At 72.2% G+C, this 56,530-nt stretch carries 54 protein-coding genes and 1 riboswitch (2 of these 55 running past the window's edge); of the genes, 32 read left to right on the plus strand and 22 right to left on the minus strand.

Features of this window, described 5'->3' with window-relative positions; all coding sequences use genetic code 11:
• From sucB to ACZ303_RS00265, 4 genes are all read right to left on the minus strand, one after another.
• Positions 1-87, minus strand: the beginning of a protein-coding gene (gene sucB, locus ACZ303_RS00250; RefSeq protein WP_467333426.1) for a 2-oxoglutarate dehydrogenase, E2 component, dihydrolipoamide succinyltransferase. 1,710 nt of this gene lie to the left of the window's left edge; the window shows 87 of its 1,797 coding nt (coding positions 1-87); the start codon lies at positions 85-87; the stop codon falls past the left edge of the window.
• 49 nt (positions 88-136) lie between these two features.
• Entirely contained in the window at positions 137-1,525 is a 1,389-nt protein-coding gene (lpdA, locus tag ACZ303_RS00255; RefSeq protein ID WP_467333428.1) for a dihydrolipoyl dehydrogenase, read from the minus strand.
• 300 nt (positions 1,526-1,825) lie between these two features.
• Positions 1,826-3,355, minus strand: coding sequence for a leucyl aminopeptidase (locus tag ACZ303_RS00260; protein WP_467333430.1), 1,530 nt, complete (start codon positions 3,353-3,355; stop codon positions 1,826-1,828).
• Between the two features lie 150 nt (positions 3,356-3,505).
• Positions 3,506-4,303, minus strand: a complete 798-nt coding sequence (locus ACZ303_RS00265; RefSeq protein WP_467333432.1) for an adenosylcobinamide-GDP ribazoletransferase — start codon at positions 4,301-4,303, stop codon at positions 3,506-3,508.
• Positions 4,304-4,374: 71 nt separating this feature from the next.
• On the opposite strand from ACZ303_RS00265, the gene ACZ303_RS00270 reads away from it, so the two are divergent.
• A complete protein-coding gene (locus ACZ303_RS00270) occupies positions 4,375-5,112 on the plus strand; it encodes a hypothetical protein (RefSeq protein WP_467333433.1) in 738 nt (245 codons plus the stop codon).
• Here ACZ303_RS00270 and ACZ303_RS00275 read toward each other — a convergent pair.
• The 4 genes from ACZ303_RS00275 to ACZ303_RS00290 form a co-directional block, all read right to left on the minus strand.
• On the minus strand, positions 5,079-5,798 hold the full coding sequence (locus tag ACZ303_RS00275; RefSeq protein WP_467333435.1) for a hypothetical protein: 720 nt from the start codon (positions 5,796-5,798) through the stop codon (positions 5,079-5,081). The genes ACZ303_RS00270 and ACZ303_RS00275 overlap by 34 nt on opposite strands.
• Positions 5,795-7,570 (minus strand): phosphatidylglycerol lysyltransferase domain-containing protein, encoded by a 1,776-nt coding sequence (locus tag ACZ303_RS00280; RefSeq protein WP_467333437.1) that lies wholly within the window; start codon positions 7,568-7,570, stop codon positions 5,795-5,797. The genes ACZ303_RS00275 and ACZ303_RS00280 overlap by 4 nt, the downstream gene beginning before the upstream one ends.
• Positions 7,571-7,635: 65 nt before the next feature.
• Positions 7,636-8,682 carry a nicotinate-nucleotide--dimethylbenzimidazole phosphoribosyltransferase gene (locus ACZ303_RS00285; protein ID WP_467333439.1) on the minus strand — a complete coding sequence of 349 codons (1,047 nt, stop codon included), beginning with the start codon at positions 8,680-8,682 and terminating at the stop codon, positions 7,636-7,638.
• Positions 8,683-8,768: 86 nt separating this feature from the next.
• Positions 8,769-9,974 (minus strand): bifunctional adenosylcobinamide kinase/adenosylcobinamide-phosphate guanylyltransferase, encoded by a 1,206-nt coding sequence (locus ACZ303_RS00290; protein ID WP_467333441.1) that lies wholly within the window; start codon positions 9,972-9,974, stop codon positions 8,769-8,771.
• A gap of 322 nt (positions 9,975-10,296) precedes the next feature.
• Between ACZ303_RS00290 and ACZ303_RS00295 the strand changes: the two genes are divergently transcribed.
• Positions 10,297-10,506 (plus strand): hypothetical protein, encoded by a 210-nt coding sequence (locus ACZ303_RS00295; protein ID WP_467333443.1) that lies wholly within the window; start codon positions 10,297-10,299, stop codon positions 10,504-10,506.
• Between the two features lie 51 nt (positions 10,507-10,557).
• On the opposite strand, the gene ACZ303_RS00300 is transcribed toward ACZ303_RS00295, so the two are convergent.
• From ACZ303_RS00300 to ACZ303_RS00310, 3 genes are all read right to left on the minus strand, one after another.
• Entirely contained in the window at positions 10,558-11,661 is a 1,104-nt protein-coding gene (locus tag ACZ303_RS00300) for a S1C family serine protease (protein WP_467333445.1), read from the minus strand.
• A 118-nt stretch (positions 11,662-11,779) separates the two neighbouring features.
• Positions 11,780-12,544 (minus strand): class I SAM-dependent methyltransferase, encoded by a 765-nt coding sequence (locus ACZ303_RS00305; protein WP_467333447.1) that lies wholly within the window; start codon positions 12,542-12,544, stop codon positions 11,780-11,782.
• A gap of 35 nt (positions 12,545-12,579) precedes the next feature.
• Complete coding sequence (locus ACZ303_RS00310; RefSeq protein WP_467333449.1) at positions 12,580-13,179, minus strand: DUF3043 domain-containing protein; 600 nt, start codon at positions 13,177-13,179, stop codon at positions 12,580-12,582.
• Positions 13,180-13,467: 288 nt separating this feature from the next.
• Here ACZ303_RS00310 and ACZ303_RS00315 point away from each other — a divergent pair, with 288 nt between their 5' ends.
• From ACZ303_RS00315 to ACZ303_RS00330, 4 genes are all read left to right on the plus strand, one after another.
• Positions 13,468-14,265, plus strand: a complete 798-nt coding sequence (locus ACZ303_RS00315; RefSeq protein ID WP_467333451.1) for a PspA/IM30 family protein — start codon at positions 13,468-13,470, stop codon at positions 14,263-14,265.
• Between the two features lie 52 nt (positions 14,266-14,317).
• Entirely contained in the window at positions 14,318-14,596 is a 279-nt protein-coding gene (gene pspAA / locus ACZ303_RS00320; RefSeq protein ID WP_467333453.1) for a PspA-associated protein PspAA, read from the plus strand.
• 126 nt (positions 14,597-14,722) lie between these two features.
• Positions 14,723-16,021, plus strand: coding sequence for a sensor histidine kinase (locus tag ACZ303_RS00325; RefSeq protein WP_467333455.1), 1,299 nt, complete (start codon positions 14,723-14,725; stop codon positions 16,019-16,021).
• Positions 16,018-16,731 carry a response regulator gene (locus ACZ303_RS00330; protein ID WP_467333457.1) on the plus strand — a complete coding sequence of 238 codons (714 nt, stop codon included), beginning with the start codon at positions 16,018-16,020 and terminating at the stop codon, positions 16,729-16,731. The genes ACZ303_RS00325 and ACZ303_RS00330 overlap by 4 nt, the downstream gene beginning before the upstream one ends.
• 97 nt (positions 16,732-16,828) lie before the next feature.
• On the opposite strand, the gene nadA is transcribed toward ACZ303_RS00330, so the two are convergent.
• Positions 16,829-18,016, minus strand: a complete 1,188-nt coding sequence (nadA, locus tag ACZ303_RS00335) for a quinolinate synthase NadA (RefSeq protein ID WP_467333459.1) — start codon at positions 18,014-18,016, stop codon at positions 16,829-16,831.
• A gap of 245 nt (positions 18,017-18,261) precedes the next feature.
• Between nadA and erpA the strand changes: the two genes are divergently transcribed.
• Positions 18,262-18,618, plus strand: coding sequence for an iron-sulfur cluster insertion protein ErpA (gene erpA / locus ACZ303_RS00340; protein WP_467333461.1), 357 nt, complete (start codon positions 18,262-18,264; stop codon positions 18,616-18,618).
• 95 nt (positions 18,619-18,713) lie between these two features.
• Here the strand turns inward: erpA and ACZ303_RS00345 are convergent, their stop codons facing one another.
• Together ACZ303_RS00345 and ACZ303_RS00350 are read right to left on the minus strand one after the other, a co-directional pair.
• Positions 18,714-20,276 (minus strand): hypothetical protein, encoded by a 1,563-nt coding sequence (locus ACZ303_RS00345; protein WP_467333463.1) that lies wholly within the window; start codon positions 20,274-20,276, stop codon positions 18,714-18,716.
• Positions 20,277-20,374: 98 nt separating this feature from the next.
• Entirely contained in the window at positions 20,375-20,590 is a 216-nt protein-coding gene (locus ACZ303_RS00350; RefSeq protein ID WP_467333465.1) for a hypothetical protein, read from the minus strand.
• A 169-nt stretch (positions 20,591-20,759) separates the two neighbouring features.
• Here ACZ303_RS00350 and ACZ303_RS00355 point away from each other — a divergent pair, with 169 nt between their 5' ends.
• Entirely contained in the window at positions 20,760-21,734 is a 975-nt protein-coding gene (locus tag ACZ303_RS00355) for a carbohydrate kinase family protein (RefSeq protein ID WP_467333467.1), read from the plus strand.
• 122 nt (positions 21,735-21,856) lie between these two features.
• On the opposite strand, the gene ACZ303_RS00360 is transcribed toward ACZ303_RS00355, so the two are convergent.
• Positions 21,857-23,245: an aminotransferase class V-fold PLP-dependent enzyme gene (locus ACZ303_RS00360; protein ID WP_467333469.1), complete on the minus strand. Its 1,389-nt coding sequence runs from the start codon at positions 23,243-23,245 to the stop codon at positions 21,857-21,859.
• Between the two features lie 350 nt (positions 23,246-23,595).
• On the opposite strand from ACZ303_RS00360, the gene ctaC reads away from it, so the two are divergent.
• The 4 genes from ctaC to ACZ303_RS00380 all read left to right on the plus strand — a co-directional run bounded on the left by ctaC (position 23,596) and on the right by ACZ303_RS00380 (position 28,063).
• The gene (ctaC, locus tag ACZ303_RS00365) at positions 23,596-24,567 is read left to right on the plus strand and encodes an aa3-type cytochrome oxidase subunit II (protein WP_467333471.1); all 972 of its coding nucleotides are present in this window, start codon (positions 23,596-23,598) and stop codon (positions 24,565-24,567) included.
• Positions 24,564-26,297, plus strand: coding sequence for an aa3-type cytochrome oxidase subunit I (ctaD, locus tag ACZ303_RS00370; RefSeq protein WP_215080579.1), 1,734 nt, complete (start codon positions 24,564-24,566; stop codon positions 26,295-26,297). The genes ctaC and ctaD overlap by 4 nt, the downstream gene beginning before the upstream one ends.
• Positions 26,294-26,692 carry a cytochrome c oxidase subunit 4 gene (locus tag ACZ303_RS00375; protein ID WP_467333475.1) on the plus strand — a complete coding sequence of 133 codons (399 nt, stop codon included), beginning with the start codon at positions 26,294-26,296 and terminating at the stop codon, positions 26,690-26,692. The genes ctaD and ACZ303_RS00375 overlap by 4 nt, the downstream gene beginning before the upstream one ends.
• A gap of 123 nt (positions 26,693-26,815) precedes the next feature.
• A complete protein-coding gene (locus ACZ303_RS00380; protein WP_467333477.1) occupies positions 26,816-28,063 on the plus strand; it encodes a L,D-transpeptidase in 1,248 nt (415 codons plus the stop codon).
• A gap of 22 nt (positions 28,064-28,085) precedes the next feature.
• Here the strand turns inward: ACZ303_RS00380 and ACZ303_RS00385 are convergent, their stop codons facing one another.
• The gene (locus tag ACZ303_RS00385) at positions 28,086-28,487 is read right to left on the minus strand and encodes a response regulator transcription factor (protein ID WP_467333479.1); all 402 of its coding nucleotides are present in this window, start codon (positions 28,485-28,487) and stop codon (positions 28,086-28,088) included.
• A 304-nt stretch (positions 28,488-28,791) separates the two neighbouring features.
• Here ACZ303_RS00385 and ctaE point away from each other — a divergent pair, with 304 nt between their 5' ends.
• From ctaE to ACZ303_RS00415, 6 genes are all read left to right on the plus strand, one after another.
• The gene (gene ctaE, locus ACZ303_RS00390) at positions 28,792-29,412 is read left to right on the plus strand and encodes an aa3-type cytochrome oxidase subunit III (RefSeq protein WP_215080583.1); all 621 of its coding nucleotides are present in this window, start codon (positions 28,792-28,794) and stop codon (positions 29,410-29,412) included.
• A gap of 73 nt (positions 29,413-29,485) precedes the next feature.
• Entirely contained in the window at positions 29,486-30,295 is an 810-nt protein-coding gene (qcrC, locus tag ACZ303_RS00395; RefSeq protein WP_467333482.1) for a cytochrome bc1 complex diheme cytochrome c subunit, read from the plus strand.
• Positions 30,292-31,350, plus strand: a complete 1,059-nt coding sequence (gene qcrA / locus ACZ303_RS00400) for a cytochrome bc1 complex Rieske iron-sulfur subunit (protein ID WP_467333484.1) — start codon at positions 30,292-30,294, stop codon at positions 31,348-31,350. Before qcrC ends, qcrA begins: the two co-directional genes overlap by 4 nt.
• Positions 31,347-32,972, plus strand: coding sequence for a cytochrome bc1 complex cytochrome b subunit (qcrB, locus tag ACZ303_RS00405; RefSeq protein ID WP_467333486.1), 1,626 nt, complete (start codon positions 31,347-31,349; stop codon positions 32,970-32,972). Before qcrA ends, qcrB begins: the two co-directional genes overlap by 4 nt.
• Before the next feature lie 192 nt (positions 32,973-33,164).
• Complete coding sequence (gene trpD, locus ACZ303_RS00410; protein WP_467333488.1) at positions 33,165-34,229, plus strand: anthranilate phosphoribosyltransferase; 1,065 nt, start codon at positions 33,165-33,167, stop codon at positions 34,227-34,229.
• Positions 34,230-34,304: 75 nt separating this feature from the next.
• Positions 34,305-34,421, plus strand: a riboswitch (SAM riboswitch).
• A gap of 189 nt (positions 34,422-34,610) precedes the next feature.
• A complete protein-coding gene (locus ACZ303_RS00415; protein ID WP_467333490.1) occupies positions 34,611-35,972 on the plus strand; it encodes an aminotransferase class V-fold PLP-dependent enzyme in 1,362 nt (453 codons plus the stop codon).
• Positions 35,973-36,540: 568 nt separating this feature from the next.
• Here ACZ303_RS00415 and ACZ303_RS00420 read toward each other — a convergent pair.
• Positions 36,541-36,822 (minus strand): Lrp/AsnC family transcriptional regulator, encoded by a 282-nt coding sequence (locus ACZ303_RS00420; protein WP_467333492.1) that lies wholly within the window; start codon positions 36,820-36,822, stop codon positions 36,541-36,543.
• 9 nt (positions 36,823-36,831) lie between these two features.
• Entirely contained in the window at positions 36,832-37,578 is a 747-nt protein-coding gene (locus ACZ303_RS00425; RefSeq protein WP_467333494.1) for a rhomboid family intramembrane serine protease, read from the minus strand.
• 186 nt (positions 37,579-37,764) lie between these two features.
• On the opposite strand from ACZ303_RS00425, the gene ACZ303_RS00430 reads away from it, so the two are divergent.
• The 5 genes from ACZ303_RS00430 to ACZ303_RS00450 all read left to right on the plus strand — a co-directional run bounded on the left by ACZ303_RS00430 (position 37,765) and on the right by ACZ303_RS00450 (position 43,414).
• Complete coding sequence (locus ACZ303_RS00430; RefSeq protein ID WP_467334574.1) at positions 37,765-38,004, plus strand: hypothetical protein; 240 nt, start codon at positions 37,765-37,767, stop codon at positions 38,002-38,004.
• 94 nt (positions 38,005-38,098) lie between these two features.
• Entirely contained in the window at positions 38,099-39,403 is a 1,305-nt protein-coding gene (locus ACZ303_RS00435) for an NYN domain-containing protein (protein ID WP_467334575.1), read from the plus strand.
• A 246-nt stretch (positions 39,404-39,649) separates the two neighbouring features.
• Entirely contained in the window at positions 39,650-40,705 is a 1,056-nt protein-coding gene (locus ACZ303_RS00440) for a C40 family peptidase (protein WP_467333496.1), read from the plus strand.
• A 262-nt stretch (positions 40,706-40,967) separates the two neighbouring features.
• Entirely contained in the window at positions 40,968-42,026 is a 1,059-nt protein-coding gene (locus ACZ303_RS00445; RefSeq protein ID WP_467333498.1) for a C40 family peptidase, read from the plus strand.
• 50 nt (positions 42,027-42,076) lie between these two features.
• Positions 42,077-43,414, plus strand: coding sequence for a hypothetical protein (locus ACZ303_RS00450; RefSeq protein ID WP_467333500.1), 1,338 nt, complete (start codon positions 42,077-42,079; stop codon positions 43,412-43,414).
• A gap of 42 nt (positions 43,415-43,456) precedes the next feature.
• Here ACZ303_RS00450 and ACZ303_RS00455 read toward each other — a convergent pair whose 3' ends face one another.
• Entirely contained in the window at positions 43,457-44,692 is a 1,236-nt protein-coding gene (locus ACZ303_RS00455; protein WP_467334577.1) for a glycosyltransferase 87 family protein, read from the minus strand.
• 172 nt (positions 44,693-44,864) lie between these two features.
• Between ACZ303_RS00455 and ACZ303_RS00460 the strand changes: the two genes are divergently transcribed.
• Positions 44,865-46,007: a glycosyltransferase family 4 protein gene (locus ACZ303_RS00460; protein ID WP_467333502.1), complete on the plus strand. Its 1,143-nt coding sequence runs from the start codon at positions 44,865-44,867 to the stop codon at positions 46,005-46,007.
• Positions 46,008-46,087: 80 nt separating this feature from the next.
• Here ACZ303_RS00460 and ACZ303_RS00465 read toward each other — a convergent pair whose 3' ends face one another.
• The gene (locus ACZ303_RS00465; protein WP_467333505.1) at positions 46,088-47,884 is read right to left on the minus strand and encodes an AMP-dependent synthetase/ligase; all 1,797 of its coding nucleotides are present in this window, start codon (positions 47,882-47,884) and stop codon (positions 46,088-46,090) included.
• 269 nt (positions 47,885-48,153) lie between these two features.
• On the opposite strand from ACZ303_RS00465, the gene ACZ303_RS00470 reads away from it, so the two are divergent.
• From ACZ303_RS00470 to ACZ303_RS00495, 6 genes are all read left to right on the plus strand, one after another.
• Positions 48,154-48,927: a metallophosphoesterase family protein gene (locus ACZ303_RS00470; protein WP_467333507.1), complete on the plus strand. Its 774-nt coding sequence runs from the start codon at positions 48,154-48,156 to the stop codon at positions 48,925-48,927.
• A 70-nt stretch (positions 48,928-48,997) separates the two neighbouring features.
• Positions 48,998-49,447 carry an SRPBCC family protein gene (locus ACZ303_RS00475; RefSeq protein WP_467333509.1) on the plus strand — a complete coding sequence of 150 codons (450 nt, stop codon included), beginning with the start codon at positions 48,998-49,000 and terminating at the stop codon, positions 49,445-49,447.
• Between the two features lie 101 nt (positions 49,448-49,548).
• Positions 49,549-50,865: an ArsA family ATPase gene (locus ACZ303_RS00480; RefSeq protein WP_467334578.1), complete on the plus strand. Its 1,317-nt coding sequence runs from the start codon at positions 49,549-49,551 to the stop codon at positions 50,863-50,865.
• 80 nt (positions 50,866-50,945) lie between these two features.
• Positions 50,946-51,410 (plus strand): DUF5304 domain-containing protein, encoded by a 465-nt coding sequence (locus tag ACZ303_RS00485; protein WP_467333511.1) that lies wholly within the window; start codon positions 50,946-50,948, stop codon positions 51,408-51,410.
• 57 nt (positions 51,411-51,467) lie between these two features.
• On the plus strand, positions 51,468-52,409 hold the full coding sequence (locus tag ACZ303_RS00490; RefSeq protein WP_467333513.1) for an ROK family glucokinase: 942 nt from the start codon (positions 51,468-51,470) through the stop codon (positions 52,407-52,409).
• Between the two features lie 123 nt (positions 52,410-52,532).
• Positions 52,533-53,282, plus strand: coding sequence for an endonuclease/exonuclease/phosphatase family protein (locus ACZ303_RS00495; protein ID WP_467333515.1), 750 nt, complete (start codon positions 52,533-52,535; stop codon positions 53,280-53,282).
• 153 nt (positions 53,283-53,435) lie between these two features.
• Here the strand turns inward: ACZ303_RS00495 and ACZ303_RS00500 are convergent, their stop codons facing one another.
• Both ACZ303_RS00500 and ACZ303_RS00505 read right to left on the minus strand, forming a co-directional pair.
• Positions 53,436-53,996 carry a hypothetical protein gene (locus ACZ303_RS00500; protein WP_467333517.1) on the minus strand — a complete coding sequence of 187 codons (561 nt, stop codon included), beginning with the start codon at positions 53,994-53,996 and terminating at the stop codon, positions 53,436-53,438.
• Entirely contained in the window at positions 53,989-54,759 is a 771-nt protein-coding gene (locus ACZ303_RS00505; protein ID WP_467333519.1) for an alpha/beta hydrolase, read from the minus strand. The genes ACZ303_RS00500 and ACZ303_RS00505 overlap by 8 nt, the downstream gene beginning before the upstream one ends.
• Before the next feature lie 112 nt (positions 54,760-54,871).
• Between ACZ303_RS00505 and ACZ303_RS00510 the strand changes: the two genes are divergently transcribed.
• Positions 54,872-55,633 (plus strand): lysophospholipid acyltransferase family protein, encoded by a 762-nt coding sequence (locus ACZ303_RS00510; RefSeq protein WP_467333522.1) that lies wholly within the window; start codon positions 54,872-54,874, stop codon positions 55,631-55,633.
• 26 nt (positions 55,634-55,659) lie between these two features.
• Positions 55,660-56,530, plus strand: the 5' portion of a protein-coding gene (macS, locus tag ACZ303_RS00515; RefSeq protein ID WP_467333524.1) for a MacS family sensor histidine kinase. 368 nt of this gene lie beyond the right edge of the window; the window shows 871 of its 1,239 coding nt (coding positions 1-871); it begins with the start codon at positions 55,660-55,662; the stop codon falls past the right edge of the window.

The following is a 56,530-nucleotide window of genomic DNA, read 5'->3' on the forward strand; positions in this document are numbered from 1 at the left end:
ACGCTCACCCTCGGCCTTGAGCCAACGGGTGACGGTGCCCTCGGACACGCTCTCGCCGAGCGCCGGCAGTGTTACGGAAACCGCCATGGTTGCGGTTGCTCCTTACGAGTAGTGCGGATGGTGGTGCGCTCGGGACCTAGTCGTGCGAGTGCAGCGGCTTCCCGGCCAGGGCCAGGTGGGCCTCGCCGAGAGCCTCGTTCTGCGTCGGGTGCGCGTGGATGAGCTGCGCGACCTCGGCCGGCAGGGCTTCCCAGTTGTAGATCAGCTGGGCCTCGCCGACCTGCTCACCCATACGGTCGCCGACCATGTGGACGCCGACCACGGCACCGTCCCGCACCTGGACGAGCTTGATCTCGCCCGCGGTCTTGAGGATCTTGCTCTTGCCGTTGCCCGCGAGGTTGTACTTCAGAGCGACGACCTTGTCGGCGCCGTACAGCTCCTTGGCCTTCGCCTCGGTGATACCGACGGAGGCGACCTCGGGGTGGCAGTACGTGACGCGCGGCACGCCGTCGTAGTCGACCGGTACGGGCTTGAGTCCGGCCAGACGCTCCGCCACCAGGATGCCCTCGGCGAAGCCGACGTGCGCGAGCTGGAGGGTCGGGACGAGGTCACCGACGGCGGAGATGGTCTCCACGTTGGTGCGCATGTACTCGTCCACCAGGACGTAGCCGCGGTCCATCGCGACCCCGGCCTCCTCGTAGCCCAGGCCCTGCGAGACCGGGCCGCGGCCGACGGCGACGAGCAGCAGCTCGGCCTCGAACGTCTTGCCGTTCTCCAGCGAGACCTTCACTCCGTCGGCGGTGTACTCCACGCCGGAGAAGCGGGAACCGAGGGAGAAGTTGATGCCGCGCTTGCGGAAGGCGCGCTCCAGCAGCTTGGAGCTGTTCTCGTCCTCGACCGGGACGAGGTGCGGAAGCGCCTCGACGATGGTGACGTCGGTGCCGAAGGACTTCCACGCGGAGGCGAACTCGACGCCGATGACGCCGCCGCCCAGCACGATCGCGGACTTCGGCACGCGGTCCAGGACCAGCGCGTGGTCCGAGGAGATGACGCGGTTGCCGTCGATGGTCAGGCCCGGCAGCGACTTCGGCACGGAGCCGGTCGCGAGCAGGACGTGGCGGCCGGTGTAGCGCTGGCCGTTGACGTCCACGGACGTCGGGGAGGAGAGGCGGCCCTCGCCGGTCACGTAGGTGACCTTGCGGGAGGCGACCAGACCCTGCAGGCCCTTGTAGAGGCCCGAGATCACGTCGTCCTTGTACTTGTGGACACCCGCGATGTCGATGCCCTCGAAAGTGGCCTTGACACCGAACTGCTCGCTCTCGCGAGCCTGGTCGGCGACCTCACCGGCGTGCAGCAGCGCCTTGGTGGGGATGCAGCCGCGGTGCAGGCAGGTCCCGCCCAGCTTGTCCTTCTCGATCAGAGCGACGTCCAGACCCAGCTGCGCTCCGCGCAGGGCAGCGGCGTAACCGCCGCTACCGCCTCCGAGGATCACTAGGTCGAAAACGGTGCTGGCGTCGTTCGCCACGTCACGTCCTCCATGCATGGGTACGCCGGTGCCGGTCGTCGGTGACCGGGCGGCGGCTGTTGTTCGGCCGCTTTTGCTTCGGCCCTGGGTCAAGGGGGGCCCTGTCCTGCCGAGACAACATCTTCGCACTTGTTGACGGACGACGGGACGCCGGGCCGGGCTGTGAGGCGACTGATGCGTCACCTTCACGGGTTACTCACGCGTACGACGCGGTGGATTTCGTTGAGGGCGAACGGCCGCCGGCCGGCCCCGGGCGAAACACCCGGGGCCGACCGAAAGCGTACAAACCTCGGAGAGGCCTCAGCCGAGGTCGCCGTCGGCGGTGTGCTCCGCCAGTCGGACCAGGGTGCGCACGGCGGAGCCGGTGCCGCCCTTCGGGGTGTAGCCGAAGGGGGCGCTCTCGTGGAAGGCCGGGCCCGCGATGTCCAGGTGCCCCCAGGCGATGCCCTCGCCCACGAACTCCTTCAGGAACACGCCGGCCAGCAGGCCGCCGCCCATCCGCTCGCCGATGTTGGCGAGGTCGGCGACGGGGGAGTCCATGCTCTTGCGCAGCTCGGCCGGCATCGGCATGGGCCACGCGGGCTCGCCGACCTCCTCGGCGATCTCGTACAGCGAGGTGCGGAAGGCGTCGTCGTTGGCCATGACACCGAAGGTGCGGTTGCCGAGCGCGAGGACCATGGCACCCGTAAGGGTGGCGACGTCCACGATCGCGTCCGGGTTCTCCTCCGAGGCGCGGACCAGGGCGTCGGCCAGGACCAGCCGGCCTTCGGCGTCGGTGTTGAGGACCTCGACGGTCTTGCCGCCGTACATCCGCAGCACGTCGCCCGGGCGGGTGGCGTTGCCCGAGGGCATGTTCTCGGCGAGGGCCAGCCAGCCGGTGACGTTGACCCGCAGACCCAGGCGGGCGACGGCCACGACCGCGGCGAACACGGCGGCGGCACCGCTCATGTCGCACTTCATGGTCTCGTTGTGGCCGGCCGGCTTCAGGGAGATGCCGCCCGAGTCGTAGGTGATGCCCTTGCCGACCAGGGCCAGGGTCTTCTCCGCCTTGGGGTGGGTGTAGGCGATCCGCACCAGGCGCGGCGGGACCGCGGAGCCCTGGCCGACGCCCATCAGGCCGCCGAAGCCGCCCTTGAGCAGCGCCTTCTCGTCCAGCACCTCGACCTTGAGGCCGTGCTCCTTGCCGGCGGCCTGGGCCGCGGCGGCGAAGGACTTCGGGTGCAGGTCGTTCGGCGGCATGTTGATCAGGTCGCGGGCGCGGTTGACCTCGTCGGTCACCACGGTGGCGCGCTCGGCGGCGGCCTTGAACGCCTTGTCGCGGGGCTTGGTGCCCAGCAGGGCGACCTCGGCCAGCGGCGCGTTCTTCGCGTCCTTGTCGGCGTTCTTCCCGCCGTTGACGCGGGCGGCGTCGTAGAAGTACGCGCCGAGCAGCGCGCCCTCGGCGATGGCCGCGGCGGCCTCCGCGTCCTCGGTGGGCAGGGCGAACCCGGCCTTCTTGGTGCCCGCCAGCGCGCGGGCCGCGGTACCGGCCGCCCGGCGCAGCGCCTCGTGGCCGAAGCCCTCGTCCTTCGCGGGCGCCTCGCCGAGCCCGACCGCCAGCACGACCGGGGCCTTGAGCCCGGACGGGGCGGGGAGCTTGGTCGCCTCGCCCTCGCCGCCCGTGGCGCCGAGGGTCTCCAGGACGGTGGCGAGCTTGCCGTCGAACGCCTTGTCCACGGCTTCGGCGCCGGGCGCGACGACGGGACCCTTCGGGCCCTTGGTCACACCGACGACGATGGCGTCCGCGCGCAGCGTCGCCGCACTGGAAGTGCTGAGAGTCAGAGCAGACACGGTGGTGGGGTCCCTACTTCCGTTGAGTTCCTCGGCCGATGGGTGGGCCGGCCGCACCCTGGGCATCGTATGCCGCGGTGCTCCGGGCCACCGGGCTCGGGTCCGACCCCAAAGTAGCGCTGTCAGCGGGCGGATCCCCGGGTACGGGGCCTAGCCGAGGGCGAGGACGACCAGCGCGGTGGTCGCCGAGGTCTCCGCCAGGGCGCCGAAGACGTCACCGGTCACGCCGCCGAAGCGCCGTACGCAGTGGCGCAGCAGCAGCTCGCCGGCGACCAGTGCGAGCAGCGCCGCGCCGCCCGCGCGCAGCGCGCCGTACGGTCCCGAGAGGGCGCCGGCGCCGGCCGCCGCGGCCACGGTCAGGGCCGTGACCAGCAGCGCCGCGCGGACCGGTACCACCCCGGCCACCGCCGCGCCCAGGCCGTCGGGGCGGGCCGGGGGTACCCCGGCGCGGGAGGCGAGGGTCAGCGAGCAGCGGGCGGCGAGCGCCGCCACGGCCGTGGCGACGGCGCCCCGCTCCCAGCCGGCGGCGAACAGCCCGGAGACCGCGGCGATCTGGCCGAACAGGGTCAGCAGGAGGGTGACGACACCGAACGGTCCGATGTCGGACCGCTTCATGATCCGCAGCGCGTCCGCGGCGGGCCGGCCGCTGCCGAGTCCGTCGGCGACATCGGCGAGGCCGTCCAAGTGGAGTCCGCGTGTGAGGACCGCGGGCACCGCCACGCAGGCCACCGCGGCGAGCATCGGGCTCGCGCCCAGCACCAGCAGCAGCAGCCCCACGGCGGCCGCGAAACCGCCGACGACCAGCCCCGCGAGAGGTGCGGCGAGCATCCCGCCGCGGGCCGCGCCGCGATCCCAGCGGGTGACGCGCACGGGCAGCACGGTCAGCGTGCCGAAGGCGAAGCGGAACGCGTCGCCGGGCGTGGGTGCGGCGGGTGTCGTGTCGGTCATCGCGGGCACACTATCCCGCCGGACGGGGGCAGTAGGTTGCCGGTCCGGGGGCGATCGGGAACAGGTGAGTCATGGGTCATTGGTTGCACCGCAACATCGTCGAGCCGGGGAAGCTGCCCCTGCTGCTCGCGCTGGCCTCGTTCGTGCTGACCTTTCTGGTGACCCGGGTGATCACGCGGCTGATCCGCGCGGGCAAGGGCCCCTTCCGCAACATCAGCCCCGGCGGCCTGCACGTCCACCATGTGGTGCCCGGCATCGTGCTGATGGTCGTGGGCGGCTTCGCCGCGGTCGCCTCCGGCCGGCACGGGTTCGGGGCGGCGCTGGCGGCGGTGCTGTTCGGGATGGGTGCCGGGCTGGTGCTGGACGAGTTCGCGCTCGTCCTGCACCTGGACGACGTCTACTGGACCGAGCAGGGCCGCAAGAGCGTCGAGATCGTGGTCCTGACGGCCTCCCTGGTGGCGCTGGTGCTCGCCGGGTCCGTGCCGTTCGGGGTGAACGAGCTGAGCTCGGAGGAGCTGCACGACCGCGGCGTGGTGGTCACCAACGTCCTGAGCAACTTCCTCATCGCCCTCTTCGCCCTGGCCAAGGGCAAGCCCCGGATGGCCGTGATCGGCTGTGTGGTGCCGTTCGTGGCGCTCGTGGGCGCGGTGCGGCTGGCCCGGCCCGGCTCGCCGTGGGCGCGTCGCTTCTACCGCCGCCGCCCGCGCGCGACCCGCAAGGCGCGGGTGCGCGCCTACCGGCACGACGCGCGCTGGGAGGCCGTCCGCAACAAGCTTCACGACCTGCTGGCCGGCGCCCCCGACCGCTGACCGGACGAGTCATAGGCGTCCCGCCGGGGCTTGCGCCGCCTGCGCACCTCGTCGACCACGCACAGCACGACCATCGCGGTGACCGCCGCGACGTGCTCCTTGCCCGCCAGATTGGGCTTGAGCAGCACCTCCACGGCCATGGCCAGGACCACGGCCGCGCAGGTGAACCAGGCGCGGTAGCGCCAGCTGACGTACACCGCCAGCCCCACGACGGCAGCCGACGGGCCGGTGTCGATGACCTGGGCGGCCTCCGGCGGCAGGCCGAGGACGGAGTCCGGCCCGATGTGGACGGCCAGCCGCGCGTACATCGTCCCGGCGAGCGTCGCGACGTAACAGATGCCCAGCGTGCGCCACTTGCCCAGGCAGATCTCGGCGATCCCGAAGACCAGCAGGACCTGCGCCAGCGCCCCCCACACCGGCAGGTCCAGCGCCGGTACGAACAGCGACAGCGGCGTCCGCAGCAGCGCCTGCCACCAGGGCAGCTGCGCCTGCACCGAGCCGAGCCGCTGCACGGGCTCGAAGCCCCACGGCTGGTTCTGCACGATCTGGAAGACCCCGGTCAGGGCCACCGCCGACAGCGTCATCGGAACGGCGCGGAGTCGCTCGTGGGTCAGTGCCCGCCGTACGGTCCCGGCGAGCGGCCCCCATTCGGTGCGCGCGGCGCGACGCAGCGCCGCGCGGTTCATCGCGGGCTCTCCAGGTGCTTTCGGTTGAGCCATTTGGGCAGGCCGGGAGCTTCGAGGAAGCCTTCCGCCCGGGCACTGGCGATACCGATCCGCAGCAGATCGCCGCTCTTCTCGAAGAGCATGAACCGAGGTTCCCAGATGGGGCGGTATTTCGCATTTGCACGGTAGAGCGATTCGATCTGCCACCAGCGGGAGAAGAAGCTGAGCAGCGAACGCCACATCCGCAGCACCGGCCCCGCGCCGAGCTTGGAGCCCCGCTCGAAGACGGACCGGAACATCGCGAAGTTCAGCGACACCTGGCCGATGCCGAACCCCTTGGCCTGCTGGAGCAGCTCGATGACCATGAACTCCATCAGGCCGTTCTCGGACTCCCGGTCGCGCCGCATCAGGTCCAGCGACAGGCCCTTGGGCCCCCACGGCACGAAGCTCAGCAGCGCCCGCAGCTCGCCCTTGCCGTCATGGCACTCCAGCATCACGCAGCGGCCGTCGCCCGGGTCGCCGAGGCGGCCCAGCGCCATGGAGAAGCCGCGCTCGGTCGCGCCGTCGCGCCAGTCGTCGGCGCGGCGCAGCAGCTCGGCCATCTCCTCCTCGGGGATGTCCTCGTGGCGGCGGATCCGCACGGTGTAACCGGCGCGCTTCACCCGGTTGTACGCCTGGCGCACGGTGCGCATCGCGCGGCCGTCCAGGGTGAACTCGGCGGTGTCCACGATGGCCTCGTCGCCGATCTCCAGGGCGTCCAGGCCGTGCCGCGCGTAGATCGTGCCGCCCTCCTCGCTCGCGCCCATCACCGCGGGGATCCAGCCGTGCTCACGGGCCTCGGTCAGCCAGGGCTCGATGGCACCGGGCCACGCCTCGGGGTCGCCGATGGGGTCGCCGGAGGCGAGCGAGACACCGCCGACGACGCGGTAGGTGACCGCGGCCTTGCCCGACGGCGACCAGAGGACGCTCTTCTCCCGGCGCAGCGCGAAATAGCCCAGGGAGTCGCGGTCGCCGTGCCGGTCGAGCAGGGCGCGCAGCCGCTCCTCGTCCTCGGCGCTCAGCGGGTCCGTGGCCCGCCGGGCGCGGAAGGCGGCGTACACGACGAGCAGCAGCAGGAACATGCTCATCACGTTGATGAAGACGTCGACCCAGCCGGGCGTGGCGATGCCCGGGTAGTCGCTGTCGTCCGCGGCGAGTGAGACCAGCCGCATGAATCCGTAGTGCCACCGGTCGAGGAAGGTCGAGCGGTGGTCGTCGTGCGCCTCGTTGGTGACCGTCACCAGCAGGGCGGCCGTCAGCGACGTGACGAGCAGGCCGCCGGCCGCCACGATGGCGGCGAGCCTGGGGTTGGCGCGGTCGCCCTTGGCGTAGAACTCGCGGCGGCCCACCAGCAGCGCGGCCACGAACAGCCCCGTGGCCACCAGCGAGAACCAGTTCAGGCCGTGCCGGTTGAACTCCGGGAAGTACATCGCGAAGGCGAGCAGCAGCAGGAGCAGCCCGGACAGCACCAGGTTGAGGATCCACGAGGCCCGCTTGCGCCGGCGCAGCGTGACCGCCATGACCAGCGACCACAGCGCCGAGGCGAAGCCCGCCGTCAGCAGATAGGGCGTGAAGAACTCCTCGACGTTGTGCCGGCGGATGTCCGCGCCGAAGGACACCCACACCGCGCCGAGCAGATTGACGAACGTGACGACGCGCAGGTACCACACGGCGAAAGTGGCGGCGCGCCGAGACAGGAGCGGCCGGATGCCGCTCCGCGCGCCTTCATCCGGAGTCAAGCGGACTTCTCCCATGAAAAGTGATCATATGGGGCACCATCTGCGGTGGAGTCCGACATGCGCGTCTTCGACGTGGGTCGTCAGGCGCGCTCAGGCAATTCCGCCGCCAGGGCCGCCGCCGCCTGAACCAATGGCAGAGCGAGCAGCGCCCCTGTCCCCTCGCCCACTGTGACGCCGTGATCCAGCAAAGGGTTGAGCGCCATCCGGTCCAGCGCCTTCGCCTGCGCCGGATCGCCGCTCGCCTGGCCCGCCAGCCACCAGTCGGGCGCCCGGAACGCCACCCGCTGCGCGACCAGGGCACACGCCGCCGAGACGACTCCGTCGAGGACGACGGGGGTCCGGCGCACCGCGCTCTGCAGCAGGAAGCCCGTGGCCGCCGTGAGGTCCGCGCCGCCGGTCGTCGCCAGCAGCCGCAGCTGGTCGCCCAGGACCGGCCGGGCCCGCCGCAGCCCGTCCCGGATCGCCGCGCACTTGCGCATCCACGCCAGGTCGTCGATGCCCGCGCCGCCGCGCCCGGTGACCACGGACGCGTCCGTACCGCACAGCGCGCCCACCAGCGTGCCGGCGGCCGTGGTGCCCCCGACGCTGAGGTCGCCGAGGACCACGAGGTCCGTACCGGCGTCCGCCTCCTCGTCGGCGATCGCCATCCCCGCGCGGAACGCCGCCTCGGCCTCCTCGGCGGTCAGCGCGTCCTCGATGTCGATCCGCCCCGAACCGCGCCGCACCCGATGGCGGGTGACCTCCTCCGGCAGCTCGGCCGGGTCGCAGTCCACGGACATGTCCACGACGCGCAGCCGCGCCCCGAACCGCCGGGCCAGCACCGCCGCGGGGCTCCCGCCGTCCAGCGCCGCCCGTACGAGCTCCCGGGCGCCGCCCTCCGGGCCCGCCGACACACCGAGCCGGGCGACGCCGTGGTCGCCCGCGAACAGCAGCGCGGTGACCGACTCGACGGGCTTGACCGGCACGGTGCCCTGCGCGGCCGCGAGCCACTCGCCCAGCTCGTCCAGGCGCCCCAGGGCGCCGGGGCGGGGGGAGAGGCGCTCGCGCCGCGATTCGGCGTCCCGGCGGGTTCCCGGGTCGGGGCGCTCGATCAGTGTGGCGAAGTCATCCAGATTCAGACCGCTCATCCGTCGAACACTACCGGTCCTGGACACCCGGTCCAGGGTGCCCTCGGGCGCCGGACGGGCCCCGGCCCCCGGGTGTCCGACGAGGGTCACCGCAACGGCAGCGCCTGTCCCGCCACCACCAGGACCACCTGTTCGCACTCCCTCGCCAGCTGGGCGTTCAGGCGGCCCAGCTCGTCGCGGAAGCGGCGGCCCGAGGCCGTGGCGGGGACGACGCCCGAGCCGACCTCGTTGCTCACCGCGACGACCGTGCGGGCCGTGCCGCGCACCGCCGCCACCAGCGCCCGCACCCGGTCCGCGAGCGCGGCCTGGCCACCGTGCTCCCAGGTCTCGTCGGACCACGCGCCGACGGCGTCCATGGCGTCCGTCAGCCACAGCGCCAGGCAGTCGATCAGCAGCGGCGGGCCGTCCTCCGTCAGCAGCGGGACCAGGTCGCGGGTCTCGACCGTGCGCCAGGAGCCCGGCCGGCGGTCGCGGTGCAGGGCCACCCGCGCCGCCCAGTCCGGGTCGCCCTCGCGCGTACCGCCGGTGGCGACGTAGAGGATCTCGGGGAAGGACTCCAGCCGCCGCTCCGCCTCCACCGACTTGCCCGACCGGGCGCCGCCCAGCACGAGCGTGCGGCGCGGCAGGTCGGGCACCGCGTGGTAGTCGCCGACGACCAGCGTCGTCCCGTCGGCAACGGTCCGCGCGCCCGCCGTCGCCAGCCGGCGGTGCAGCTCACGGCCCGGCGGTACGTCGTGGTCGATGTGCACGCCGAGGACGTCCGTGGTGGCGGTGACCGCGCCGGCTGCGCGCAGCCGGGCGAGCGCGTCCGGGCGGCCGAGGACGTCGAGCAGCACCATGTCGTACGGGCCGGGGGTCTCGAAGGGGCCGTTCAGGCCGGCCGGTGCCGTGCCCGGCGGGAGATAGAGCAGCCGGTCCCCGTCCGGCCCGGTCACCTCGTAGCCGGTGCCCGGCGCGTCCAGGGCCACCGCCCGCACCCGGTGCCCGCTGATCACCGACAGCTCACGGCCGTCCGGCACCCGCACCGGCGCGGGCAGCCCCGCGGGGAACTCGACGAGGGGCCCGTCGTGCGGGTGCGAGAGCAGCACCTGCCGCACACCGGCGATCGACCGCCCCGCGCGGGCGGCCGCGAAGGCCGGGCCCGGGGTGAGGTCGAGGAGCAGGGCCGCGTCGACCAGGAGCGCGGTCGCGGCCCGCGCCTCGTCGCCGACGGCGGTGGCGCAGGAGGCGCAGGGGCAGCCGGGACGGGGGAGCCCGTCGGGGCCGCCGGTGCCGAGGAGAGTGAGTTCCACGCACTGATCGTCTCGCGTCCGCCCGCCATGGGCGCGCCGGGCTCACCTTTTCTCGTTCCCGACGGGCCGTTGGGGTGTGTCCGACGGTCTTCGGCCGCGGGCCGTCGTTGCCGCCTGCGGCGGCGAGCGCCCTGCGGGCGCGTCCTCAAGCGCCGGACGGGCTGGTATGGGCTGGGCTCAGCAACCAGCCCGTCCGGCGCTTGAGGACACCGCCGCGCGGCGGTGGTGCGCTCCCACGATCCGCCGGACAGGCCCTAGGCTGCGCGACAGCATGTGACTGTGCGGCGTATCCAGGACTGTCATCAGGACTCAGGAGGCGGACATGGTGTGGACGTGGCGGTTCGAGAAGGCCGACGGGACGGAGACGGCCCCGGCGGTGGAACCCGAGGAGTTCACCACGCAGGGCGACGCGGAGTCCTGGATCGGTGAGGTCTGGAAGGAACTGCTGGACGGCGGCGCGGAGCAGGTGACGCTCTTCGAGGACGACACCCGGATCTATGTGATGAGCCTGCGCGCGGCGGCCGAGAGCTGATCCGGGGCTCGGAGGAGCGGCCGCGGGGCGGGCGCCGCCCCGCGGCCCGCCTCACATGGCGCCCAGCGTGACCGAAGCGGTCCGCTCGGCGCCGTCCCGTTCGTACGTCACCTCGGTCCGGTCGCCCGGCCCGAGGCCCGCGAGCGCCTCGGACAGCGACTGCATGGTCGTGATGTCGGTCCGGCCGACGCGGGTGATGATGTCGCCCGTCTTCAGGCCGGCCTTGGCGGCGGGCCCGTCCCGGCCGACGTCGACCACCGCGACCCCGGCGGGCGCGAACTCCGGGCCCACGATCGTCCGCCCGGTGATGCCGAGCGCGGCCCGCCCGGAGTCGGTGACCTTGCCGCTCTGGATGATCTGTCCGGCGATGGTGCGGACGGTCGCGGCGGGGATCGCGAAGCCGATGCCGGGCGCGGCGCCCTGGCCGAGCTCGGGGTCGACGGCGGCCAGCGTCGGGATGCCGATGACCTGACCGGCGAGATCGACCAGGGCGCCACCGCTGTTGCCGGGGTTGATGGCCGCCGAGGTCTGCACCATGTCGGCGATGGTCGCGCCCGTGCCGCCGCCGGAGCGCCCCTCGCTGACCGTACGGCCGACGGCCGAGACGATGCCCTGGGTGACGCTGCTGGAGAGGCCGAGCGGATTTCCCATGGCGAGCACGATCCGGCCGACCTCGACCTTGGTGGAGTCGCCGAACGTGGCGGGCTTGAGGCTCTTGGGCACGTCGTCGAGCTTGATGACGGCCAGGTCCTGCTCCGGATAGCTGGAGACGAGCCGGGCGCCCACGCTGCCGCCGCCCGTGGCCAGGGTGACCTCGAAGGCCGTGGCGTCGCCGACGACGTGCGCGTTGGTGACGACATGGCCCTTGTCGTCGTAGACGACGCCGGAGCCGAGCCCCTCGCCGTTGGTGATCTGCACGACGGACGGCAGGACGTCCTTGACCACCTTCTGGTAGGCGGCCTGGAGATCACCGGCCGAGCCGGCGACCGGGGCAGCCGGAGGTGCCGAGGGCGCCGAGGGGGTCGGTGAGGCCGACGGCATCGCCTTGCCGGAGGTGCCGGAACACCCGCCGAGCACCGCCGCCGCGCAGACGGCGGCGGCGGTCATGGAGAGCAGGGACCGACGCGGGAGTGTCCGGGCGCGGGAGACATCCATGGTCGGAGTATCACTTCTGTCCGGCCGGTCGGCCCGGCCGGATGCGCCGTACGGCGGGCGGGTGCGCCGGGGGCGCGGGCGGTCGGCCCGGCGCGCCGGACCCCGCCCGCGCCGTCGCTCAGCCCCGTACGCCGCACAGGTGCAGCAACGCCGCCACCGCGCGGTACGGATCGGTGCGGCCCGCCCGGTCCTCGGCCGCCAGCAGGCGCTCCAGCACCTCGCCGGTGGGCGGCTCCTGGCCGTCGGCCGCCTGGTCGGTGAAGACCCGCACGCCGTACCAGGCGTGCAGCGGGGCGCCGATCCCGGCGAGCGTCGCCGTCAGCGTCTCCAGCCGGTCCGCGCGCACCTCCAGGCCGACGCGGTTGGTGTACGCGGGGGAGTCGAAGGCGGCCAGCGCGGTGTCCCAGTCACCGGCCAGCCCCGGCCGCAGCGCCAGCGCGTCGGCGTTGCGCACCACCAGGGAGAGCAGACCGCCGGGCGCGAGCACCCGGGCCAGCCCGGCGAGCATCGGGTCGGGCGCGCTCACGTACATCAGGACGCCGTGGCAGAGCACGACGTCGAAGGTGCCGGGGAGGAAGTGCGCGCCGGTGTCGCGGCCGTCGCCCTCGATGAGCCGTACCCGCTCCCGGATGCCCTCCGGCTCGGCGGTCAGCGCCTCGCGCACCGCCGCGATCATCCGCGGGTCGGACTCCAGGCCCGTCACCTCATGGCCGGCCCGGGCCAGCCGCAGCGCCTGGGTGCCCTGGCCGAGGCCGACGTCGAGCACCCGCAGGCGGCGGCCCACCGGGAAGCGGGCCGCTATCTGTTCGTCGAGCTGGCGGGCCACCAGTTCCTGACGAACGGTGTTCCGTAAGCCGCCGAGCCCACGGAGCCAGCCCTCCACGCCACCGCCGAAGCCGGACGCGAAGGCGGCACCGCTCAGGGCTTCTCCCCGCGCTTGACCTTCGGCTTGGGCAGCCGCAGACGGCGCACCTGGAGCGTGCGCATCAGGGCGTACGGCACGGCGCCGCGGAGGTTCTCGTCCGGGAAGCGCTGCTTGAGCGCCCGCTTGAGCGTGATGGCGGTGATCACGGAGTTGATCACGATCAGGACGATCACGAGCAGCCAGGCCAGCAGCACGTACGACTGGAACTTGCCCTGGTTGATCATGCTCAGGATCAGAATGACCACGGCGAGCGGCAGGAAGAACTCCGCCACCGAGTACCGCGCGTCCACGAAGTCGCGGGCGTAACTGCGGATCGGACCCTTGTCGCGGACGGGCAGGAACCGCTCGTCGCCCTTGGCGAGGGCCTCGCGCTGCCTGGCCATGTCCGCGCGCCGGACCTCGCGGGCCCGCTTCGCGGCGTCCTTGCGATTGGCCGGCGTACTGGCCAGGCTGCGGCGCTGCGCGGTGGCCTCGCTGCGCTTGGGTGTGGGGCGGCCCTTGGGTGCCTGCGGGTCGCGCTGCTTCGGCTGGTCCGCGCTCACCGGGGTGGCTGCGGCCTGCTCATCCTTGGAAGTGGAACGGCTTCGGAACACAAAACCCAAGGGTACGGGGTACCGGCCGACGGTCACCGGCCGCAAGGGAACGATCCGGCAACGGCGGCTCGTTCACCGTGCGGGAGGCGGGCCGGCGCGCGGTCGCCCCCCTGACGGGCCCTGGATGGTCTTCTACTCCTTCCGCCGGAGGACGGTGACCTTGTGATCGTCCTGGAGGAGGAGCGCATCGGCGCCCGAACAGTGCGGTAATGGAAGCAGGGCCCGTACTGTGGGGTCTGCAAGATGTGCTGGAGTTCGTAGTCCGTCAGAAGGGGGCGCCCGAGGCCCATGAGCGGTGTCATGAAGCGTATGGGAATGATTTTCCGCGCGAAGGCCAACAAGGCCCTGGACCGGGCCGAGGACCCGCGCGAGACCCTCGACTACTCGTACCAGAAGCAGCTCGAACTGCTCCAGAAGGTGCGCCGCGGCGTCGCCGACGTCGCGACGTCCCGCAAGCGCCTGGAGCTCCAGCTCAACCAGCTCCAGGGCCAGTCCGCCAAGCTGGAGGACCAGGGCCGCAAGGCCCTCGCCCTCGGCCGCGAGGACCTGGCGCGCGAGGCCCTCTCCCGCCGTGCCGCCCTCCAGCAGCAGGTCAGCGACCTGGAGACGCAGCACACCACGCTCCAGGGCGAGGAGGAGAAGCTCACCCTCGCGTCGCAGCGCCTCCAGGCCAAGGTCGACGCCTTCCGCACCAAGAAGGAGACCATCAAGGCCACGTACACCGCCGCCCAGGCCCAGACCCGTATCGGTGAGGCCTTCTCGGGCATCTCCGAGGAGATGGGCGACGTCGGCATGGCCATCCAGCGGGCCGAGGACAAGACCCAGCAGATGCAGGCGCGCGCCGGCGCCATCGACGAGCTGCTCGCCTCGGGCGCCCTCGACGACCCCACCGGCACCGCCAAGGACGACATCACCGCCGAGCTGGAGCGCCTCTCGGGCGGTTCGGACGTCGAGCTGGAGCTCCAGCGGATGAAGGCCGAGCTGGCCGGCGGCACCTCGGGCACCCAGCAGGCCATCGAGGGCGGCACGGGCGGCCAGGCCGGCCAGGCGAAGCCGCAGGAACAGCCGCGTTTCGACAAGCAGTGAGCCGAGAGCCGAGCACAGTGCGCCACCAGGCACCGGACCGAGGGAGACCGTCGTGATCGTGCGGATCATGGGGGAGGGCCAGTGGAAGCTGGCCGACAGCCACTTCGTCGAGCTCAACAAGCTCGACGACGAGCTGCTGGAGGAGATGGAGAGCGGTGACCAGGAAGGCTTCCGCCGCACCCTCGGAGCCCTGCTCGACGCCGTGCGCCGGATCGGCGCCCCCCTGCCGGACGACGCCCTGGAGCCCTCCGAGCTGATCCTGCCCGCGCCCGACGCCTCCCTCGACGAGGTCAAGGCCATGCTGAGCGACGACGGGCTCATCCCCGGCTGATCCCGCCCGGCCCCGGCCGACTTCGCTCAGGCACGGCACTCCAGCACCGCAGCGCCCCTGGCCCCCATCGCGTGGGCCGGGGGCGCGGCCGGTACGCCCGCTCCCCGCCCGTATCCGAGGACCCCGATGACCTCCCTCGCTGTCACCGGCCTCGCCCGCCCGCACCGCTGGCTGCGCGCGCACCCCATCGCGGCCGACTCCCTGCTGGCCCTCGCCGTCCTCGCGGCCGTCGTCATCGGCTCGATGGTCAGCCGGTACGCCGCCCGCCATCCGCCGGGCATCGTCTTCCTCCTGCTGTCCGTGCTCGCCTGCGGCGCGCTCGTCCTGCGCCGCCGGGCACCACGGGTGGTCCTCGGCCTGACCGCCGCCCTGTCCCTCGTCGAGGTCGTCACCCCCAACGGCGACCCGCCCCGCACCCAGATCGTGCTGACCGTCGTCGTCGCCCTCTACACGGTCACCTCCCGCACCGAACGCGCGAAGGCATGGCGGATCGCCGCGGTCACCGTCGCCGTCCTCACCGTGGCCGTCATGATCTACGGGGTGCCGCCGTGGTACGCCCAGGAGAACGTCGGTCTCCTCGCCTGGACCGGCATGGCCGGCGCCGCCGGGGACGCCGTCCGCAGCCGCCGCGCCTTCATCGCCGCCATCGAGGAGCGGGCCGTGCGCGCCGAACGCACCCGCGAGGCGGAGGCGAGCCGCCGGGTCGCCGAGGAACGGCTGCGCATCGCCCGCGAGCTGCACGACGTCGTCGCCCATCACATCGCCCTGGTCAACGTCCAGGCCGGTGTCGCCTCGCACATCATGGACAGCCGCCCCGACCAGGCCAAAGAGGCCCTCGCCCATGTCCGCGAGGCCAGCCGTTCGGCCCTGGCGGAGCTACGCGCCACCGTCGGCCTGCTGCGCCAGTACGGCGATCCGGCGGCCCCCACCGAACCGGCCCCCGGCCTCGGCGTCCTCGACCACCTCATCGACGGCTTCGCCCGCGCCGGGCTGCGCGTCGACGTCACGGCGGCCTCCGCCCTCCCCGGCGGACCCGGCGACGGCACCGACCCGGCCGCCGCGGCCGCCGTCGTCGGACCGCTGCCCGGAGCCGTCGACCTGACCGCCTACCGCGTGCTCCAGGAAGCGCTGACCAACGTCCACAAGCACGCGGGCCCCGGCGCCCACGCCGAGGTCGCCCTCGTACGCGGCACCGACAGCCTCCTGCTCACCGTCCTGGACAACGGCGGCGGGCACCGGAGCCCCCGGTGCGGCGAGAAGCCGCGGGAGCCGGCCGGCGGGCACGGCCTGATCGGCATGCGCGAACGCGCCTCCGCCCTCGGCGGCACCTGCGAGGCGGGCCCCCGCGCCGACGGCACCCCCGGTTTCCATGTCCGCGCCACCCTCCCGCTGCGGCAGCGCACCACGCCTACGCTGACCCCATGACCGATCCCAGCGGCACACCCGAGCCCCCCATTCGCGTCCTTCTCGCCGATGACCAGGCGCTGTTGCGCAGCGCGTTCCGGGTCCTGGTGAACTCCGAGCCGGACATGACGGTGGTCGGGGAGGCGGCGGACGGCGCGCAGGCGGTGGAGCTCGCCCGGCTGCACCTGCCGGACGTGGTGCTGATGGACATCCGGATGCCCGGCACGGACGGCCTCGCCGCGACCCGCGAGATCTGCTCCGACCCCTCGCTGACGGATGTGCGGGTGGTGATGCTGACGACCTTCGAGGTCGACGAGTACGTGGTGCAGTCGCTGCGCGCGGGCGCGTCCGGCTTCCTCGGGAAGGGGGCGGAGCCGGAGGAGCTGCTCTCCGCGATCCGGATCACGCGGGCGGGGGAGTCGCTGCTGTCACCGGCCGCGACGAAGGGGCTGATCGCCACGTTCCTCGCGCAGGGAGACCCGGGGCCGCACCCGGACCGGCCGGGCGGGTCCGCCGCGCGGCTGGACGCGCTGACGGGACGCGAGCGGGAGGTACTGGTCCAGGTGGCCGGCGGGCTCTCGAACGACGAGATCGGGGAGCGGCTGACGGTGAGTCCGCTGACGGTGAAGACGCACGTCAACCGGGCGATGGCGAAACTGGGCGCGCGCGACCGCGCCCAGCTGGTGGTGATCGCGTACGAGTCGGGACTGGTGCGGCCGCGGCGGGACTAGCGCACCCCCGCCCGAATCAGCCCGTCCGGCGTTTGAGGACGCGCCGGCGGGGCGCCCCCCGCCGCAGGCGGCGAAGGGCGAACCCCAGGGGGAGCCGCTACGGCAGGGCCAGCATCCGCTCCAGCGCCAGCTTGGAGAAGCTCGCGACCTCCGGGTCGACCTCGATGCGGTTGACGACCTTGCCGTCCGCGAGGGACTCCAGCGCCCACACCAGGTGCGGCAGGTCGATCCGGTTCATCGTCGAGCAGAAGCAGACCGTCTTGTCGAGGAAGACGATCTCCTTGTCCTCCGCGGCGAACCGATTCGCCAGACGCCGTACGAGGTTGAGCTCCGTGCCGATGGCCCACTTGGAGCCGGCCGGGGCGGCCTCCAGCGCCTTGATGATGTACTCCGTCGAGCCGACGTAGTCCGCCGCCGCCACGACCTCGTGCTTGCACTCGGGGTGCACCAGCACGTTGACGCCCGGTATGCGCTCGCGCACGTCCCGCACCGACTCCAGCGAGAAGCGGCCGTGCACCGAGCAGTGCCCGCGCCACAGGATCATCTTCGCGGCCCGCAGCTCCTCGACGGTCAGCCCGCCGTTGGGCTTGTGCGGGTTGTAGAGGACGCAGTCGTCCAGGGACATGCCCAGGTCGCGGACGGCGGTGTTGCGGCCCAGGTGCTGGTCGGGGAGGAAGAGCACCTTCTCGCCCTGCTCGAAGGCCCAGTTCAGGGCCCGCTCGGCGTTGGAGGAGGTGCAGATCGTGCCGCCGTGCTTGCCCGTGAACGCCTTGATGTCGGCCGAGGAGTTCATGTACGAGACGGGGACGGTCGCCTCGGCGATGCCCGCCTCGGTCAGCACGTCCCAGCACTCCGCGACCTGCTCGGCGGTGGCCATGTCGGCCATGGAGCAGCCGGCGGCCAGGTCGGGCAGGACGACCTGCTGGTCGGGGCCGGTCAGGATGTCCGCGGACTCGGCCATGAAGTGCACACCGCAGAAGACGATGTACTCGGCGTCGGGCCGGGCGGCCGCGTCACGCGCGAGCTTGAAGGAGTCGCCGGTGACGTCCGCGAACTCGATGACCTCGTCGCGCTGGTAGTGGTGGCCGAGCACGAAGACCTTGTCGCCGAGCTTCGCCTTGGCCGCCCGGGCGCGCTCCACCAGGTCCGGGTCGGAGGGTGCCGGCAGGTCGCCGGGGCACTCCACGCCGCGCTCGCTCTTGGGGTCGGCCTCGCGGCCGAGCAGCAGGAGGGCGAGCGGCGAAGGGGAGGGAGCCTGGAAGTCCAAGGGCTGGGCGGTGGTCACGTCACGCACCCTTTCTGTTTCTGCGGACGGCCGGTAGGGCCTTGTCGTCAAGTTGACGCTATCTATCATAACCGCTTCACGTCAGTTTGACGATGGCCATTGCGTCGATGTGACACATTCCCGATCGGGCGAACGGTGTGCGAGCATGAAAGGCGGAAGTACTACGCCAGGCCCGGAATGAATCCGGGAGACCGGCGGTTGCAGCCGAGGGCAAGCAGTCCGCACCAAACCCGGGAGTGAAGCAGATGTCCGTTCAGGACGAGAAGACCACTGTGAGCGACGGCATCCTCCTGTCCGACGCCGCCGCCGCCAAGGTCAAGAGCCTGCTGGAGCAGGAAGGCCGTGAGGACCTCGCCCTGCGCGTCGCCGTCCAGCCCGGTGGCTGCTCCGGCCTGCGCTACCAGCTCTTCTTCGACGAGCGCGCGCTCGACGGTGACGTCGTCAAGGACTTCGACGGCGTCAAGGTCGTCACCGACCGCATGAGCGCCCCGTACCTGGGCGGCGCCTCCATCGACTTCGTCGACACCATCGAGAAGCAGGGCTTCACGATCGACAACCCCAACGCCACGGGCTCCTGCGCCTGCGGCGACTCCTTCAGCTAGCCCAAGGCCCGGCCGTATCGGCTGCGCGCACGGCGAAGGCGGCGATCCTCTCCACGAGGGTCGCCGCCTTCGCCGTTGTCACCGGCCGTAGCCGGTCACTTCCCCTGCTTCTCCGACACGGTCTTGCCGGTCGCCGCGTCCACGACCTCCCGGTCGCCCAGCGGCTCGTCCAGCTCCACCGTCAGCTCGTACCGCTTGGCCATCATCACGCAGGACCGGCCGGGCTGCTTCTCGGTGCCGGTGACCTTCACCTTCACCACGTCGTCCGACTGCTCGGCGGTCGCCGCGTAGTCGTTGCAGACCCCGCCCCAGAAGTGCAGCACCAGCTTCTTGCCGTCCTGGGTGTACGACTCCACGTGCGCCGGCGTCGTCTTGGCGCTCGGCGAGGGCTTGCCCGACGGCTCCTTCGTCCCCGGGGCACCGGCGTCCGGCTTCGCGATGAACTTCGGGTCCACCGCGGGCTGGACGACCGCGACCGTGCCGTCCTTGTCCGTCGCGCCGGGCATCCGCACCTGGAAGAGCCACGACGGCACCAGCGCCTGCCGACCCCGGACGTAGTGCGAGGCCAGCACGTAGGAGGCGCCGCTCACCGTCGCCGGCCCGGTCGCCGGCGCCTTGCCCGGGCAGGGCACCGTGCCGTCCCGGCCGCCCTCCCGGCCGTCCTCGCCGTGCGGGACCGCCGACGCGCAGCCACCGACGGAGACCTGCGGCGCGGTGTCGGAACGGCCCTTGTTCAACTGCGTCAGCGCCTCGTCCGCGTTGATCAGCGGATAGTCGGCACCCTTGACCGGTGACTGCAACTGCCCGGCGCCCCCGACCAGTTGCCCGTCCGAGCCGACCTCCAGCCGGGTCTGCCAGCCGTAGGTGGACGTGCCGTTCAGGACGGGGTCGGCCACGACGGTCCGTACGGCGCCGAAGAGCTCGCGCGCCTGCGTCTTCGCCCCGCCCTGTCCGAGCGCCTTGAGCACGGGCGCGGCGGCGTCCCTGGCCTTCTCCTCCGACACGGGGTCGCCCTGGCCCGAGCCCTCCCGCAACTGCGGGCAGCTCACAGCGGCCGCGGGGTCCGGGCCCAGGCCCTTGTCCAGTCCCTTCGCGGGGTCTCCGCCCGGCCGTGGTGCGCACCCCGGGCCGCCCGGCGTCCCGTACCGCGCGAACGACCAGTTGCCCGGCCCCTTCCGGTTCACCTGGAGCGTCGGCTCGTCCCGGCCCGGCGCGCCGCCGACCCGCCAGACGTCCTGCTCCAGCCGGGGCGCCCCCTGCACCGACAGCGCCTTGGCCAGCGAAGCGACCTCGTCCCGCGTCACCTCGTCCCTGGGCAGGAACACCGGCGCCGTCCGCGGCCCCTTCGGCAGCCGGCCCTCGGCCCGGTAGCGCACGCCGTTCGGATTCGGCTCACCGACCGCGATGCCCTGCGGAGAGCCGCCCTGGCGATGGCCGTCCAGCGCGAGAGGCGGGGGAGAGCCGTCACCGCCCGGCGCGCCCGAGGTGTCCGATCCCTTGCCGTCCGCCGCCACGGAGGCCCAGTACGCGCCCCCGCCACCGGCCAGCAGGACCGCCGCCGCCACCGATACGACCGCCAGCCGCGGACGCCGCCGCGGCCCCTGGCGATCGGGGGTGCGATCGGGGGTGCTGTCCGGCGTGCCGCCCTCGGTGCTCACCACATCGCTCCTTTACTCCGCTCAATGTGTACTGCCGTGTCCCCCGAGAGGGGGACACCGCTTGGACGGAGTGCGGGAGCGAGCGGTTCCACCAGTCCTCAGTCGCCGTACTCCGACATGCCGTCGAGCAGCCGCGCCGAGGTCGGGGGCACCGACACCCCGTGGATGCGCGACGGCGGTACGGGCGCGGGAACGGCCGGTACGGCCGCGGCGCCGGCCCAATGCGGGGCCATTCGGGCACACAGGCCCCGCAGCTCCTCCAGGGTTTCGGGCTCGGTCTCGGGGAACGTGACGTCCTTCACATGGTTCGGCATACCGGCACCGTACGCATCACACGGCACAGCGAGAAAGGGCTACTATTTGGTAATTTTGTCCGGTCGATGGCTGGATCCGAACCCAGGTACGAGAACCGGACCCGGTAGCGTGGTGTGGCTTTTCCTGTTTCCGTCCCCTGTCACCTCGCCCCGCAGGAGCAGACCCGTCGTGCGTATCGCTGTCACCGGCTCCATCGCCACCGACCACCTGATGACCTTCCCCGGCCGTTTCGCCGATCAGCTCGTGGCGGACCAGCTGCACACCGTCTCGCTGTCCTTCCTCGTCGACGAGCTCGAAGTGCGCCGCGGCGGTGTCGCACCCAACATCTGCTTCGGCATGGGCGTCCTGGGCCTGCGCCCGATCCTCGTCGGCGCCGCCGGTGCCGACTTCGCCGACTACCGCGCCTGGCTCGACCGGCACGGCATCGACACCACCTCGGTCCGCATCTCCGAGGTCCTGCACACCGCGCGCTTCGTCTGCACGACGGACACCGACCACAACCAGATCGCGTCCTTCTACACCGGCGCGATGAGCGAGGCCCGCCAGATCGAGCTCCAGCCGGTCGCCGACCGCGTCGGCGGCCTCGACCTGGTCCTGATCGGCGCGGACGACCCCGAGGCGATGATCCGCCACACCGAGGAGTGCCGCTCGCGCGGCATCGCCTTCGCGGCCGACCCCTCGCAGCAGCTGGCCCGCATGGACGGCGACGACATCCGGGTCCTCGTCGACGGCGCCACGTACCTCTTCACCAATGAGTACGAGAAGGCCCTCATCGAGTCCAAGACCGGCTGGACCGGGGACGAGATCCTGGCCAAGGTCGGCACCCGCGTCACCACGCTGGGCGCGCGGGGCGTGCGCATCGAGCGCGCCGGCGAGCCGACGATCGAGGTCGGCTGCGCCCAGGAGGAGGCCAAGGTCGACCCGACCGGCGTCGGCGACGCCTTCCGCGCGGGCTTCCTCGCGGGTCTGACCTGGGAACTCTCCCTGGAGCGCGCGGCCCAGCTGGGCTGCATGCTCGCCACGCTCGTCATCGAGACCCTGGGCACCCAGGAGTACGAGCTGCGGCGCGGCCACTTCATGGAGCGCTTCACGAAGGCGTACGGCGACGAGGCGGCGGCGGAGATCCAGGCGCACCTGCGCTGACGTCGCTCGGCGGCTGAACCGCCGTTTCGTCCTCGATCGCCGGACGGGCTCGGTTTCCGCCGGTCCGGGCGGCAATCAGCCCGTCCGGCGATCGAGGACACCGCCGCGAAGCGGTGGTCACGTCAGGCGCGGCGCCGCACCGTATAAGCCGTGCCCCGATCGGACGGGTGTTCCCCCACATACTCCTGCGCGCGCATCTCACACCACGCCGGGATGTCCAGCCGCGCAGCCTCGTCGTCCGACAGGACCGTCACCGTGCCGCCCACCGGCACATCCGTGATCGCCTTCGCCAGGTCGATCACCGGGATGGGGCACCTCTTGCCGAGGGAGTCGACGACCAGGTCCGGGGCCGGGGCCGGGGCCTCCGCGCCGTTGGAGTGCGAAGGGGCACCCAGTGCGTCCCGCACCGTGCGGACCGCCTCCGGGAGGACCTCCAGGAAGCGGTCCACGTCCGCCTCCGTCGTGCCCGTCGGCAGCGACACGCGCACATTGCCCTCCGACAGCACCCCCATCGCCTTCAGCACATGGCTCGGGATCAGCGTGCTGGACGTGCACGAGGAGCCCGAGGAGACGGAGAACCCGGCCCGGTCCAGGGCGTGCAGCAGCGTCTCACCGTCGACATACAGACACGAGAACGTGACCAGATGCGGCAGCCTCCGCACCGGGTCGCCGACCACCTCCACATCCGGTACGAGCTCCGGCACCCGCGCCCGGATCCGCTCCACCAGCCCCCGCAGCCGCGCCGCCTCGGCCGCCGCCTCCTGCCGCACGGCCCGCAGCGACGCGGCCGCCGCGACGATCGCGGGCAGGTCCGGGAAACCCGGCGCGCGCCCCGACTCCCGTTCGTCCGCCGGTCCCTGGGCCGCGAACCGCACCCCCTTGCGCACGGCGAGCAGCCCCACCCCGGCCGGGCCGCCCCACTTGTGCGCACTCGCCGTCAGCAGCGACCAGCCGCCGTCGACCGGGCCCCAGCCGAGCGACTGCGCGGCGTCGACGAGCAGCGGCACGCCCGCCGCCCGGCACTCCTCGGCCACCTCGGCCACCGGCTGCTCGGTGCCCACCTCGTGGTTGGCGGACTGGAGCGCGGCCAGCGCCGTGTCGGGGCGCAGGGCCGCCGCGTAGGCGCCGGGCGCCACCCGGCCCGTACGGTCCACGGCCACCTCCGTGATACTGCCGCCGGCCGCTTCGAGGGCCGCCGCCGACTGCAGGACGGCGGAGTGTTCGACGGCCGACACCACCAGATGGCGGCCGACGCGCCGGCGGCCGGCGAGGGCGCCGGCGATGCCGTCGTGCAGTGCGCGGGTACCCGAAGGGGTGAACACGAGCTCGTCCGGGCGGCAGCCCACCGACTCCGCCGCGGCCTCGCGCGCGGCGTCCAGCAGCAGCCGGGCGCGCCGGCCCTCGCGGTAGAGCCGGGCGGGGTCCGCCCAGCCCTCGTCGAGGGAGGCCAGCAGCGCCTGGCGGGCGACGGGGTGCAGCGGGGCGGCGGAAGCGGCGTCGAAGTAGGGCACACACGAACGCTAACGCGCCCGCGCGCGGGGCGGCGGGGGCGGCGTCGCGGGCGCTCGGGGACCCCGCCGATCCGGCCTCGCGGCGGGGGGTCGTAGCCCGGTCGCCGGGCGGCCATGTGCGCAGGTCGCACGCTGCTCTGACGGTCCGCCGGATGCCCTCCGGAGCCCTTGATTCCACCCCTTCGGGGAGTGGCCCGGCGCGTTGGGCACCCTCCCCGCGCGACCCCAAATAGCGTCCAGTAGGGTTTGGTCCGCATAAACATCCAAACCCCTGCCCGCAGCGGGCCGGCGACCGACCAGCGAGACGGCCGCAGCCGGCCGCACGGGCGAGACTCTCGGGAAGGCGCTACGTGAGTCCCAACGGCTCCGACCGCTCGTCGCGGCGCCCGGTGCGGCGGAAGCTGCTGCAGGCGCTGGCCGCGGGCGCTGTCCTGGCGACCGCCTCCGGTTGCACATATAAGGACTTCCCCCGCCTCGGAATGCCCACTCCCGTCACGGAAGAGGCGCCGCGGATCCTCTCCCTGTGGCAGGGCTCTTGGGCCGCCGCCCTCGTGGTCGGCGTCCTGGTATGGGGCCTGATCATCTGGAGTGTCATCTTCCACCGGCGCAGCCGGACCAAGGTGAAGATTCCCCAGCAGACCCGGTACAACATGCCCATCGAGGCCCTGTACACCGCGGTCCCGATCATCATCGTGTCGGTGCTCTTCTACTTCACCGCGCGTGATGAGAACAAGCTCCTGACCAACCCTGACAAGCCGCAGCACGTCGTGAACGTGGTCGGCTTCCAGTGGAGCTGGGCGTTCAACTACATGGAGGACGTCGACGGCAACTCGGCCACTCCCGCGAAGCCGCTCCGTGAGAACAAGGAGCTCGACGCGATCCCGGACCGGTTCCTGCAGAAGGCACCGCAGGGTGCCGAGGGCGTCTACGACGTGGGCATCCCGGGCGACCGGAACCCGCAGACCGGCAACCCCGGCCCCACGCTGTGGCTGCCCAAGGGCGAGACGGTCCAGTTCGTGCTCACCTCGCGGGACGTCATCCACTCCTTCTGGGTGGTTCCGTTCCTGATGAAGCAGGACGTCATCCCGGGGCACACCAACAGCTTCACGGTGACCCCGAACAAGGAGGGCACCTTCCTTGGCAAGTGTGCCGAGCTCTGCGGCCAGGACCACTCCCGGATGCTCTTCAACGTCAAGGTCGTCTCTCCTGAGCGGTACAAGGCGCACCTGAAGGAGCTGGCCGCCAAGGGCCAGACCGGTTACCAGCCGGCGGGTATCGCGCAGACGGATCACGCGAAGAACGCGGAGACCAAGAACAAGTGAGCATCCTCAACGAACCCCAGGGTGCCGCCGCCGCGACGGCCACGGCAGCACCACCCGTACGCCAGAAGCAGCCCGGTAATCAGGTGATCAAGTGGCTCACCACCACTGACCACAAGACCATCGGCACGATGTATCTGGTCACGTCGTTCGCGTTCTTCTGCATCGGCGGCCTGATGGCGCTGCTCATGCGCGCCGAACTCGCTCGTCCCGGCACGCAGATCATGTCGAACGAGCAGTTCAACCAGGCGTTCACGATGCACGGCACGATCATGCTGCTGATGTTCGCGACGCCGCTGTTCGCCGGATTCGCCAACTGGATCATGCCGCTGCAGATCGGCGCGCCCGATGTGGCGTTCCCGCGGCTGAACATGTTCGCGTACTGGCTGTACCTCTTCGGCTCGATCATCGCGGTGGCCGGCTTCCTCACCCCGCAGGGTGCGGCCGACTTCGGCTGGTTCGCCTACTCCCCGCTGTCGGACGCGGTCCGCTCGCCGGGCGTCGGCGCCGACATGTGGATCATGGGTCTGGCCTTCTCCGGCTTCGGCACGATCCTCGGTTCGGTCAACTTCATCACCACGATCATCTGCATGCGCGCTCCCGGCATGACGATGTTCCGCATGCCGATCTTCACCTGGAACGTGCTGCTGACCGGTGTCCTGGTCCTGCTCGCCTTCCCGGTGCTGGCCGCCGCGCTGTTCGCCCTGGAGGCGGACCGTAAATTCGGTGCGCAGGTCTTCAACGCGGCCAATGGTGGCTCGCTGCTGTGGCAGCACCTCTTCTGGTTCTTCGGACACCCAGAGGTGTACATCATCGCGCTGCCGTTCTTCGGCATCATCTCCGAGGTCATCCCGGTCTTCTCCCGCAAGCCGATGTTCGGTTACTGGGGTCTGATCGCGGCCACGATCTCCATCGCCGGTCTGTCGGTGACGGTCTGGGCGCACCACATGTACGTCACAGGTGGCGTGCTGTTGCCCTTCTTCTCCTTCATGACCTTCCTGATCGCGGTCCCGACCGGTGTGAAGTTCTTCAACTGGATCGGCACCATGTGGAAGGGCTCGCTGTCCTTCGAGACCCCGATGCTGTGGGCCGTCGGCTTCCTGATCACCTTCACCTTCGGTGGTCTGACCGGCGTCATCCTGGCCTCGCCCCCGATGGACTTCCACGTCTCCGACTCGTACTTCGTCGTCGCGCACTTCCACTACGTCATCTTCGGCACCGTGGTGTTCGCGATGTTCTCCGGCTTCCACTTCTGGTGGCCGAAGTTCACGGGCAAGATGCTGGACGAGCGCCTGGGCAAGATCACCTTCTGGACGCTGTTCGTGGGCTTCCACGGCACGTTCCTGGTGCAGCACTGGCTGGGTGCCGAGGGCATGCCGCGCCGCTACGCCGACTACCTGGCGGCGGACGGCTTCACCACGCTGAACACCATCTCGACGATCAGCTCGTTCCTGCTCGGTCTGTCGATACTGCCGTTCATGTACAACGTGTGGAAGACCGCCAAGTACGGCAAGAAGGTCGAGGTCGACGACCCGTGGGGCTACGGCCGCTCGCTGGAGTGGGCGACCTCCTGCCCGCCGCCGCGGCACAACTTCCTCACCCTGCCGCGGATCCGTTCCGAATCCCCGGCGTTCGACCTGCACCACCCGGAGATCGCGGCGCTGGAGCTCGAGGAGAACCTCGGCGCCTCGGATGAGAAGGCCCTCGCGGGTGGCAAGGAGGCCGGCAAGTGAAGATCCAGGGCAAGATGTTCATCTGGCTCGCCGTCTTCGTCCTCGCCATGGCGATCGTCTACGGCGTGTGGTCGAAGGAGCCGGCCGGTACGACCGCGCTCTTCCTGGCCTTCGGCCTGTGCATCATGGTCGGCTACTACCTGGCGTTCACCGCGCGCCGGGTGGACGCCGGCGCTCAGGACAACAAGGACGCGGACGTCGCCGACGACGCCGGTGAGCTGGGCTTCTTCGCCCCGCACAGCTGGCAGCCGCTCTCCCTGGCCATCGGTGGCGCGCTCGCCTTCATGAGCATCTGCTTCGGCTGGTGGCTGATGTACTTCTCGGCCCCGGTCATCGCGATCGGCCTCTTCGGCTGGGTGTTCGAGTTCTACCGCGGCGAGAACCAGAACCAGTAGGTTCCACCGCACCGAGCGAAACGGGCCCCGCACACCATCCGGTGTGCGGGGCCCGTCGCGTGGCGCCACCCGTTCGGCGCCACCCCGGAAGCCGTGGCCCGCGAACGTCCCTACGGTGTGACCATGAGTCACTCACCTCGAGGCCGCACGGCGCTGACCTGCGCCCTGCTGCTGACCCCCCTGGGGCTGGGGGTCAACGCGTGCGGCGGCTCGTCCAACCCGCTGGCCGACAAGCCCTACGACGCCACCGGTCAAGTCGAACTCAGCGGTGCCGACGGGGGACGGAAGGCCGATCCGACCAAGCCCCTGGAGGTGAAGGCCAGCGGCGGCGACCGGATCACGGACGTCACCGCGACGGACGCCGCCGGCCGCTTCGTGAAGGGCGAGCTGGCAGCCGACGGGCGCGCCTGGCACAGCACCGGCGCGCTCGCCGCCGGGGCGCACTACACCGTGCGCGTCAGCGTGGAGGACGAGGACGGGGCCCAGGGGCGCCGGACGGTCGGTTTCGACACCAGCGCGGCCGACCGGCTGCTGCGGGTCGCCTTCGGCCCGCAGAACGGCACCTACGGCGTGGGACAGCCCATCACCGCCGAACTCAGCGCCCCGGTCCAGGACCCCGCCGCCCGGGCCGTCGTCGAGCGCGCCCTCAAGGTCGACGCGAAGCCCTCCGTGGAGGGCGCCTGGCACTGGGTGGACAACCGGACCCTGCACTACCGCCCCAAGGAGTACTGGCCCGCCCACGCCACCGTCGGCGTCCGCTCCGGCCTGGACGGCATCAAGGTCGCCGGGGGCCTCTACGGCGGCGCCTCCAAGCCGCTCAAGCTCACCTTCGGCGACCGCGTCGAGGCCGTCACGGACGCGGCCGCCCACAGCATGACGGTGTCACGCAACGGCCGCGAGATCCGCTCCATCCCGGTCACCACGGGCAAGCCTGGCTACGCCACCCGCAACGGGGTCAAGGTGATCCTCGGCAAGGAATCCTTCGTACGCATGCGCGGCACCAGCATCGGCATCGCCGAGGGCAGCGCGGACTCCTACGACCTGCCCGTCTACTGGGCGACCCGCGTCACCTGGAGCGGCGAGTACGTGCACGCCGCCCCCTGGTCCGAGGGCTCGCAAGGGGCCGAGAACGTCAGCCATGGCTGCACCGGCATGTCCACCGACAACGCCAAGTGGTTCTTCGACAACGTGCGCGTGGGCGACATCATCAAGGTCGTGGGCAGCGCCGGGACGACCATGTCGCCCTTCGACAACGGCTTCGGCGACTGGAACATGTCCTGGAGCAAGTGGCGCGAGGGCAGCGCCCTCAACGCCGGGAAGCGCGAGGGCAGCGACCCCGCCGACGCGGCCCGGCTGCGCCCGCGGTTGTAGCCGACCGGGGCCGGGGCGCCGCTCAGGCGTCCACGGCCCGCCTGCCGCGCAACAGCCCGGCCAGGGCGTCCGCGAACACCGCCGGGTCCAGCGGGTGCGTCACGGCCGCGTCCGCGCGGCTCCAGGTGGCCAGCCAGGCGTCCTGCGGGCGGCCCATGAGCAGCAGCACCGGGGGGCAGTCGAAGACCTCGTCCTTGAGCTGCCGGCAGACGCCCATGCCGCCCGCGGGCGCCGTCTCGCCGTCCAGCACGCACACATCGATCCGGCGCTCCTCCAGGGCCGTCAGGACCGCGGGCAGCGTCGCGCACTCCAGGTACTCCACCGGGGGGACGTCGGCCGCCGGGCGGTGCCCCGCCGCCAGCCGCACCTGCTCGCGGGTGCCCGCGTCATCGCTGTAGACCAGCACCGTGGCGGTCGGCTGCATCGTTCCTCCAGGCTTGTGGACGGGCACGGCTGTAGCGGGCGGGGCGGCGCGGCGGAGCGCACCGCTTGCGGCGGATGCTACTCCGCGGGCGCCGCGCCCGAGGAGATCCGGGAAGAACGGAAGCCTCCGAAAGGTCCGCCCGACGAGCCGTCACCAGGGCCCGTACCAGGGCTCCCGCAGGGCTGCGGAACCCCTCCTTCCCCCCTTTGGGGGATCCCCGCCTTGGGCCGTACGAGCAGGGCATACGGTCTTGACACACCGAACGGCACCCCCCGGAGTGAGCGCGAGATAAGCGACCGACATAATGTCGGTCGTGGCGACAGCAACAGCAGTAGATACCGGGCACGCGCACCCCTCGGTCAACCGGCCGAACCTCACCAGCGTCGGAACCATCATCTGGCTGAGTTCCGAGCTGATGTTCTTCGCGGCCCTCTTCGCGATGTACTTCACCCTGCGATCGGTCATGGGCGCCGACCATTGGAAGGAAATGGCGTCCGCGCTGAACCTTCCGTTCTCGGCCACCAACACCACGATCCTGGTGCTCTCCTCCCTCACCTGCCAGCTCGGTGTCTTCGCTGCCGAGCGCGGTGATGTGAAGAAGCTGCGCATGTGGTTCGTGGTCACATTCGTGATGGGTGCCATCTTCATCGGCGGCCAGGTCTTCGAGTACACCGATTTGGTCAAGAAGGACGGGCTCTCGCTCTCCTCCGACCCGTACGGCTCGGTCTTCTACCTGACGACCGGCTTCCACGGCCTGCATGTGACGGGCGGCCTGATCGCCTTCCTGCTGGTCCTGGGCAGGACGTACGCGGCCAAGAGGTTCACCCACCACCAGGCGACGGCGGCCATCGTCGTGTCCTACTACTGGCACTTCGTCGACGTGGTGTGGATCGGTCTCTTCGCCACGATCTACTTGATCAAGTAACCCGAAGATTTCGGTCCCGCACCGGACCATCAGTCCCGCATCGACGCAGAAGATCCTGACACCGGGGTAATCCGTGAAAAAGCTCTCCGCACGACGACGCCATCCGCTGGCGGCGGTCGTCGTCCTACTCTTCGCGCTGGCGGTAACCGGGGGACTGTACGCCGCGTTCGCGCCGGCGGACACGGCCAAGGCCGATGACAGCGCCCAGTCCCTTGCCATCGAGGAGGGCAAGAAGCTCTATTCCGTGGGCTGCGCAAGCTGCCACGGCACCGGCGGTCAGGGCACCACTGACGGCCCGAGCCTCGTCGGCGTGGGCGCCGCGGCTGTCGACTTCCAGGTCGCCACCGGCCGCATGCCGCTCCAGCAGCAGGGCGCCCAGGCGCCCAAGAAGCGCGCGATCTACTCGCAGGCCGAGATCGACCAGCTCGCCGCGTACATCGCCTCGCTCGGTGCCGGCCCCTCGGTCCCGACCAAGGATCAGTACAGCCCCGACGGCGCGGACATCGCCAAGGGCGGGGAGCTCTTCCGTACGAACTGCGCCCAGTGCCACAACTTCACCGGCAAGGGTGGCGCCCTCTCGAACGGCAAGTTCGCTCCGGACCTTGAGGACGTCGACCCCAAGCACATCTACGAGGCCATGCAGACCGGCCCGCAGAACATGCCTTCCTTCCCGGACACGACGATGTCGGAGAAGAACAAGAAGGACATCATCGCGTACCTCGACACGGTCAACAGCAGCAAGACGGAGAGCCCGGGCGGCCTCGAACTGGGCGGGCTCGGCCCGGTCAGCGAGGGTCTGTTCGCGTGGATCTTCGGTCTCGGTGCGCTGATCGCCGCCGCCATCTGGGTCGCCTGCCGGACCGCAAAGGCCAAGAAGTCATGAGTAGCCAAGACATTCCAGAAGAGACCCTGCCGAGCGCGCAGGGCGACGCACACGGCGGTGCCGTGACGCAGCAGGCCGGCGACCCGTTCGCCGATCCCGGCCTGCCGCCGCACGAGCACCGCATCCAGGACATCGACGAGCGGGCCGCCAAGCGTTCCGAGCGCGCCGTCGCGTTCCTGTTCCTGTTGTCCATGCTGGCCACGGTGGGGTTCATCGCCTCGTACGTGACCCTGCCGGTCGACAAGATCATCTACGTCTTCCCGATCGGTCACATCAGTGCCCTGAACTTCTCCCTGGGTCTGACCCTGGGCGTGGCGCTGTTCTGCATCGGCGCGGGCGCGGTCCACTGGGCCCGCACGCTGATGTCGGACGTCGAGGTCGCCGACGAGCGGCACCCGATCGAGGCCGACCCCGAGGTCAAGGCCAAGGTCATGGCCGACTTCCGGGACGGCGCGGAGGAGTCGGCCATCGGCCGGCGCCCGCTGATCCGCCGCACCATGTTCGGCGCGCTGGCGCTGCTGCCGCTCTCCGGCGTGGTGCTGCTGCGTGACCTCGGACCGCTGCCGGGCACCAAGCTCCGCAAGACCGCCTGGTCCGAGGGCAAGATGCTGATCAACCAGAACACCCTCCAGCCCCTGCGGCCCGAGGACATTCAGGTCGGCTCCCTCACCTTCGCCATGCCCGAGGGCCTGAAGGAGGAGGACCACGATTTCCAGAAGGAGATCTCCAAGGCCGCTCTGATGATCGTCCGGCTCCAGCCGGAGAACATCAAGGACAAGCGCGAACTGGACTGGTCCGCCGACGGCATCGTGGCGTTCTCCAAGATCTGCACGCACGTCGGCTGCCCGATCAGCCTCTACGAGCAGCAGACCCACCACGTGCTCTGCCCGTGCCACCAGTCCACCTTCGACCTCGCCGACGGCGGACGCGTGATCTTCGGCCCGGCCGGGCACGCCCTTCCGCAGCTGCGGATCAAGGTCAACGACAAGGGCTACCTTGAGGCCATGGGCGACTTCGCCGAGCCCGTTGGTCCTGCCTTCTGGGAGCGCGGATGAGTACTAAGACCGACAACAGGCGCAAGGCGCCCGCCGGTGAGCGGGTCGCCGACTGGGCCGACGGCCGGCTGGGCATCTACAGCCTCGCCAAGGCCAACATGCGGAAGATCTTCCCGGACCACTGGTCCTTCATGCTGGGCGAGGTCTCCCTCTACGCGTTCCTGATCATCATCCTCACGGGTGTGTATCTGACGCTGTTCTTCCACCCCAGCATGAACGAGGTCGTCTACCACGGCTCGTACGTCCCCATGCAGGGCATGCGGATGTCCGAGGCGTTCAAGTCGACCCTCGACATCAGCTTCGACATCCGTGGCGGTCTGCTCATCCGGCAGATCCACCACTGGGCGGCGCTGATCTTCCTCGCGGCGATGTTCGTGCACATGATGCGCGTCTTCTTCACGGGCGCCTTCCGCAAGCCGCGTGAGGTCAACTGGCTGTTCGGCTTCCTGCTGTTCGTCCTCGGCATGTTCACCGGCTTCACCGGTTACTCCCTGCCGGACGACCTGCTCTCCGGCACCGGTGTCCGCTTCATGGAGGGCGCGATCCTGTCCGTGCCGATCATCGGCACGTACATCTCGATGTTCCTCTTCGGTGGCGAGTTCCCGGGCTCGGACTTCGTGCCGCGCTTCTTCTCGATCCACGTCCTGCTGCTGCCGGGCATCATGCTCGGTCTCGTGGTGGCGCACCTCATCCTCGTCGTGTACCACAAGCACACGCAGTACCCCGGCCCCGGCAAGACCGAGAAGAACGTCGTCGGCATGCCGCTGCTGCCGGTCTACATGGCCAAGGCCGGAGGCTTCTTCTTCCTGGTCTTCGGCATCATCGCGGCCATCGCGGCGATCGCCTCGATCAACCCGATCTGGGCCATCGGCCCGTACCGGCCGGACCAGGTGTCCACCGGCGCCCAGCCCGACTGGTACATGGGCTTCGCCGAGGGTCTGATCCGTGTCATGCCGGGCTGGGAGATCAACCTCTGGGGCCACACGCTCGTCCTGGGCGTGTTCATCCCGCTGGTGATCTTCCCGCTGGTCCTGGGCGCGATCGCGGTCTACCCGTTCATCGAGTCCTGGGTCACCGGTGACAAGCGCGAGCACCACCTGCTGGACCGCCCGCGCAACGCCCCGACGCGCACCGGCTTCGGCGTCGCCTGGATCACCGCGTACTTCGTGATGCTGGTGGGCGGTGGAAACGACCTGTGGGCCACCCACTTCCACCTGTCGCTCAACGCCATCACCTGGTTCGTGCGGATCGGCTTCTTCGTCCTGCCCGTGCTCGCCTTCATCGCGACGCGTCGCATCTGCCTGGGTCTCCAGCGCCGCGACAAGGACAAGGTGCTGCACGGCCGCGAGTCGGGCATCATCAAGCGCCTGCCGCACGGTGAGTTCGTCGAGGTCCACGAGCCGCTCTCGCAGGACCAGCTGCACACCCTCACCTCGCACGAGCAGCCCAAGCCGCTCGAGCTCGGCCCCGAGGTCGACGAGAACGGTGTCAAGCGCAAGATCGGCAGCTCCGAGAAGCTCCGCGTGAAGCTCTCCAAGGGCTTCTACGGCGAGGGGACGCAGATCCCCAAGCCGACCGTGGAGGAGTACCAGGAGATCACCAGCGGCCACGGCCACCACTGATCCCCGCCCGACCGGCCCCGGCCGGTCACTGATCGCTGATCGCCACAGCGAGAGCCCCGTCCAGCTCCCCCAGCCAACGCTGGGAGGTGCCACCAGGACGGGGCTCTTCGCCGTCCCGGGGTCCTGGATAGGCTGGAGCGGCAGAGCCCCGGACGGCCGCGGCTCTCCGACCGACCACCAGGAGCGTGGACCATGAACGTTGTGACCCCGGCAGGCGGCGACAGCGCGGTGGCTCCCTCCTGGCCGGGTCTCCTGGACGCCCTGCTCGGCGGGATCGACCTGAGCGCGGACGACACCGCCTGGGCCATGGACCGCATCATGCGCGGCGAGGCCACCGACGCCCAGATCGCCGGCTTCGCGGTCGCGCTGCGCGCCAAGGGCGAGACCGTCGCCGAGATCTCCGGGCTCGTCCGGACCATGTACGCGCACGCCAACCTCATCGAGGTGCCGGGCCCCAGTGTGGACATCGTCGGCACCGGCGGTGACGGCGCCAAGACCGTCAACATCTCCACGATGTCCTCGATCGTCGTGGCGGGCACCGGCGCGAAGGTCGTCAAGCACGGCAACCGCGCCGCGTCCTCCGCCAGCGGCGCCTCGGACGTCCTGGAGAAGCTCGGCGTCAATCTGGACCTGACGCCGCGCCGGGTCGTGGAGGTCGCCGAGGAAGCGGGCATCACCTTCTGCTTCGCGGTGAAGTTCCACCCCTCCCTGCGCCATGTCGCCCCCGCCCGGCGGGAACTGGGCATCCGGACGACCTTCAACGTCCTGGGCCCGCTGACCAACCCCGCGAAGGTACGCGCCCAGGCCACCGGCGTCGCCGACGCCCGGATGGCCCCGATCCTGGCCGGGGTGCTCGCCGAACGCGACTCCTCCGCCCTGGTCTTCCGCGGCGACGACGGGCTGGACGAGCTGACCACCACCGCGACCTCCCGGGTGTGGATCGTCCGCGACGGCGAGGTCCGCGAGGAGCCCTTCGACCCGCGGGACGTGGGCATCGCGCTGGTCCCGGTGGAGGCGCTGCGGGGCGCCGACGCCTCGTACAACGCCGATGTCGCCCGTCGGCTGCTGGACGGCGAGACCGGGCCCGTACGGGAGGCGGTGCTGCTCAACGCGGCGGCCGCGCTGGTCGCCCTGGCCCCCACCGGCGCACCGCTGACGGAGCAGATCGCGGCGGGCATCGAGCGGGCCGCGGCGGCCATCGACTCCGGAGCGGCGAAGCGTTCCCTGGAGCGATGGGTCGCCGCGAGCAACGCGTGAGCGGCTGAGGAAGGGCGCGGTCCGCGATGCGGACCGCGCCTTGCGCCGTGATGATCGTGTGGCATGATGCTGCCAGGTCACGAGTGACAGCGACACGGCCCCGGCCCGCTGTCCGGCAACCCTCCTTCCGTGGCGGGGTGCCCCGGGTGATGACCAGGTCGCAGGCAGCGAGGTCTGCGGCAAGCGCGGATCCCTCGCCAGGGATCCTGGTTGTCGAGGGAGATCCTTCCGTGGTTCAGCGAATGCGTTAGGGCCTACGGCCCGTTCCCCGTCGACTCCGTGCGGTGCCCCCGTGCGTCGAGTCGGGATCCTCCGCACGCGCGGCGCGGCCGTGGCGTGCGCATACGCAGCTTTCCCCGCCTGTCGCCAGGAGAATTCGCCATGTCCGCATGCCCTGTCACCGCCCCGCCCGCCACGGCCCACGCCCCCCTGCCGGTCCTCGGACACGATGTTCGCGTGCCGCTCGTCACCGGCGGCGAGGTCACCTACGCGGCGCTCGACTACGCCGCCAGCGCGCCCGCGCTCCAGCGGGTGTGGGACGACGTGGCCGCGTACGCCCCCTACTACGGCAGCGTCCACCGCGGCGCGGGCTACCTCTCGCAGCTGTCGACCGACCTGTTCGAGAACAGCCGGGCCCAGGTCGCGGAGTTCCTCGGCTGCCGGGAGGACGACCAGGTCGTCTTCACCCGCTCGACCACCGATTCCCTGAACCTCCTCGCGGCCGTACTCCCCACCGGCTGCCGGGTGTTCGTCTTCGAGACCGAGCACCACGCCGCGCTGCTCCCCTGGCAGCTGCGTACGGACACGGAGGTGACCTTCCTGGACGCGCCGCGCTCGCCGCGCGAGGCGGTCGAGACCCTGGAGCGGGCCCTGGCCGACCGCGAGCCCTACGGCCCGGCCCTGGTCTGTGTGACGGGTGCGTCCAATGTGACGGGTGAGCTGTGGCCCGTACGGGAGCTGGCGGCGGCCGCGCACGCGCACGGCGCGCGGATCGTCGTCGACGCCGCGCAGCTCGCCCCGCACCACCCGGTGGACCTGGCCGAACTGGACGCCGACTGGATCGCCTTCTCCGGCCACAAGCTCTACGCGCCGTTCGGCGCCGGCGTCCTCGCCGGCCGCGCGGACTGGCTCCGGGGCGCGGCGCCGTATCTGGCGGGCGGCGGCGCGACGCGCCTCGTGGCACGGGGGGCCGACGGGGGAGTGGACGTCGAGTGGCACGAGAGCGCCGCCCGGCACGAGGCGGGCTCGCCCAATGTCATCGGCGTCTACGCCATCGCCTCCGCCTGCAAGGCGCTGACCGAGGCGGGCTTCGCCTCCCTCGTCGAGCGCGAGCGGCAGCTCGTCGCGACGGTCCGGGAGGGCCTCGCCCGGGTGCCGGGCGTGCGGGTGCTCTCGCTGTTCGGCGAGGACGCCCCGCGGGTCGGCGTGCTGTCGTTCGTGGTGGACGGCTGGAACAGCTCGCACTTCGCGGCGGCGCTCTCGGCGGAGTACGGCATCGGCGTCCGCGACGGCCTGTTCTGCGCCCACCCGCTCGTACGGACCCTCCTGGGCGGCGGGCGCGACGAACCGGGCGAGTGCGGGGCCCCCGACGAGGGCCAGTCGCTCAACGCCATCCGCGTCAGCTTCGGCGCGGGGACACCGGACGAGCACGTCGAGCGCTTCCTGCGGGCGGTGGAGGAGCTCGTACGGGACGGCGCGCGGTGGTCCTACCGGACGGAGGGCGGCCGCTGCGTCCCCGCCTAGCGGCGGGCCGGGTGGTGTCCGGGGTTCCCCCGGTGGGTTCACCGCTGCGCCGGGAGCGGGAGGCGGGGCCTCCGGCCGTTCACCTGGCGGCGGGGGCCTGCCGAGTCCGTCCGGGCACGGGGGGCATATCCGGTGGGGGTGCTCGCCGGTGCGGCGGGGTCTCGGCCGTCCGCCTGGCGGCGGGGACCTGCCGGGCCGGTCCGGTTCGGCACCGCCGGTCACGTTCGGCGGGGGTGCTCGCCGTTGCGGCGGGAAGGGGGGCGGGCTTCGGTCGTCCGCCGGAGGCGGGGTCCGCTGGCCTCGACGGTCGGCTCGCCTTTCTGCCGGGCAAGAAATATCCGCCGCGGCGGCGGGAGGAGGGAGCTGGGCTCCGGCCGTTCCGTCGGCGGCGGGCGTCTTGCCGGGCCTGTCCGGCCCTGGCGGTGGGGCCGCGTGGTTCGGCGGCGAGGGTCGGCTCGCCTTGCCCGCCGGGCAAGCCCGCCGCGATGGCGGCCCACCACGACGTCGGTGTTCGGCGGCGCCGAACCGGCCGGCCCGCAGGGCAGTCGTGCCACCCCGCCGGAGGCGGCTACGCGTCGAGGCCGATCGCGAACGCCGCCTCCAGGTCGTGCTGCGAATACGTGCGGAACGCGATGTGCGTCTCCGTCGAGGCCACGCCCGGGACCTTGCTGATGCGGCCCGGGATGACGTCCGCGAGGTCGTCGTGGCGGGCCACCCGCACCATGGCGATCAGGTCGTGCGCGCCGGTGACGGAGTAGACCTCGCTGACGCCCTCCAGCGCGGCGATCTGCTGGGCGATCTCCGGGATGCGGTCGACGTCGGTCTTGATGAGCACGATCGAAGTGATCACGGCTGGCTCCTATCGGGGGTCGGGGGGCGGCCCCCCGGGAGATCGCAGGCCCTCGCTCGGCCCGGCTGCGCCCTTCACTCTAACCGCACGTCTGTACCGGACCCACGCGTAGAGGAAGCCGAGCGAGAAGCCCACGACATGGGCCAGGTAGGCCACCCCGGGACGGTCGCCGGCGGTGCGGGCGGCCAGCCATTGCAGGGCGAACCAGAACACCAGGACCGCCCACGCGGGAAAGCGCAGCGGCAGGAAGAAGAGGAACGGGAAGAGGCTGGTGACCCGGGCCCCGGGAAAGAGGCAGAGGAAGGCGCCGAGCACGCCGGAGATCGCCCCCGAGGCGCCGACGAGCGTCTGCTCGGAGTGGGCGTGCGCGACGGCGTAGCCCAGCAGCGCCAGCACCCCGGCGGCGAGGTAGAAGAGGGCGAAGGGCACCCGGCCCATGCGCTCCTCGGCCATGGCGCCGAAGACGTAGAGGAAGAGCATGTTCCCCAGCAGATGCAGCCAGTTGCCGTGCACGAACAGCGCGGTGAGCGGGGTCAGCAGCTCGTGCGGCGTACCGCTCCACAGCTCCCGCGGCACCACGCCCCACTGCTCGAAGTAGGCGGTCTGCGCGGCCAGCAGCTCGACGCCGACGCCGTAGGAGGTGCTGAATCCGGACGCCGGCCCGAGGAGGAAGGCGAGGCAACAGACGCCGATGAGGGCATAGGTGACCACGGGTGTCGCGGTCGCGGGACCCTGGCGCGCTGCCGTTCCGCTCATGAACAGATCATGGCGTACCGGCAGCAAACCGCGCAGAGTGCCTCGCCGGTGCGCGGACGCGGGGCCGTCGTTCGGCCATCCGGGCACCGCGTGACCATCAGGACGTAGGGTTACGGGAAGCACACCCGCAGTTCGACGGCGCACCGCGGATCCGGAGCACACTTGACGAGGACGGACGGCGACACCATGGGCGTTCCCCAGCCGACGGCGGAGACCCGCTGGCGCTGCACGCTGTGCGGCAATCTGACCCGGTTCGATGTCACGCGTACGACCAAGGCTGTGGAGTACGTGCACCTCGACCTGGCCGGCGAGCCGCAGGTGGAGGAGCGCGATGTGGTCAGTGAGACGATCGAGTCCGTACGTTGCCGGTGGTGCAACGCGGTCGACCAGATCGAGCTGGTGGACCGGCCGGGCGCGAGCGCCTGAAGAACGGGAGCGGTGAACGGTGGTTGAGCACGCAGGCGGCACGGACGCGGCCGGTGGACCCGACGACACCGGTGGGGCCGACGGTGTCGCCGAGGTGCTCGACCGCCCGCTGCCCGAGGGCGTCCGGCGCCGGGTCGTCGGGCTCGTCGCGGAGGCGTTCGGGGGCCTGACGGTGGCCGAACTGCCCGCCGCGCTGCGCCAGTACGCCCGCTTCACCCCCAGCCGCCGGGCCAAGTTCGGGGGCAACGCCATGGCCGCCGCCGTGGAGAACGACGCCTCCTTCCGGCAGCGGATCTCCGCCCGGCTGCGGGAGACGGGCTCGGAGCTGGCCGAGGCGCTGGACGCCGGGTCGCCGCCCGCGGCCGCGGACCCGGAGGACGTGGCGGCCATGGCCTATGTGCTGCGGCCCGCCGGCTGGGTCAAGCTCGTCACCGCCGCCGGCGAGGAGGCGCAGCGGGCCAGCGCCGAGCGGGCCGGCGAGGAGGCGCAGCGCGAGCTGCGCCGGCTGCGCGAGGAGCTGGCCGAGGCGCGCGCCGAGTCCCGCGCCGAGACCGAGCGGGTCCGCTCGGAGCTGGAGACGGCGCGCAGGGAGGCCGACGCGCTCCAGCGCAAGCTGCGCAGCGCGCTCAGCGACGTGCGGCGCGGCGAGGCCGCGCTGCGCAAGGCGGAGGGCGAGCTGGAGAGCGTACGGGCGGCCGCGGCGGCCGAGAAGGCGGCGACCCTCGGCGAGGTGCGCCGGCTCAAGGCGCGGCTGGCGGAGGCCGACGCGGCGCTGGAGGCCGGCCGGCGGGCGGTCCGCGAGGGCCGCAGCGTGGAGGACATGCGGCTGCGGCTGCTGCTGGACACCGTCCTGGACGCGGCGCAGGGGCTGCGGCGCGAGCTGGCGCTGCCGCCGGCGTCCGTGCATCCCGCGGACACGGTGGACGCGGTCGAGCCGGGCCGTATGACGCCCAAGGACATCGCCACCCGCGCCCTGTCGGAGACCGACCCGGCGCTGCTGGACCAGCTGCTGGCGCTGCCCCAGGCGCATCTGGTGGTCGACGGTTACAACGTCACCAAGACCGGCTATCCGACGATGCCGCTGGACAAGCAGCGGCTGCGGCTGCTGGGCGGCCTCGCGATGCTGGCCGCGCAGACCGGCGCGGAGATGACGTGCGTCTTCGACGGCGCGGAGCTGGCGGCGCCGGTGCTGCTCGCGCCGCCGCGCGGGGTGCGGGTGCTGTTCAGCAAGCCCGGGGTGACCGCGGACGAGCTGATCCGGCAGCTGGTGCGGGCCGAGCCGCCGGGTCGGCCGGTCGTGGTGGTCTCCACCGACCGCGAGGTGGCCGACGGGGTCGCCAAGGCGGGTGCGCGGCCGGTGGCTTCGGCCCTGCTGCTCAAGCGGCTCGCGCGCACCTGAGCGCTTCCTGAGGGCGCCACAGGTACCGGAGCGTCAAGTTCCCCTTACCCACCGTGTCGTGTTGGTAAAGGATGTGCGCATGGGACGAGATTTTGCTCATGATGATTTGAACGGATCATACGGAGGTCACTAAGGTCGGGCCTCGAACCTTCGCGCGGTCGATCGTCCATTCGGGATGTCGGCGAAGGTCCCGCCGAACCGCGGACTCCGCGCGCCAGGCGGTCGAGGAAGAAGGAGCTCGTCTCCGTGGCGTCCCACCGTCGACCCAAGCAGCCGGGCCGCACCCGGGTGACCGTGCTCACCGCGACCGCCGCCGCGGCCGTCGCCCTGTCGGCCCAGGCCGCGCACGCCGACCAGCCCTCCAAGGCGGACGTCAAGGCCAAGGTCGACAAGCTCTACGAAGAGGCGGAGCAGGCCACCGAGAAGTACAACGGGGCCAAGGAGAAGCAGGAGAAGCTCGACGAGCAGGTCGGCGACCTCCAGGACAAGGTCGCCCGCGGCCAGGAGGAGCTCAACAAGCTCCGCAACAGCCTCGGTTCGGTGGCCACCGCGCAGTACCGCAGCGGCGCCATCGACCCCTCCCTCCAGCTGATGCTCTCCTCCGACCCCGACTCCTTCCTGGACAAGGCGTCCACCCTCAACCAGCTCAGCGCCCGGCAGGCCGACACCCTCAAGCAGATCACCGAGAAGCAGCGCACGCTCAAGCAGCAGCGCCAGGAGGCCACCGGCAAGCTCAAGGACCTGGCCGAGACCCGCAAGGCGCTGGGTGAGAAGAAGGACGAGGTCCAGGGCAAGCTCTCCGAGGCCAAGGAGCTGCTGAACACCCTCACCGCCAAGGAGCGCGCCGAGGTCACCGGCGACGACGCCAAGGACGGTGCCAAGTCCGGCGGCGACCGCGCCGGCCGCGCCGGGAGCAGCCGCCCCGACCTCGGCAAGGACGTCCCCACCTCGGGCCGCGCCGCCGCCGCGCTCGCCGCCGCGCAGGGCAAGATCGGCTCCCCGTACGTATGGGGAGCGACCGGCCCGGGCTCCTTCGACTGCTCCGGCCTGACCGGCTGGGCGTACGCGCAGGCGGGCGTCACCCTGCCCCGCATCTCGCAGGACCAGGCCAACGCCGGCACCCGCATCTACGACCAGAGCCAGCTCAAGCCCGGCGACCTGGTGCTCTTCTACGGCGACCTGCACCACATAGGTCTCTACGCGGGCAACGGCATGACCCTGCACGCCCCGAAGCCGGGCGCCAATGTGCGCTACGAGTCCATGGGCAACATGCCCTTCCAGTTCGGTGTGCGCATCGGCTGATGTCATTGGGCCGAATGGCTGAGCCGCCGCTCGTTCGGGCGAATCCCGGCCACCTCCGCTGACTCCACGCCCCGCCGGTGACCTGCGTCTCCGGCGGGGCGTCAATATTCCCGCGCGGTGCGGTCTTTGAACCCGGGGTGAGCGCGCCGCTACTGTCTGCCGCGCGGCGCCCGGCATGTCGTCCGCCCTCCCCGGGGCGGCAAGGGGGCCGCACCCCTCCATGGAAGCACCGTGGAAGCAGAGGAAGGGAGTGCGGCAGCCCGTGGCGTTCCATCGCCGTCCCACGCAGTCCGGTCTCACCCAGACCGTCCGGGTCACCGTCCTGTCCGCCGCCGTCGCCACCGCGGCGGCCGGCCTCACGACACCCGCGGGCGCCCGGCCCGGCGGCCCCTCCGGCGCCGACGGGTCCACCGGCACGGTGAAGGCAAGGGTGGACAAGCTCTACGAAGAGGCGGAGCGGGCCACCGAGAAGTACAACGCGGCCGACGAGCGCGCCGACGACCTGCGGGAGAAGGTGGACCAGGCCACCGACCGCGTCGCGCGCGGCCAGGAGCGGGTCAACCGCCTGCGCCGCTCCCTGGGCATGATCGCCACCGCGCAGTACCGCAACGGCGCCGTGGACCCGGTCATCCAGCTGCTGCTCTCCTCCGACCCCGAGGGCTACCTCGACCGGGCCGCCACCCTCGACCGCGTCACCGGCCGCCAGGCCGAGGAGCTGCGGACGCTCATGGACGCCCAGCGCGTCCTGCGCCAGGAGCGGGCGGAGGCGGTGCGGATCCTGGCGCAGCTGGAGAGCAGCCGCCGGGCCGTCGAGGAGCACAAGCGCGAGGTCGAGAAGAAGCTCGCCACCGCCCGCCGGCTGCTGAACTCACTGCCCCAGCACGACCGGGAGGCGTACGGGCGGGCCTCGCGCTCCGAGGCGGACCGCTCCGACGGCGCCCTCGCCGGCCTGTCCGAACTCACCGGCGCCGTCTCCTCGCGCGGTGCCGCCGCGGCCATGGCGGCCCGCTCGGCCGTCGGCTCGCCCTATGCCTGGGGGGCGACGGGCCCGAGCGCCTTCGACTGCTCCGGGCTGACGCAGTGGGCCTACGGGCGGGCCGGGGTGGGCCTGCCGCGCACCTCGCAGGCGCAGCGCAACGCCGGCCGCCATGTGTCGCTGTCCGAGGCCCGCCCCGGGGACCTGGTCATCTATCGCAACGACGCCAGCCACGTGGCCATGTACGTGGGCAACGGCCAGGTCGTCCACGCCCCCTATCCCGGGGCGCGGGTGCGCTACGACCCGGCCAACATGATGCCGATTTCCTCGGTGACCCGGCCATGAGCGCGCCCTGAGCGCACGCGCCGGGGCGCGCGGCTCGTACGATGCGGGACGTGACGGGCCGGTGGTGGTGGAGCGGACGCGAGGACACGTCCGGGGGCGACCCCGGCGGACGGCGCGCGCGGGCGCGCCGGGCGGCGTGCGCCCTCGCGGCCGGACTCCTCACCCTCCAGGCGCTGTGCGGCTGCGGGGCGCTCGGCCTCTCCGGCGGACCCGAGGACCGGGACCGGGCCGTACGCGCCCTGCTGGACCGGTGGGCGACCGCCCTGCGCGACCGTGACGAGCGGGGCTTCCTGGCCGCCGTGGACCCGGCCGCCGACGGCTACCGCGCCGAACAGCGGCGCGTCTTCGCCAACCTCGCGGCCGTGCCCCTGGCCTCCTGGGACTACCGCCTGGTGCGGACCGGCGGCTTCACGCCCGCCCAGGGCGACGGCCGCCGACTCGCCGCCGAGGCGGAACTGCGCTATCGGCTGGCCGGCTACGACGCCGCTCCCGTCACCACCACCGCCCGCCTGACGCTCGTCGAGCGCGACGAGCGGTGGTACGTCGCCGCCGAGGACACCCGCAGCGGCCACCGGCACCTGTGGGAGCAGGGCCCCGTCACCGCCGTGCGGGGCGAGCGCAGCCTTGTCCTCGGCGTCGGGCAGGACCGGCAGCGGCTCACCGCCCTCGCGCGGACGGCCGACCGGGCGGTGCCCGCCGTGACGGCCGCCTGGCGGCGCGGCAAGGCCGGCGGCGGCGCGGGCAAGGGCGCGAGCGCCTGGCCCGGCCGGGTCGTCGTCGAGATGCCCGCCTCCGTGGAGCAGATGGCCGCCCTCCTGGACTCACCCGTCTCCAACTACCGGGGCATCGCCGCCGTGACCACCGGCGAGGTCGGCGGCTCCGGCAAGGCCCCCGCCGACCGCATCATCGTCAACCCCCAGGCGTACGGGGCGCTCGGCACGTTCGGCCGTCAGGTCGTCCTCACCCATGAGACCGCCCACGTCGCCACCCGCGCGCTGACCTCGGAGGCCACCCCGCTGTGGCTCTCCGAGGGCTTCGCCGACTGGGCCGCCTACCGCTCCACCGGCCGCACCGCCCGCCAGGCCGCCCCCGAACTCGCCCGCGCCGTCGCCGGCGGCGCGAGCCCGCGTGAATTGCCCACGGACGCCGACTTCGGCTTCGCGGGCGAGTCCGGGCGGCTGGCCCGCGCGTACGAGGAGGGCTGGCTCGCCTGCCGGATGATCGCCGACCGCTGGGGCGAGGAGAAGCTCGTCGCCTTCTACGGCGCGGTCGGCGGCCACGACCGGCGGCAGGGGGCGGTGGCCTCGGCGCTGCGGTCGGTCCTGGGCGTCTCCCAGGCCGACTTCACCGCACAGTGGCGCGCCTACACGACGAGCGAACTGGGCTGAGGGCCCCGGGCCCCGAGCGCTTCGTCCCGGTCTGTCACATCGTCAGCGGGCCGTCAGAGCGGGCTCCTTCTCCGTGGGCGGATCCGTCGCCCCGGCCGGTCCCGCCTCGGTGACCGTCTCCCGCCACAGCCGGGCACAGGAGATCAGCGTCGCCACCACCAGCAGGGCGTTGCGCAGCGTCAGCGTCGCCACGCCCAGCTTGTCGCTCGCCACCACATGCGAGAACCAGAGGGGGAACTCCAGCTGGGTCAGCGGCGCCGCCAGCAGCACCAGCGCGATCGGCAGCCCCTGACGGGTCGCCCGCATCGTCATGCACACCGCCGCCAGACCGATCAGCCACACCAGATACTGCGGGCTGATCACCCGGCTGGTCGTCGTGAACAGCAGCACGGCCGCGAAGGCGGCGTCCGAGGGCGTGCACGCAGTGAACCTCCGCGCCCGCAGCCGCCACAGCAGCAGCCACGCGAACGCCAGCACGCTCAGCACCAGCGCCAGCCGGCTCATCGTGTGGACGTACGGGCCGAGGAACTCCACCGAGCCGTAGTGCAGCCGCGCGTGCCCGTGCCAGCCGAAGTGCCGCCCGAGGTGGAAGACCAGCGACCCCAGCGACTCCACCTCCGTGCCCCGGTCCCGCTGGAACGTCAGGAACGCCAGCGCCCCCGGCATCGTCACCGCGAACAGCAGCCCCAGCGCCGCCGCCGAGGCCAGCGCCGCGCTCCACACCGCACGGGTGCGGCGGCCGCGCGGCGTACCGATCAGCAGCAGCACCGGCCAGACCTTCAGCAGCGCGCCGAACCCCATGAGCGCTCCCGCCAGCCGGCCCCGGCGCCCGGCCGCGAGCAGCGCCGCGACGGCGACGGCCGTCACCATCACGTCATAGCGGGCATAGACGATCGGCCCCAGCAGCGGCACCCCCACCACCCACACCCACACCCCCTTGGCGCTGCGCCTGCCGCCCCGCACCACGTACAGCAGCAGCGCGAGGACCACCGCGTCCGCCAGGAAGCACACCAGGAAGAACGCCGGCGCGTAGTCCAGGAACGGCAGCAGCCCGGGCGCGAGCACGGCGAGCGCGGCGGCCGGCGGGTACTGCCAGGTCACGTCGTCGTACGGGAAGGTGCCGGTGCGCAGCACGCCGTACCAGCCCTGGTAGATCACCTCGATGTCGACGGAGACGTCCGACCCCGGAAGCACCCACACCCGGAACACGCACATCAGCAGCACGACCCGGGTGACGGCCCACACCGCGACCGAGAGCCGCAATCCAGCGCCCGCCATCATTCACCTCGTCCTTCACGGTCCCTACACGCCGTCCACGCGCCGCTACTGCAAGGCATGATGCCCGCCCGGGCCGCCCGCGCGCGGTGACGTGGCGGTACGCGGCGCCGTTGCCGCCCGATCGCCCGCCTGGAAGAGGTGGGCGGAAGGGCAACCGGTACTGTCGGGCCCGATGGACAAGACCCTCATCGTCACCAATGACTTCCCGCCCCGGCCCGGCGGCATCCAGGCGTTCCTGCACAACATGGCGCTGCGCCTGGACCCCGCCGACCTCGTGGTCTACGCCTCCACCTGGAAGCGCGGCCAGGAGGGCGCCGAGGCCACCGCCCGCTTCGACGCCGAGCAGCCGTTCACGGTGGTGCGCGACCGGACGACCATGCTGCTGCCCACGCCCCGGGTGACCCGGCGCGCGGCCGGGCTGCTGCGCGAACACGGCTGCACCTCGGTGTGGTTCGGGGCCGCCGCGCCGCTGGGGCTGATGGCCCCCGCGCTGCGCCGGGCCGGTGCCCGCAGGCTGGTCGCCACCTCGCACGGCCACGAGGCGGGCTGGGCCCAGCTGCCCGCCTCCCGGCAGCTGCTGCGGCGGATCGGCGAGGGCACGGACACGATCACCTACCTGGGCGAGTACACCCGGTCGCGGATCGCCGCCGCGCTGACCGGCGAGGCCGCCGCGCGGATGGTCCAACTGCCGCCCGGCGTGGACGAGAAGACCTTCCACCCCGGCTCCGGCGGGGACGAGGTCCGCGCCCGCCTGGGCCTCGCCGGCCGGCCGGTCGTCGTCTGCGTCTCCCGGCTCGTACCGCGCAAGGGCCAGGACACCCTGATCCGGGCCATGCCGCGCGTCCTGGCCGCCGTGCCGGACGCCGTGCTGCTCATCGTCGGCGGCGGCCCGTACGGCGCGGACCTGCGGAAGCTGGCGGAGGAGACGGGCGTCGCCGACGCCGTCCGCTTCACCGGGCCGGTCCCGTGGGGGGAGCTCCCCGCGCACTACGGCGCGGGCGACGTCTTCGCGATGCCGTGCCGCACGCGGCGGGGCGGGCTGGACGTCGAAGGGCTCGGCATCGTCTACCTGGAGGCGTCGGCGACGGGGCTGCCCGTCGTCGCGGGCGACTCCGGCGGGGCGCCGGACGCGGTCCTGGACGGCGAGACGGGATACGTCGTACGGGGTGGCTCCGCGGAGGAGTCGGCGGACCGGATCGTGACGCTGCTCCTCGATCCGGAGCTGAGGCTTCGCATGGGGGAGCGGGGGCGTGCGTGGGTGGAGGAGAAGTGGCGCTGGGATCTTTTGGCCGACCGCTTGCGGGAGTTGCTGTAAAAGATTTGCCCTCAAGCGCCGGGCAAGCTTGATTCATCAAGCTTGCCCGGCGCTTGAGGGCAATCGGTGACCGGCCACCGCTACGCGCGGTAAATGGCCTCGATCTCGTCCGCGAAGTCCTTCGCCACCACATTCCGCTTCAGCTTCAGCGACGGCGTCACATGCCCGGACTCCTCCGTGAACTGCGCCGGCAGGATGCGGAACTTCCGTACCGACTCCGCCTTGGAGACCGCGGCGTTGCCGTCGTCGACGGCCTTCTGCACGGCCGCCAGCAGCTCCGGGTCGTTCGCCAGCTGGGCCGGCGTCGTACCGGCCGGCTTGCCGTGGTCGGCGAGCCAGCGGGGCAGGAAGTCCTCGTCCAGCGTGATCAGCGCGCCGACGAAGGGGCGGGCGTCACCGACCACCATGCACTCGGCGATCAGGGCGTGGGCGCGGATGCGGTCCTCGATGACGGCCGGGGCGACGTTCTTGCCGCCCGCCGTCACGATGATCTCCTTCTTCCGGCCGGTGATCGTGAGGTAGCCGTCCTCGTCGAGCGTGCCCAGGTCGCCGGTGTGGAACCAGCCGTCGGAGAGCGCGTCCCGCGTCGCCTGCTCGTTGTTCCAGTAGCCCTGGAAGAGGTGCTCGCCGTGCAGCAGCACCTCGCCGTCGTCCGCGATCCGCACGACCGAGCCGGGCAGCGGCTGCCCGACCGTACCGATCTTCTGCCGGTCCCAGGGGTTGAAGGCGGTCGCCGCACAGGACTCGGTGAGGCCGTAGCCCTCCAGGACGGTGAAGCCGATGCCCCGGTAGAAGTGGCCCAGGCGCTCGCCCAGCGGCGCGCCCCCGGAGATGGCGTGCGTCGCCCGGCCGCCGAGGACGGCGCGCAGCTTGCCGTAGACCAGCTTGTCGAAGATCGCGCGCTTGATCCGCAGGCCCAGCGACGGGCCGGCGGGGTCGTCCATCGCCCGGCTGTAGGCGATCGCGGTGTCGGCGGCCCGGTCGAAGATCTTGCCCTTGCCGTCGGCCTGGGCCTTGGCGCGCGCGGAGTTGTAGACCTTCTCGAAGACGCGCGGGACGCCCAGGATCAGCGTCGGCCGGAAGGCGGCGAGCTCCTCGGTCAGGTTCCGGATGTCGGGGACGCAGCCCAGCTTGATCGGCGCCAGCACCGCCGAGATCTCGACCAGCCGGCCGAAGACGTGGGCGGTGGGAAGGAAGAGCAGCACGGACGAGTCGCCCGTGTTGAACAGCGGCTTCAGCCGCTCCACGGCGTTTCCGCACTCCACGAAGAACGCGCGGTGCGAGAGCACACAGCCCTTGGGGCGCCCGGTGGTGCCGGAGGTGTAGACGATGGTGGCGGGCGAGTCGGCGTTGGCGAGCGCGCTGCGCTCGTCGACCTCGTCGTCGCTCAGGCCGGCACCGGCCTCCCGCAGCCGCTCGACCGCGTCGCCCTCGATCCGCCAGACGTTCACGAGCTCCGGCAGCCGGTCGCGTACGGACTCCACGGCCGACTCGTGCGCCTCGCTCTCGACGACGCAGGCCACGGCCCCGGAGTCGCCGAGGATCCACTGGATCTGCTCGGGCGAGCTCGTCTCGTACACCGGCACGGTCACACCGCCGGCGCTCCAGATCGCGAAGTCCAGCAGCGTCCACTCGTAACGGGTGCGCGACATCAGGCCGACCCGGTCGCCCGGCCGCACACCGGAAGCGATCAGACCCTTGGCCGCGGCGCGGACCTCGGCGAGGAAGGCGACGGCGGTGACGTCCTCCCAGCGGCCGTCGACCTTGCGCCCTATGACGGCGACGTCGGGGCGCTGCGCGGCGTTGCGGCGGATGAGATCCGTCAGGTTTCCGTCCGCAGGGACCTCATAGAGGGCCGGAAGGCTGAACTCGCGCAAGACTGCTGCTCCTCGTCGGGCGCCGGCGCCGCCGCGTCGTTGAGGGGCGCTGCGTCGGCTGCGGTCCATGATCAGGCAAGGGGGGTAGTGGACTGCCCGGACGTTACCCACCGGTATCGCTTTCGAATAGGGGGTCACGGCCAGATGTTCCATGCGTCACATGCCACGGGACTGCTCTGCGAACCCTAGCCCCTTCGCTCGGTGACCCGGAAGTAACCGCAGGTGGGGGACCTACCGGGAGACATGCCCCAGACCCTAGGGTGATCGGCATGCGAGGCGGCTTCAGAGTTCACGTGGTCAGTGATGTGCACGGCAACAGCGAGGCGCTCGCCCGGGCGGGCGACGGCGCCGACGCCCTGGTCTGCCTGGGCGACCTCGTGCTGTTCCTCGACTACGCCGACCACTCGCGCGGCATCTTCCCCGAGCTGTTCGGCGTCGCGAACGCCGACCGGATCGTCGAGCTGCGCACCGCCCGCCGCTTCGAGGAGGCCCGGGAGCTGGGCCGGCGCCTGTGGCAGGGCGTCGACCGGGACGCGGCCATCGAGGCGGCGGTCCGCAAGCAGTACGCCGAGCTCTTCGCCGCCTTCCCCACCCCCACCTACGCCACCTACGGCAATGTCGACATCCCCCGGCTGTGGTCCGAGTACGCCGGCGCCGGCACCACCGTCCTCGACGGCGAGCGGATCGAGATCGGCGGTCGCGTCTTCGGCTTCGTCGGCGGTGGCCTGCGCTCGCCCATGCGCACGCCCTACGAGATCGACGACGAGACGTACGCCGCGAAGATCGCCGCCCTCGGCGAGGTCGACGTCCTCTGCTCGCACATCCCGCCCGACGTGCCCGAACTCTGCTACGACACCGTCGCCCGCCGCTTCGAACGGGGCAGCTCCGCCCTGCTGGAGGCGATCCGCGCGACCCGCCCCCGATACGCCCTCTTCGGCCACGTCCACCAGCCGCTCGCCCGGCGGATGCGGATCGGCGGGACCGAGTGCGTCAATGTCGGCCACTTCGCCTCCAGCGGTACACCCTGGGTGCTGGAGTGGTGACCGGCGGCGCGAGGTAGCCTGCACCGGCAGGTTATTCGAGGCGGCGGACCGGTACGGAGGAGCCACACAGATGGCGGAACACACCAGCTCGAGCATCACGATCGAGGCGACACCCGCCGAGGTCATGGCGGTGATCGCGGACTTCGACCGCTATGCGGAATGGACCGGCGAGGTCAAGCAGGCAGAGGTGCTGGAGCGGGACGAGCGGGGCCGGGCCGCGCAGGTGCGCCTCGTCCTCGACGCCGGCGCGATCAAGGACGACCACACACTGGCCTACAGCTGGCCCGCGGAGAACGTCGTCAGCTGGTCCCTGGTCAAGTCCCAGATGCTGCGGCAGCTCGACGGCTCGTACAGCCTGGAGCCGGCGGCGGGCGGCGCGCACACCAAGGTGACCTACCAGCTCACCGTCGACGTCAAGATCCCGATGCTCGGCATGATCAAGCGCAAGGCGGAGAAGGTCATCATCGACCGCGCCCTGGACGGCCTCAAGCAGCGCGTCGAGAGCGGCACGGCGTCCTGACCGCACAGCCGGCAGTACCTCCCCCACCGGCCGCCGGCTGACGGCTCGCGTTCCCGAAGCCCCCCCGAAGAACCATGCACCTCACTGCCGGAGGCTCCACCTTGCGTACGGTCCTCGTCACCGGTCCCGGCGGCGCGGGCCGCACCACCACCGCGGCGGCCACGGCGCTCGCCGCGGCCCGCAAGGGACGCCGCGTGCTGCTGCTCACCCGCGACCGGGGCCCCGCTCCGGAAGCGGTGCTCGGTACCGCGCTGCCCCGGCCGGCGGCCGCGGGTGCCGACGGCACCCCCTGGGCCCCGCCCGTCGAGACGGCCCCCGGCCTGTGGGCCGCCCGCATCGCCACCGGCGAACACTTCGAGGCCCGCGCCCGCGACCTCCAGGAGCGCGGCGCCTCCCTCTTCGACCTCCTCGGCGCCACCCCGCTCGACCCCGAGGAGCTCACCGAACTCCCCGGCGCCGAACCCCTCGCCGTCCTTGCCGCCCTGCGCGCCGCCCACACCGACCGCGCCACCTGGGACCTGCTCGTCGTCGACATGCCACCCGTGCACGAGACGGTGCGGCTGCTCGCCCTGCCCGAACAGCTCCGGCGCTACCTGCGGCGGCTGCTGCCCGCCGAACGGCAGGCGGCCCGCGCCCTGCGCCCGATGCTCGCCCAGCTCGCCGGGGTGCCGATGCCGGCCCAGCGGCTGTACGAGACCGCCGAGCGCTGGGAGACCGAGCTCGCCGCCGTCCAGGACGTCATCGAGGCGGCCGGCACGACCGTACGCCTGGTCGCCGAGCCCGGACCGCTCGCCGTCGAGCAGCTGCGCCTCGCCCGCGCCGGCCTGGCCCTCCAGGGCTGCCGCGTCGACGCCCTCGTCGCCAACCGGATGCTCCCCCACGGCGCCGACGGCTCCCCCGACGCCTGGCTGGCCCAGCTCGCCACCGAGCAGGGCATGGCCCACAAGGCGCTCTTGGAGGAGTTCCTCGTCGACGGCGTCACCGTCTGCGAACTGCCCCACCTGGGCCGCGGCCCGCGCGGCACCGCCGACCTCGCCGAGCTGACCGGCCGCGCGACCTCGACGACCATCGGGGGCGAGGGCGGCGGCATGGGCGTCATCGAGGGCGAGGGCCTGGCCGACGAGCTCGACGGCTGGGACACGGACACCCAGCCCGAGCCGGACGCCTGGACCGTCGAGGACCGCCTCGCCGCCGACGGCGTGCTGGTGTGGCGACTGCCGCTGCCCGGCGCCGACCGCGACGCCCTCGACCTCATACGCCGCGGCGACGAACTGATCGTCGGCGTCGGCCCGTTCCGCCGCGTCCTGCCCCTGCCGTCCGCGCTGCGCCGCTGCATCGTCTCCGGGGCGGGCCTGCGCGACGGGGCGCTGTGCGTGCGCTTCACCCCCGACCCCGCCCTCTGGCCGAGGACCTCCTGACCCACTGCCTCGGGGGGCACCTCCCGGCGCGGGCCTCGGGAGGGTAACGTCGAAGGAAATTCCCGTCGCAGGAGTCCGCCATGAGCGATGCCACCGAGCGCCCCGCACCCCACGCGGAGCCCGATCCCGATGCCTGGGAGCAGGCGTGCGCCGAAGACCTCGCCGCCGAGCAGGCCCGCCGCCGCGCGCAGTACGGGCAGCAGCCCGGCAGCGCCGCCGAGGAGCTGCGCAAGCTCGTCGACGCCGTGACCGAGAAGGTCTCCTCCTTCCAGCTGCCGCTGGCGGGCGCGGCCGCGCAGGGCGTCGTCCAGCAGGTCATCGCGCAGGCGAAGGCCGCCGTCGAGCCGGTCATCGAGCGCAACCCCGACGTCTTCGACCACCTGGCCTCCGCGGGCTCCGAACTGCTGGCCGCCTACCGCGCCGCCGTCCAGGGCCAGGAGAGCCGCTGGACCAGAAACGAGCCCGCGGGCGACCCGTCCGGGCCCGGTGAACCCCGCAAGGGCGATGGAGCCGCCGGTGGGACCGAGCGCATCGACCTCGACTGACCTGGCCCTCCGGTACGGTGGTCGGCGGCGGGGTTAGAGCGAAAAGCTGAGGGATACATGGGACTCACCATCGGCGTCGACATCGGCGGCACGAAGATCGCGGCCGGAGTGGTCGACGAGGACGGCAACATCCTCGCGACGTGCAAGGTGCCGACCCCGCCCACTCCTGAGGGGGTCATCGACGCCATCGCGGACGCGGTGCGCACGGTCAGCGCGGACCACGCGGTCGAGGCGGTCGGCATCGGTGCCGCGGGCTATGTGGACGACAAGCGCGCCACGGTCCTCTTCGCCCCGAACATCAACTGGCGCCACGAGGCGCTGAAGGACAAGGTCGAGCAGCGCGTCGGCCTGCCGGTCGTCGTCGAGAACGACGCCAACGCCGCGGCCTGGGGCGAGTACCGCTTCGGCGCCGGCCAGGGCCACGACGACGTCATCTGCATCACCCTCGGCACCGGCCTCGGCGGCGGCATCATCATCGGCAACAAGCTGCGCCGCGGCCGCTTCGGCGTGGCCGCCGAGTTCGGCCACATCCGGGTCGTCCCCGACGGCCTGCTGTGCGGCTGCGGCAGCCAGGGCTGCTGGGAGCAGTACGCCTCCGGGCGCGCCCTCGTCCGCTACGCCAAGCAGCGCGCCAACGCCACCCCGGAGAACGCCGAGATCCTGCTGGGTCTCGGCGACGGCACGGTCGAGGGCATCGAGGGCAAGCACATCAGCGCCGCCGCCCGGCAGGGCGACCCGGTCGCCATCGACTCCTTCCGCGAGCTCGCCCGCTGGGCGGGCGCGGGCCTGGCCGACCTGGCCTCGCTCTTCGACCCCTCCGCGTTCATCGTCGGCGGCGGCGTCTCGGACGAGGGCGACCTCGTGCTCGACCCCATCCGCAAGTCCTTCAAGCGCTGGCTGATCGGCGGCCAGTGGCGCCCGCACGCGCAGGTGCTCGCCGCGCAGCTGGGCGGCAAGGCAGGGCTGGTCGGCGCGGCCGACCTGGCACGCCAGGGCTGACCGCCCCGGGCGGACAGCAACGACGACGGCACGTCCGGCGGTGCCGGGCCGACCGAGGCCGGTCGCCCACCGCCGGACACCGCCGTCCCGCATCCCGCCGGCACGGCGGAAAGGGGCAGTACGGTGCCGCACGACCTCCCCGCGTCCCGGACGGAGTCCGACGGCTCGGCCGTCGTCCGCGTCCTGAGCTACAACATCCGCTCCATGCGGGACGACGTGCCCGCCCTGGCCCGGGTCATCCGGGCCTGTGCCCCCGACGTCGTCTGTATCCAGGAAGCCCCGCGCTTCTTCCGCTGGCGCAAGCACGCGGCCCGTCTCGCCCGCACCTCCGGGCTGGTGTACGTCACCGGCGGCGCCACCGCCTCGGGGCCGATGATCCTCGCCTCGCTGCGCGCCCACGTCGAGCGCACCGACGACGTCCTGCTGCCCCGCACGCCCGGCCTGCACCAGCGCGGCTTCGCCACGGCCGTGCTCCGCTTCGGCCCGGCCCGGCTCGGTGTCCTCAGCTGCCACCTGAGCATCAAGGAGTGGGAGCGCCACGAACAGGGGCGGCTGCTCCTGGAGAAGCTGGCCTCGCTGGACGTGCCGTACGCCGTCGCGGCGGGCGATCTCAACGACCGGCCTGACGGCCGCACGTTCGGCCTCCTGGCGGGGGAGCTCCAGGACGGCTGGGCCACGAAGCCGTGGGGGCGGGAGCATACGACTCGGCTGGGGGACCCGCTTCAGCGGATCGACGCGGTGTTCGCTACCGCGGGGGTTGAGGTCTTGGGGTGCGGGGTCCCTATGGGATTGGCGGGGGTTGCCGAGGCCGACTTGCGGGCGGCGACGGATCACTTGCCGGTGCTGGCCGCCGTGCGGGTGCCGGCCTCGTAGCTCCCCCAGCTATCGCTGGGAGGTGCCCCCAGGCTCCGCCCCGGACCCGGTCCTCAAGCTCCCCCAGCTACCGCTGGGAGGTGCCCCCAGACAGGCTTGATGTGCCGCGGGGTCCGCGAGCACGTGCGGGACATCAAGCCTGCCCGAAGGGGGCTAGACCACCGCTCCCCGCCCCGGATCGTCGTCCTCCTCGTCGTTGTCCTTCATGCGAAGGACGAGCGTCGCGAAGCCGCCCAGGAAGCCTCCGACGCCCAGAGTCGTGATCCACCACGTCAGCTCCTGGCGCAGCAGCACCATGAGGAGCAGCAGGAACGGGCCGCCCAGGACCGCTATCCAGGCGAAGCGGGCCGTGACGTCGCCCTTGGGCAGCGGTGGCGGCTCCGGGGGGACGAAGTGGCCCTCGTCCGGCTCGTCGAGGTCCTCCTCGGTGCCGGTGGGGGTGTCCCAGTCGCGCGGGCCGACCCCGGGCGCGTACACGATGAAGCCGCCCACGGGCTGGTCCGGACGCTCCGGGGCGCCGGGCTCGGCGGCGGGCTTCTCGGCGGCCGGCGGCGGCGCGTCCTCCGGCTCCGGGGCGTCGCCGGTGGCGGGCCAGCGGCCGGCCTCCGGGTCGGGCTGCTCGCCGTACGCGGCGACGAGCTCGGCCCACGCCGCGTCCTCGTCCAGCGGGTCGCGACTGTCGTCGCGGTCGCGGTCCGCGTCGTGCTCAGCCACGGGGTGCCGTCCCGACGTCCGCCGTGAGGCGGGTGATGAACGCGTACGTCTCCTCGAAGATCAGCTCCGCGTCGTGGTCCAGGGTCGCCACGTGATAGCTGCGCTCCAGCAGCCGCTCGGTGATGTCCCGGGAGGAGACCCGGGCCAGGATCCGCGCCGAGTCGACGGGCGGCACGACATGGTCGTCGGGGCTGTGCAGCAGCAGCAACGGCTGCGTCACCTGGGGCAGTTCGCCGTCGAGCATCCGCAGGAACCGGCGGAAGGAGTGCGCCGCGTGCAGCGGCACCCGGTCGTAGCCGACCTCCTCGCTGCCCGGCTTGGCGATGTCGCTGGCGATGCCGGGCCGCGAGGGCACCAGGTGGCGTACCACCGGCAGGGACCTCGCGCCGAGGCCGTGCACCTTGTTGGCGGGGTTGACCAGCACGATGCCGGAGACGTCCGCGCCGTGCTTCGCCGCCAGGCGCAGGGTCAGCGCCCCACCCATGGACAGGCCGCAGACGAACACCCGGGAGCAGTGCTCGCGCAGCTCGGCCAGCGCCCGGTCGACCTCGGCGTACCAGTCCTGCCAGCCGGTGAGCTGCATGTCCTGCCAGCGCGTGCCGTGCCCCGGCAGCAGAGGCAGCGAGACGGTGAGGCCGCGCTCCGCGAGATACTCGGCCCAGGGCCGTACGGACTGCGGGGAACCGGTGAAGCCGTGACACACGAGGACGCCGACCTCTCCGCCGACGTGGCGGAACGGCTCGGCGCCGGGGAGGAGCGGCACCGGGATCTCCGATCGGTGGAACGGGAAAAGGGGTCTGGCCCTCAGCGTACGCGGAGCGCCGCCGGGCGGGTAGGCAGGTTAAGGTCTCCTCGTCACTACAGGAGGTTCTCGGTTGTTCTACGGCGCTATGAAGCTGTCCATCGGCGGGTCGCTGAAGCTTGCCTTCCGGCCGTGGGTGGAGGGGCTGGAGAGCATCCCGGCCGAAGGGCCCGCGATCCTGGCGAGCAACCACCTGTCGTTCTCGGACTCCTTCTTCCTCCCCGCGGTACTGGATCGCAAGATCACCTTTATCGCGAAGCAGGAATACTTCACCTCTCCCGGAGTCAAGGGAAAGCTGACGGCCGCGTTCTTCAAGGGCGTGGGTCAGCTGCCCGTCGACCGTTCGGGCGGCCGCGGGGCCGGTGAGGCGGCGATCAAGAGCGGCCTGGAGGTCCTGGAGCGCGGCGAGCTGTTCGGCATCTACCCCGAGGGCACCCGTTCCCCCGACGGCCGCCTCTACCGCGGCAAGCCGGGCGGCCTCGCCCGGGTGGCGCTGCTGTCCGGCGCCCCCGTCATCCCGGTCGCGATGATCGACACCGAGAAGGTGCAGCCGCCCGGGAAGGTCCTGCCGAAGATGATCCGGCCGGGCATCCGGATCGGTGAGCCGCTGGACTTCAGCCGCTACCACGGCATGGACGGCGACCGCTTCATCCTGCGCTCGGTGACCGACGAGGTCATGTACAAGATCATGGAGCTGTCCGGCCAGGAGTACGTCGATATCTACGCGACCGCCGCCAAGCGGGCGATCGCGGACGAGGCGAAGCGGAAGGCCGAGGAGGAGAAGGCGGCGAAGGCCGCCGGACTCGACAAGGCGGACAAGCGGCCCGAGGCGTAATCGCGCCCGGACCGGGGGGTTGGACGATGGCACCGCGCAGCAAGAGGCCGCGCGTCATACGGATGTCGGTGGAGCTGCCGCTGTGGCGGGCGCTCACCGGCTACCGGATCCTGACGCTCGGGTACGCCCTCGCGCTCTTCCTCTTCAACTACCACGACTACGCCCACCCGCTCGGCGGCACGCTCTACATGGGCGTACTGACCCTGTGGATGGCGCTGACCTGGAACCGCGTCGCCTCGCCCGAGCGCTGCACCAAGCGGTTCCTGGCCGCCGACCTCTCCATCGCGCTGGCGGGCATCCTGCTCACCTCGTTCGTCGACTCCGCCGCACGCATCGACAGCGGCGCGGCCACCCTCCCGTCCATCTGGGCGGGCGGCGCCGTGCTGGGCTGCGCCATCAAGGGCGGCTGGCGCTGGGCGGCCGTCGGCTCCACGCTGGTGGCGCTCGCCAACCTCGCCGAGCGCGGCAGCCCGGCCCGCGACACCGTCCACAACGTGCTCCTGGTGTGGGTGTCCTCCATCGCCATCGGCTACATCGTGGAGGTCGCCCGAGCCAGTGAGCGCACGCTCGCCCGCGCCCTCCAGATCGAGGCCGCGACCCGCGAGCGGGAGCGGCTGGCCCGTGACATCCACGACAGCGTCCTCCAGGTCCTGGCCATGGTGCAGCGCCGGGGCGCGGCCCTGGGCGGCGAGGCGGCCGAGCTCGGCCGGATGGCCGGTGAGCAGGAGATCGCGTTGCGCACGCTGGTCGCGGGCGGGCTGCTGCCGCCGCAGGGCTCGCCCGCCCAGGCCGCCGAGGACGCCGAGCTGGCCGGGCTCGTACCGCCCCTGCCCGCCGCCCGGGCCCCGGAGGGCCCCTGCGACGTGGGGGCGCTGCTCGCCCCGCACGCCGGGGCCG

The sequence above is a fragment of the Streptomyces sp. NPDC023527 genome (genome assembly GCF_055560115.1).

Coding starts and splice junctions, on each gene's coding strand:
- qcrA (WP_467333484.1), top strand. CDS start 30,292: ATGAGTAGCCAAGACATTCCAGAAGAGACCCTGCCGAGCGCGCAGGGC.
- ACZ303_RS00325 (WP_467333455.1), top strand. CDS start 14,723: ATGACCTCCCTCGCTGTCACCGGCCTCGCCCGCCCGCACCGCTGGCTG.
- ctaE (WP_215080583.1), top strand. CDS start 28,792: ATGTCGGTCGTGGCGACAGCAACAGCAGTAGATACCGGGCACGCGCAC.
- ACZ303_RS00265 (WP_467333432.1), bottom strand. CDS start 4,303: ATGACCGACACGACACCCGCCGCACCCACGCCCGGCGACGCGTTCCGC.
- ACZ303_RS00270 (WP_467333433.1), top strand. CDS start 4,375: ATGGGTCATTGGTTGCACCGCAACATCGTCGAGCCGGGGAAGCTGCCC.
- ACZ303_RS00385 (WP_467333479.1), bottom strand. CDS start 28,487: ATGCAGCCGACCGCCACGGTGCTGGTCTACAGCGATGACGCGGGCACC.
- ACZ303_RS00275 (WP_467333435.1), bottom strand. CDS start 5,798: ATGAACCGCGCGGCGCTGCGTCGCGCCGCGCGCACCGAATGGGGGCCG.
- ACZ303_RS00280 (WP_467333437.1), bottom strand. CDS start 7,570: ATGGGAGAAGTCCGCTTGACTCCGGATGAAGGCGCGCGGAGCGGCATC.
- erpA (WP_467333461.1), top strand. CDS start 18,262: ATGTCCGTTCAGGACGAGAAGACCACTGTGAGCGACGGCATCCTCCTG.
- ACZ303_RS00490 (WP_467333513.1), top strand. CDS start 51,468: ATGGGACTCACCATCGGCGTCGACATCGGCGGCACGAAGATCGCGGCC.
- ACZ303_RS00460 (WP_467333502.1), top strand. CDS start 44,865: ATGGACAAGACCCTCATCGTCACCAATGACTTCCCGCCCCGGCCCGGC.
- ACZ303_RS00315 (WP_467333451.1), top strand. CDS start 13,468: ATGAGCGGTGTCATGAAGCGTATGGGAATGATTTTCCGCGCGAAGGCC.
- ACZ303_RS00285 (WP_467333439.1), bottom strand. CDS start 8,682: ATGAGCGGTCTGAATCTGGATGACTTCGCCACACTGATCGAGCGCCCC.
- trpD (WP_467333488.1), top strand. CDS start 33,165: ATGAACGTTGTGACCCCGGCAGGCGGCGACAGCGCGGTGGCTCCCTCC.
- ACZ303_RS00470 (WP_467333507.1), top strand. CDS start 48,154: ATGCGAGGCGGCTTCAGAGTTCACGTGGTCAGTGATGTGCACGGCAAC.
- ACZ303_RS00425 (WP_467333494.1), bottom strand. CDS start 37,578: ATGAGCGGAACGGCAGCGCGCCAGGGTCCCGCGACCGCGACACCCGTG.
- ACZ303_RS00295 (WP_467333443.1), top strand. CDS start 10,297: ATGGTGTGGACGTGGCGGTTCGAGAAGGCCGACGGGACGGAGACGGCC.
- ACZ303_RS00415 (WP_467333490.1), top strand. CDS start 34,611: ATGTCCGCATGCCCTGTCACCGCCCCGCCCGCCACGGCCCACGCCCCC.
- ACZ303_RS00380 (WP_467333477.1), top strand. CDS start 26,816: ATGAGTCACTCACCTCGAGGCCGCACGGCGCTGACCTGCGCCCTGCTG.
- ACZ303_RS00300 (WP_467333445.1), bottom strand. CDS start 11,661: ATGGATGTCTCCCGCGCCCGGACACTCCCGCGTCGGTCCCTGCTCTCC.
- ACZ303_RS00350 (WP_467333465.1), bottom strand. CDS start 20,590: ATGCCGAACCATGTGAAGGACGTCACGTTCCCCGAGACCGAGCCCGAA.
- qcrB (WP_467333486.1), top strand. CDS start 31,347: ATGAGTACTAAGACCGACAACAGGCGCAAGGCGCCCGCCGGTGAGCGG.
- ACZ303_RS00430 (WP_467334574.1), top strand. CDS start 37,765: ATGGGCGTTCCCCAGCCGACGGCGGAGACCCGCTGGCGCTGCACGCTG.
- ACZ303_RS00455 (WP_467334577.1), bottom strand. CDS start 44,692: ATGGCGGGCGCTGGATTGCGGCTCTCGGTCGCGGTGTGGGCCGTCACC.
- ACZ303_RS00485 (WP_467333511.1), top strand. CDS start 50,946: ATGAGCGATGCCACCGAGCGCCCCGCACCCCACGCGGAGCCCGATCCC.
- ACZ303_RS00330 (WP_467333457.1), top strand. CDS start 16,018: ATGACCGATCCCAGCGGCACACCCGAGCCCCCCATTCGCGTCCTTCTC.
- ACZ303_RS00475 (WP_467333509.1), top strand. CDS start 48,998: ATGGCGGAACACACCAGCTCGAGCATCACGATCGAGGCGACACCCGCC.